The following is a 54,337-nucleotide window of genomic DNA, read 5'->3' as shown; positions in this document are numbered from 1 at the left end:
GTACCCGACGTCAGCGACGGCACCCCCGCCCCGATCGCCGGCATTATCACCACCGTCCCAAAGATCGGCGCCCTCGTCGCGGCCTATCGGATGCTGTCCGCCGCCATCCCCGACCACCTCATCGACTGGCCGCTGCTCGTCGCGATCCTCGCCGCAGCGTCGATGACGCTGGGCAACCTAGCCGCGTTCCTCCAGAACTCGGCACAACGCCTGCTCGGCTACTCCGCGATCTCCCAAGTCGGCTACGTCCTCATGGCCCTCGCCGTCGCCACCCGCACCGGCCTCGCCGCCTCGGCCCTGCTGCTCTACCTCGCCGCGTACGCGGTGACCAACCTCGGTGCCTTCGCCGTCGCGGCCGCCGTCACCACCAGCGACCGGTCTGCCCGCACGCTCGAGGACTACCGCGGCCTGGCCCGCCGGCGACCCGCACTCGCAGCCGCGCTCGTCATCTGTCTGCTGGGGCTGGTCGGCACCCCGCCGACCGGGGTATTCCTGGGTAAGCTTGCGGTGTTCATCGCCGCAGTCGACGGCGGCATGGCATGGCTGACCGTGCTTGCGGTGATCAACACCGTCGCCAGCCTCTTCTACTACCTCCGATGGATCGCCCCGTTGTTCGCCGACGTCCGCGATCAGAACGCCACCGAGCATCCCCGCGCGACCCGACCCTGGGCGAGCACTACGGCACTCGCGGCTGCCGTTGGTTCCTTGGTGATCGGCGTCGGTGGCGGCCTTCTGACCTCATTGTTCAGCGGTGTGCTCTGATCACATGATCCGGCCGCCCCGCTCAGCACGCCCATCCCGGTCACGCGCCGACAATGGGGCACGTTAGTGCTGGCTGAGCGCCGGTAGACCGGCTGTGCTCGCTGCCGAGGACACAGACGGCGCGCGATCAACCCGCCCCGCGGACCGCGAACCCGCGGCCGACTTAGGTGGGCCCCCGCCATCCTCGCCAGCCCTTTCTGGCCGCGCTGGCTATCGCTGACGTGGCCGTGAGTGTCGGTCCTCGTCGTTACCATTATCGGTTGTGCCGTAACCGCCGACATGAGGAGGCAGCGCCATGCCGGTGGAGATCAGTGCGCGGTACTTCGACCCGAACGACCCGGACGACGAGCTGGCGCGCCGCTTCGCCGCGGGGCAGCCGGCGGCCGCCGGTGATCTCGAGGCCGAGTTGCCGTGGGTTGAGCCCGACTACGCCTCCATCCCGTCTGACGCGGACCTGCCGTGGGATGCGGACGAGCGCGACCTGGTGTGGCCGGGACCAGCCATGATCATGCCCGCCGGGCTGTTGCCGGACGGCAGGCCCTACAGCCGCGACGAGCGGGACAACGCGTCGCGGATCTGCGGCGAGGTCGTAACGTCCGGGGTGGAAGCCGACGCGGTGGTCCGGGCCTACGACCGCCAGCAGAAGGCGCTTCGGGATCGTGCTGGCCTCCCGTGGGCAGTGCGGGGTGCGAACGGCCTGGAGGACTTGCCGGAGACGCTGCAGGCGATCGCGCAGCTGCACCGTGAGGAACGAGTCCGGCGTCGGCAGGCGCACCGCTCGCGCTGGGCTCGCTGATCAGTCCAGGTCCAGGCCCCAGTCCTCGGACTGTTCCTGCGTCAGTCCGATCTGCGCTCCGGCCGGGCTGTGCTCGTGCTCGGGGACCCTCTCCGCTGTCGGGCCGTGGATGGTCTGGTCGCGTTCGGCCTGGTCCCGCCGGGTCCGGTCGGCTTCGAGCGCCTCGGCGACCTGGCGGTGGCGCTCCGCGGCCCGGACCGGCTCGGCGGCCTCGCGCAGCTCCCGGATCGACTGTGCCAGCCGGGCCTGCTGGCGGGCCTCGGCCAGGCTGACCCGTACCTCGGTGTCGGCCTGTCCGTGCTCGACGTCCCGGCCCTGGTCCTGCCCGTGCTCGGGGGTCTCGGTCTCGACGCGCAGTGGCTGCGCGCCCACGCGGGCCTCGTCGGACAGCTCGAACAGCGCAAGCTGGTTCTTGTCCTCGCGGTCCGGCTCGGCCAGCGCCCGCTCGTCGCGCGCGCGGTCGGCGGCCGCGGCCTGGTCGACCGCCTGGTCGACCGCCCGCTCAGCCGCCGCCGCCCGTCCGGTCGCCGGCCCGGCCTGCTCACCGGCCGTCGGCCCGACCTCGACCTCGACCGGCTGGGACCGGCTGACTAGCTGTCCCACCTACGGAGGTTGGTGACGCGGCGGGAGTAGACACGCCAGGGCGGATGATCTTGATGTAGGGAGGACCTCCGGGCGAGGTGTGGAGCTGTCGAGGAACCACACCGTCGGACCCCGGAGGTCCTCAGTGCCGCACCGTAATGCCCCGCTGACCATGGAAGGCAGGCGCCGGTTGTGTCTGCGTGTCGACGCCGGCCGCCCGAAAGCCCATGTCGCTGCCGAGGCCGGGATCTCCCGGCAGTGCCTGCACAAGTGGCACACCCGCTGGCGCGCCGAGGGGGAGGCCGGGCTGGTCGAGCGCTCCTCGCGGCCCTGCCGCTCGCCGCGGCGTACCCCGCCGGAGCTGGAGGCCCGGATCGAGCGGCTGCGCCGCGATCGCCAGCTCGGCCCGGACCGGATCGCCTTCGAGTTGCGCCGCGAGGACGGCACTCGGGTCTCCGCGGCCGGGGTGCATAACGTGCTGGTCCGGCTCGGGATCTCGCGGCTGCGCGACCTCGACCCGCCTACCGGGCAACAGCTCCGGGAGACCGATCCGGCCACTCGGGTGCACGGCCCGAACCGGTGGCGCCGCTACGAGCGGGCCCGCCCCGGCGAGCTCGTGCACGTCGATGTGAAAAAGCTCGGCCACATCCGCGACGGCGGCGGCTGGCGAGCCCACGGCCGCGACTCCGCCCAGTCCCGGGCTGCCCGCTCCGGGCCGCGGGTGGGCTACGACTACGTTCACGTCGCGGTCGACGACCACTCCCGGCTGGCCTACGTCGAGGTCATCAGTCTTGCTGAGGGCGGGGAGAACCAGCACGCCTGCGCCGGGTTCGTCCGCCGCGCCACCGCCTGGTTCGCCGGCAACTACGGGGTCACCGTCGAGCGGATCATGACCGACAACGCCTGGGTCTACCGCAAGAGTCGCCTGTTCGCCGCCACACTCGCCGAGCTCGGCATCGCCCACCGCCCCACCAAGCCCGCTGCCCGTGGACCAACGGCAAAGCCGAACGCTTCAACCGCACCCTCGCCGTCGAATGGGCCTACGCCGCGGTCTACAACTCCTCCGCCGAGCGTGTCGCCTCGCTACCGGCCTGGCTACACGGCTACAACCATCACCGGCCCCACACCGCGCTCGGCGGCCACCCACCCGCCCACCGCGTCAACAACCTCTGCCGCGGCGACAACTGATATGTAGAGTGCCGGGAGTGTCAGAGGAACGGTGTAACTGGCCGGGGTGGCGGCTAGTTTCCGTTGCTGGGGACGATACGGCCGGCGAAGGTGATCGCGAAGGCGTTCAGGGCCGGCTTCCAGCGCATCGCCCAGCGGGTTCGGCCCTTCCCGGTGGGGTCGAGTGAGCGGGTGACCAGGTAGAGGCACTTCAGCGCGGCCTGCTCGGTCGGGAAGTGCCCCCGGGCCTTGATCGCCCGCCGGTAGCGGGCGTTGAGCGACTCGATCGCATTCGTGGAGCAGATGACCTTGCGGATCTCCACGTCGTAGTCCAGGAACGGCACGAACTCCGACCACGCCGCCCGCCACAGCGCGATGATCGCCGGATACTGCCCGCCCCAGGTCTCGGCGAACTCGGCGAACCGGGCCTGGGCCGCGGCCTCGGTCGGGGCGGTGTAGACCGGGCGCAGGTCCTTGGCCAGCTGCTCCCAGTAGCGCCGGGAGGCGTAGCGGAAGGTGTTGCGGATCAGGTGCAACACACACGTCTGCACCACCGCCTGCGGCCAGGCGGTGGTGATCGCCTCGGGCAGGCCCTTCAGGCCGTCGCAGACGGCGATGCACACATCGCCGACCCCGCGGTTTTTGATCTCGGTCAGAACCTGCAGCCAGAACTTCGCGCCCTCCCCACCGGTGCCGCCCTCGCCGGCCCAGATCCCGAGGATGTCGCGCTGCCCGTCCACGGTCACCCCGATGACCACGTAGAAGGGCCGGTTGGTGACCTGCCCGTCGCGGACTTTGACGTAGAGAGCGTCGATGAACAGCACCGGATAGACGGCGTCGAGCGGGCGGTTCTGCCACTCGCCCAGCTCGTCGAGGACCTTGTCGGTGATCCTCGAGATGGTGTCCTTGGAGACCTTGGCCCCGTAGACCTCGGCGAAGTGCGCGGCCACCTCCCCGGTGGTCAGGCCGCGGGCGGTCAGCGACAGCACGATCTCGTCGATCCCGTCCAGGCGGCGTTGGCGCTTGCGCACGATCTGAGGCTCGAAGCTGGCGTCGCGGTCGCGCGGCACCTCGATCTCGACCGGGCCGATCTCGGTGAGCACGGTCTTGGTGCGGGTGCCGTTGCGGGAGTTCCCGCCGTCGCGCCCGGCCGGGTCGTGGCGGTCATAGCCCAGGTGCTCGCTGAGCTCGGCTTCCAGGGCGGTCTCGAGCACTGTTTTGGTCAGCCCGGTGAGCAGCCCGTCCGGGCCGACGAGCTCCACCCCGTCGGCCTTGGCGGCCTCCACCAACTGCTGAGCGAACTGCTGGTGATCAATCCGAGCCCGCGGCATGGGCTCGATCGTGTCGGTCATTGGTGGTCCTTCCCCCGGGACACGCCCGGAGCTACAGACCAGTTACACCGAAGATCGGACACTCCCAGGAACATATACGCCCGGGGGTATGTTGGCGTAGTGGAGGTGGCGACATGGAGATGACTCCCGCCCTGGTGGGCGACGCTCTAGTGCGGTTGCGCCGCGCGCAGGGGCAGTTGGCCGGTGTGGTCCGGGCGATCGAGGGGGGTGGGGACTGTGCCGAGGTGCTGACCCAGCTCGCCGCGGTCTCGCGTGCTCTGGACCGGGCAGGCTTCAAGATCGTCGCGAGTGGGATGCGTCACTGCCAGGCGGCCCGGGAGCGGGGCGAGCAGCCGCCGATGACCGAGGACGAGCTGGAGAAGTTGTTCCTCTCGCTGGCCTGATCAGCACCCCCGGGCCCCACCCCGGGTTGTTCGAAGCTGTGACCCATGGTGGAGCTTTGTTTGGCAGGTACCCCCCCGGGTATCCCTGATGTGGAGGTGATGCGTCGTGCAGATGCGCGAGGTTGATGTGGAGCAGTTCGCGGCGGGACGTCGCAGCACTGTGGCGGTGGTGGATGTGCGCTCGGCCGAGGAGTTCGCGGCCGGGCATGTGCCCGGCGCGGTGAACGTGCCGCTGGAGCGGGTGATCACCGACCCGGGCCGCTACGCCGGGCAGGAGCTGTATGTGATCTGTCAGTCCGGTGGCCGCAGCGCGAAGGCGGCCGAGGCGCTGGGTGCTGCCGGGGCGCGGCCGGTGTCGGTGGCCGGCGGGACCGCCGGCTGGATCAGCTCCGGGCGCCCGGTGGACACCGGCGCCCGATGAGCCGGCCGAACCGGCCGAACCGACGAGACGAAGGAGATCTGACGTGATCGACGTCGAAGTGATCGAGACATCCTCGCTGGGAGACCGCAGCTACCTGGCCTCCGACGGTGAGGTGGCGGTGGTGGTCGACCCGCAGCGCGACGTGGACCGGGTCCTGGCCCTGGCCGGGCGACTCGGGGTGCGGATCACCCATGTCGTGGAGACCCACGTGCACAACGACTACGTCTCCGGCGGTCTGGAGCTCGCACGCCTCACCGGCGCCGCCTACGTGCTCTCGGCCGAGGACGACGTGGCGTTCGCCCGCACCGGCGTCGTCGACGGCGACGTGCTGGAGGCCTCGCCGCGGCTGCGGTTGCGGGTGGTGGGCACCCCGGGGCACACCTTCCACCACCTGTCCTACGTGCTGGAGGGCCCTATGCGTGATGGAGGGCGGGACGGGCCGCAGGGGGTGTTCACGGGCGGGTCGCTGCTCTACGGCACCACCGGGCGCACCGACCTGCTCGGCGACGAGCACGCGGAGGCACTGGCCCGCGCGCAGCACGCCTCGGCCGCGTCGATGGCCGACGCGCTGCCCGACGGGGCGCAGGTGTGGCCGACCCACGGGTTCGGCAGCTTCTGCACCGCCAGCCCCGCCTCGGGGGACGACTCCACCCTCGGGCACGAGAAGCAGGTCAACCCGGTGCTGCGGCTGGCCCGCGAGGAGTTCGTCCGGGAGGCCCTGTCCGGGTTGGGTGCCTACCCCGCCTACTACGCGCACATGGGTGCGCTCAACACCGCCGGTCCGGCGCCGGTGGACCTGCGCCCGCCGATGACGGCCGACCCGGCCGAGCTGGCGCGCCGGCTGGCCGACGGGGAGTGGGTGGTCGACCTGCGCCACCGCAAGGCCTACCTCGACTCGCACCTCGCCGGGACGGTGAGTCTCGGGCTGGACGGACCGATGGCGACCTGGCTGGGCTGGATGGCCCCGCACGGTGCCCCGATCACGCTGCTCGGCGACACCCCGGACCAGGTGGCGCAGGCGCAGCGGGAGCTGGTCCGGATCGGTGTGGACCGAATCGTCGCCGCCGCTACGGGTGATCCCGACGAGCTGGCCGTCGACCCGGCCCTGCTGGGCGAGCTGCCCAGCGCCGGTTTCGTCGACCTCGCCGGTGAGCTCGGCGGTCGTCGCAGTGCTGATCTGCCGCCGGCCGAGGTGGTGCTCGACGTGCGGTTGGGCACCGAGTGGGACGCCTCGCACGTGCGCGGGGCGGTGCACGTCCCGCTGCCCGAGCTACCGGACCGGCTCGACGAGGTCCCGGCCGGGTCGGTGTGGGTGCACTGCGGCAGCGGCTACCGCGCCACCGCGGCCGCGTCGCTGCTCGCTCGCGCCGGGCGCACCGTGGTCGTGATCGACGACAACTACGGCGATGCCGAAGATGCCGGTGTCCCGCTGACCACCACCCTGTGAGCAGCCCGCGGCCCTGCAGCCCGAGGCTGGCGCAGTGATCCTCGCCGGCGTGTTCGGCCTGGTCATCGGCGCCGCGCTGGGGCTGCTCGGTGCGGGTGGTTCGATCCTGGCGGTCCCGGCCCTGGTCTACGGGGTCGGCCAGCCGGTGGGGGCTGCGGTGTTCGGGTCGCTGCTGGTGGTGGCCGTGTCGGCGGCGGGCGGGTTGGCGGTGCGGCTGCGGTCCGGGGTGATCCGGTGGCCGGTGGCGATGGTGTTCGGCGCCGCGGGAGTCCCCACCGCGTTCGCGGGGGCCGCGCTGGGCCGCCTGGTCGCCGACCGGTGGCTGCTGGTGGCGTTCTCGGTGCTGATGCTCGCCGTCGCGATCGCAATGCTGCGCGGGAGCCCTGAGGAGGCGACGGGCGGTGCGTGCCGGGTCCGCGACGGGCGGGTCGACTGGCGCAGCTGCCTGCCCAAGGCGCTCACCGCCGGCGCCGGGGTCGGGGTGCTGACCGGGCTGTTCGGAGTGGGCGGCGGGTTCGTCATCGTGCCCGCGCTGACCCTGCTGCTCGGGTTGAGCGCCGCCGAGGCCATCGCCACCTCCCTGGTGATCGTGACGATCACCTCGCTGGCCGGGCTGTCCGCGCACGCCGCCGCCGCCGGAGGTGTGGACTACGCCGTGATCGGCGTGTTCGCCGGGACCGCCCTGCTCGCGTCCCTGGCTGCCGGGCGCGTAGCGGACCGGCTCCCGGCCGCGGCGCTGCGGCGCGGGTTCGCCTATCTGATCCTGGCCGTCGCGGTCGGCGTCGCCGCCGCGGCGCTGCTCGCGCCGGCCGCGCTGAGCACCGGCTGACGACAACGATCCACAACCGCTTGCGCCCCACCGACGAATGGAGACCAGCAATGGACTACGGCATGACGATCGCTCTGGACCTGCCCTACGAGCAAGCCGTCCCCGCGGTCAAGGCGGCCCTGGCCGAGCAGGGTTTCGGGGTGCTCACCGAGATCGACGCCCGCGCCACGCTGAAGGAGAAGCTCGACCACGACATGGAGCCATACCTCATCCTGGGCGCCTGCAACCCCCAGCTCGCCCACCGCGCCCTCGACGTCGACCGACAGATCGGGCTGCTGCTGCCCTGCAACGTCGTGGTCCGCGCCGACGGTGACGACCGCAGCATCGTCTCGGCCCTGGACCCGCAGGTCATGGTCAGCATCCCGGAGCGCGAGGACTTGCGCCCCGTCGCGGACGAGGCCGGGGTGCGCATCCGGGCCGCGCTCGACGCGCTCACCACAAGCTGATTCGCAGGCGCCCGCGGGCACGCCGGGCCTCAAGCGGGCGCCACCGGCACGACGAAACGAGACGAGAGGGCAACGACCATGATGAACGGCTCGATGATGGGTTGGTTCTGGATCTGGCCGGTACTGGTACTGATCGGCCTGGTGCTGCTCGGCTACCTCGCCTACCGGCTCACCCAGAACCGTAGAACCGGTGCGGGCACCGCCCCGGTGGCGGGGCCGGCCTCGGCCCGGCAGATCCTCGACGAGCGCTACGCCCGCGGCGAGATCGACGACGAGGACTACCGCAAGCGCCGCGACGAACTGACATGACCTCGGCACCGATCAGCCGACGCCGCGCGATCGTCCTGGGCGGGCTCGGCGCCGCCGCCGTCGCCACCGGGGCGACGGGCTGGATCGCCACCGGCGCCGGTGCAGGTAGTCGGTTGCGGCCCGCCGACACCGGCGCCGAGCTGCGCCAACCGCAGGTCCTCGACAGCCGGGCCGGTCGGCTGCAGGTAGAGCTCACCGCCGCCGCAGGTGTGCGACTGGCCGGCCGGGATACACGCGGGCTCGGCTACAACGCCACCGCGCCCGGGCCGACGCTGCGGGTGCGCCCCGGCGACGAGCTCGCGGTGCGCCTGACCAACCGGCTCGACGAGCCCACCAACCTGCACACCCACGGGCTGCGGGTCTCTCCGGAGACCAACAGCGACAACCCGTTCCTGCGGGTCGACCCCGGCACCTCGTTCGACTACCTCTACCGGATCCCATCCGATCACCCGGCCGGCACCTACTGGTATCACCCGCACCACCACGGCATGGTGGCCAACCAGATCTTCGGCGGGCTCGTCGGTGCGCTGCTGGTCGCCCCACCAGGGCCCGACCCCGACCTACCGGTGGTCGAGGACCGGGTACTGGTGGTCACCGACACCACCCTCGACGGTGACGGCGGGCTCGTCGAGGTGAACGCCATGGACCGGGCCATGGGCCGCCAGGGCGAGCTGGTCCTGGTCAACGGCCAGCACCAGCCCACCATCCCCGCGGCCCCCGGCGCGACACAGCGCTGGCGGATCGTCAACGGCTGCGTATCGAGGGTGTTGTCGATCCGGCTCGACGCCCACCAGCTCGTCCGGGTCGCCCAGGACGGCACGTTCCTGCCTGCCCCGGTCGCCGCGGACCGGGTGATGCTTGCCCCGGGCAACCGGGTCGACGTGATCGTGCGCCCCACCGGCACCGGCCACTTTCCGCTGATCGCCGACGCCGTCGACCGTGGCGGCATGGGCGGGATGGGCGGCGGCACCGCGACCAGCGGGCCGATCACCCTCGCCACAATGGTCTCCTCCGGGGCACCGGTCACTGCCCCGTCGCTTCCCTCAGCCCTGCCCGCCGAAGAGCCCGCCGCTGGGCCGGTGACCGGTCGGCGGCGGGTCGCCTTCCAGATGGGCATGGGCGGGATGGCCTTCACCATCGACGGTCGCACCTTCGACCCCGAGCGCGACGACCAGACCGTCACCCTGGGCGCCATCGAGGAATGGACGATCGACAATCCCGGCCCGCTCGCACATCCGTTCCACCTGCACGTCTGGCCGTTCACCGTCCTCGACTACAGCGACGCCACCCTCCCGACCGGGGTGCCCCAGGACGTCGTCCTGGTCCCGGCCCGCGGCTGGGTCCGGCTCCGCATCCCGTTCACCACCTACTCCGGACGCAGCGTCTACCACTGCCACATCCTCGACCACGAGGACGCCGGAATGATGGCCACCGTCAACGTCCGCCCGTAGCCGAGACCCGACCCGGCCGTCGCGGGGCAGGGCCCGACCGCGGCGGCCGGCTCCGCGAACCATCCAGCGCACGACCCTCTACCGACAAGGACGCCCCTGTGGCCCACGCCAGCCCCCGCCACGTCGACGCACGCACCGTTCGCGACTGGCTCGACAAGCCCGACACCGTGACCGTCATCGACGTCCGCAGTCCCGCGGAGTTCGAGACCCTGCACGTCCGCGGCTCCTACAACGTGCCCCTGACCATGGTCGGCGAGCACACCGAGCAGCTCGCCGCCCGGCTCGACCGACGGGTGGTACTCGTCTGCCAGTCCGACATCCGGGCCACGCAGGCCCACCAGCGGCTCGCCGGGGTCGGCGCCGAACGCGTCCATGTCCTCGACGGCGGCATCGCCGCCTACTCCGCCGCCGGTGGCGACGTCGTCCGTGGTCGTGCTCGCTGGGCGCTCGAGCGCCAGGTCCGCCTCGTCGCCGGGACGCTCGTGCTCGCCGGCCTCGCCGCAGGCCTGCGCGCGCCGAAAGCGCGTCTCCTCGCCGGCGGGATCGGCGCCGGCCTCACCGTCTCCGCGCTGACCGACACCTGCACGATGGGCCGGGCCCTCGCCGCCCTGCCCTACAACCGCGGTCCCCGCGACCATTCGCCGGTCGAGGTACTCGCGCAGCTCCCCGCCGCCCGGACGGCGGCATGAGCAAGTCGAGTTGTCTCGATCCACGAACTGATCCACGTAGATGCTAGTGAGCGAGAGGAATACCGCCAACGCCGCGACACACGGACATGACACCCCGGGCCGGCGCTAACCACTGTCGTTTTCCTGTCGCTCCACAGGGCACCATCTGGTGACCCGGCTGGGCGGCAGCAGGCTCCGGAGTGAGTGCCAAGCAGTCGATCCGGAAGCAACGAACAACGTCAGGGGTGGCGCGCGGTGGCGGGGAAGAGCAGGACCAAGAACGACCAGCAGATCCGGGACCGGGTAGCCGAGCTGGCAGCGGCTCGGGATCGGCTCGACGTCGAGGAGGCCGAACGCCGCAGGCGCGAGGACGAGGCGTTCGAGCGCTACGCCCGCGCGGACGCCGACGCCGTCCAGATCGTCGCAGAGCGGGACAAGACGCTCGCCGACCTCGAGGCGCAGGCGCGGCGCGTGAGCGACGACGCCGACACTCGGCTCGGCGAGATCGAGCAGCGGCAGCGCGAGATCCTCGCCGAGCTCCACCACGCCGGCCGTAAGGTCGACGACTTGGCCACGATGTTCGGACTCGCGGTCAAGCGGGTCCGAACCTTGCTCCGGCAGGCACGGCCCGCGGCCGGGCCTGCCGCACCGGCGGCCACGCCGCAGGCGGCCGCCGGCAATGATCCCGCTGCGCCGGCGGCTGAAGCCGATACCGAGGCGGCCCTGCCTCCGTCCGCCGCGGATCCGGCAGCGCAGGCGAGTACCTAACTCGGGTCGCGGCACTCGTGCCGGCCGCCATCTTGGCCGCGGGGGAGGACTGTGCCGCCGGAGGCGGGTCCGCCGAACGCTTGGCCCGGCGCGGTCCCTGAGCGCCTCGCGCGCCGGCGGACATTCCGCACCGGTGCGCGCCGGCCGCGCGGGCGGATGCCGGTGTCTGGCTCGGCCGTCGTATCGGGCTCGGGGTGGGTGCGGGTGGGCACACAGATAGGGGCCCCGCCGGTGGCGGGGCCCCTTCAAGTGCTGGTCGGTCAGGCGGGCTGACGGGCGATCCAGTCGGCGAGCATGATCCGGTCACCAGTGGGCATGTGGCGCTGGTCGCGCCGCAACCGCGCGTCCCGCGCCTTGGTGGTCTCAGACGTGGCGTCGATGTAGTCACACCGGGCGGTCAGGACATCGGCGCGGGTCGCGGTGGCGGGCAGGATCGGCACCCCGGCGGTCCCGCTGTCCCGGCAGTCCTCGCACAACCCATCGTCGTGGGCCCGCTGCTGGTCGCGCGGCGACCGTTCGAGCCCACACGCCACGCACGGCAGGCCCCGCATGGGCGGCTGCGAGTCCACCCACTCGTAACGGCAGTCGCTGCACAACCCGTTGTCGTTGGCCCGCTGCTGGTCGCCGGTGGTCCGCTCCGCCCCGCACCCCCTGCACGCCGGTCCGCGGACGGTCAGAACGTGCTCCGGCGTCTCCTTGCCGCCTTCGGCCGGGTCCGAGCGCTCGTCGAAGTAGCGCCGCGCGGCGGTGTCCTGATCGGTGGCGCGCTGGCTACGCCGCGGCTGCGGGACACCCTGGCGAGGGACCACCGTGCCCGGCCTGCGGCGGGCGTACTCCCGCCGCTCCGCACGGGTCGCCCGCACCGCGCGCTCGGTCTCCTTCGCCGCCTCGGCGTGGCGCTCCGACCGCGGGGCGCACGCCTCCACCAACTCCCGCCCGGCGGCTGCGCTGACCTTCCACAGGTGTCGAAGCCGCGGGACAGCGACGGCCGGGGGCTTCTCCAGAGCGGCCAGGATCTGGCCCAACAGCGCGCGGGTCTCGGGGTCCGCCGCGTCGGCGATCCGACCGGTCCGGCGTCGCGCCTCGCGGTTCGCACCCTGCGCGATCAGGTCGGCAACCTGGCGCAGCTGCTCGGCCGTGTCCACCGTCGTCGTGTCGGTCATCGTCTCCATAGCGACTGCACTCCCTGGTTGGCCGGTGATCAGAAGGTGGGTGGGCCTCTCGGCCCGTGATGGGCAGCGGCGTCGTCCCCGCTGCCGCTTCACGGCGGCCGCACGGCCTCCGAGGCTCGACGTCAAGGGCAGCCCGGAGGGCTGTCGCCGCAGGCGACGCGGAGCGCCCTTGATGTTGAGTGAGGCCGTGCTTAGCTCTAGGGCCGAGAGGCCCATCCGCCCCGCCGCCAGGCGGGTCCAACGGGGTTCTCGGCCCGCCGCGGCCTTGAGCGGCCCTACACCACCGGCCGGCCGCCGGCAGCGGTGACTAGGAGCGCGTGCCGTGCGCGCGGCCCGGCAGGGCCGATGCCCGTGCCCTCTGCGGCCCTGGCCCGTCCAGTCCCGTCGCCATCCGCACGACTGCCCACGCGGCATCCGTGAGGTCGTCGCCGTGTATGTCGTCCAACTCGCCCGCGTCGGCCCGATAGGCCGCGTATCGGGCCGACGCGTCGGTCAGCGCCGCGTCATCGACCGACCGGGCCAGGGCTGCCGCGCACTCGTCGGGCGCGTGCTCGCACGGCGCCGTCGGCGGGGTGATCCCGTCGCCGTAGCAGCCGGCGACCGCCATCCGGTCGCGGATGAACGCGGGCGACAGCACCGCGCTGGTGATCACGGCTCACCGCCCGTGACTCTCCGGACGGAATACGCTTCCCGTTCGATGTCCTGCTCTGTCATCTCGCGCCCTGCTTTGACGACCACCAGCCACCACGCACCGGAGGACCGATCCGGGTCGTGGCGCTCTACTACCTGCCCGCCGACCCGCGCAGCCACGGCCGCAGCAGCGTCGTCGTCGGATGCGAACCACTCGCAGATGTCGCACCGCTGAACCTCGTTGCGCCCGTTGAATCCCAACCCCGCACCGGGGACCACCTCGCCGCCGCATTCGCACGGCTCCCACGTGCTCGGGGCCCCGCCCCGATCGAGCTCGGCCTGCGGGATCGTCACCGTCCGGTCGCTTTTCATGACCGCTCCGGGTTGCGGGCGTTCTTCTGCACTAAGTCGATCCACCGGCCCGGGTCTTTGACGTCGATGCCCTTCTGCGCGACCGCGCGGTGGTAGCGGTCCCAGTCTTTGTCGTCGACGGTGTAGTCCTTGTGCTGCTTGCTCATGACTGCGCCTCCTGTGGCGTCGCGGTGCGGGCGGACCTCCAGTTCCGCGGGGACCCCGCCGGTGGCGGGGCCCCCGCGGGGGCCGCCGTCAGAAGGGCGGCTCCTCGTCGAGGTCGTCGGCGCTCTCCGGCGCCGGGTACGGCCCACCCCGGTGCCAGAACGCGTCCTCGTCCAGGTCGACGACGATCTGGGCGTCGCGCTCGGTGTAGCCGTCGGCGATCTCGAGAGTGGCAGTGGGCATCTGGGGCCTCCGGTGGTCGGTGCGGCTGGAACGCGGCGCAGCCTCAGCACACCCGTGCCGGGGTCCCGAAGGGACGACGGGGAGCCGGTGCTGGCCCGTGCGGGTGAGACCGCCTACCGACCCCGGACCACCCGGCCGCTACACCGGCCGGACCCCCGCGCGGGCCGGGACCAGCACCGGTGACCACCCAGCCGGCCGAGCCGCCGCACTCGGCCGGCTACAGCGAAGCTGCGCCGCACCCCGAGCGACTCCCACGGGGCGGTATCACCCGCACGGGTCGGCGGCGGCTCATCGGCGCTCGCCCCGGCGCGGGTGTGCTGACCTTCGGGCGATCCAGTCGTGCCGACCACCGGAGGCCCTACCCGCACCGCTACCGGCACCGAGCCGGCCACCCCACGGTGCCCACCGGCACCGAGCCGGCGACCACCCCCACCCGGCCGGCGCCGAGCTGGTGACCGACCGGTGCCCACCGGCACCGAGCTGGCGACCACCCCACCCGACTGGCGCCGAGCTGGTGACCGATCGGTGCCCGCCGGCACCGGCGGCCTACGGCTCCAGGCCGAGTTCCTCGTCCAGCTCGACGCCGTCGTAGGCGGCGATCTCGTGGTCCAGCTGTTCTGACAGATGCTCGACCTCGCCGTCGTAGATGTAGGGCGCCCCGTCGCGTTCGTACTCGGAGTGGCCCACTGCAGCGTGATAGGCGGCCAGGGTTGCCGGGTGGACCTTGGCGGTCCAGTCGTGTTCCGGATCGTGCTCGGCGGAAGTGAGTTCGCCGCGCTCGGCGGCGGCGAGGCGCTGCTGCGCGTCCGCCAGCGAGTCGCGGGCTCTGTCGACCGCCTCGTCGCTGATGACGTAGTGCTCGTCGGTCTGCATCTGCTCAGCGATGCTGAGCTCTTTGCGGGCGTCCCGCACCGACCACGCTTCGGCGGCGATCTCGGGACGACTGAAACTACCGTCGGGCATCTCCCCGAGGTGGCGCGCCGCGTTCTCGGTGTAGACCGAGCGGACCCCCTGCCCGTAGAACAGGCCCAACCCGGGGTGTCGCTGGCCCGGTTCGGCCATCCCGCGCTCCACCATGCGGGCGTCGTAGCGGTCAGCCTCCGCCGGGGAGATTCCCAGCTGCGGGTCGTAGTCGTTGTAGGTGTCAGACATGTCGCTACCCCCAGTAGCTCGTCCCCGGGGGCGGGGTAGGTCGATGGCTGCTGTGCACGCGACCGATCATGGCGTGTCCGGGGTCTGTGAGGACCCGGACACGGCCGAGGTCCCGGCGGCCCGCTCGAGCGCGTCGAGCACGTCGGCGCCGCTGGTGACCAGCGTCGCGCCCTGCCGGATCAACTGGTGGGCGCCCATCGAGATCGCCGAGGTGACCGGGCCGGGCACGGCCATGACCGGGCGGCCGCACTCGTGCGCGGCCGCGGCGACGTGCAGCGCCCCGGAGCGGGCCGCGGCTTCGACGACCACGGTGGCGTCCCCGAGCGTGGCCAGCACCCGGTTCCGGGCCAGTGCCCGGAGTCGGCTGGGCGTGGAACCGGGCGGCTGCGCGGACACGAGCAGCCCGGTGTGGGCGATCCGGTCGAGCAGGTTCTCGTGCGCGGCCGGGTAGGCCCGGTCGATTCCGCAGCCCAGCACCGCCACCGTCGGGGCGTGCGCGGCCAGCGCCCCGCGAGACGCCGCGGCCTCGATCCCGAACCCGCCACCGGCCACGACCGTGTGCCCGCCCCGGGCCAGGTCCCCCGCGAGGTCCGCGGCCACGTGGGTGCCGTAACCGGAGGCGGCCCGGGACCCGGCCAGCGTGATCGAGGCCCCAGAGAGGATCTCCAGACCGGCGTGGCCGCGAACCCACAACCCGACGGTCCCGGTCAGGGCCGCGGTGCCCGGCCACTGGGCATCCTCGGGGATCAGCAGCCGCGCCCCGCACCGGGCCGCGGTCTCGCCGTCGACGGCAGCACCGGCGGCCGCGGCCTGCACCCGCGCGGTGCTCACGTGCGCGGTCAGGGACTCGGGAACATCGCCGCGGTGTAGCTGCTCGGCCGCGGCGAGCGCCCCGGCCGAGAGGATGAACTGCTCCAGGGCCGGGCGGCCCGAGGGCTGGTCGGCCAGCCGCAGCAGGAACGCGCGCGCTACGCGGTGCTCGGCCAGTGGGTCCGGCCCCGGCGTCGGGGCGGGGATCGACGGGCGAGTGTGGGGGAACATCAGAGGCACCTCGGGAAGTCGGCAGGGGATGGAAAGGGCCGTGCCCCGTGGTGGTGTCTCACCGCCGGGGGCACGTGGGGTGTCGGTGACCGATCCGGTCAGCGATCGGGCTCGTGGTCGCGTTCGTTCTCGGCCTCGCGCTCGGCCAGCTCACGCCAGCCCAGGCTGCGGTGCAGGATCTGCTCGTCGTCCGCGATCTGGCGTCGGGGATCGCCGCCGTAGTAGCCGGTGTCACCGGCCGCTTCGCGCTGTTCGGCCTCGGCGAGGGCCTGCTCGGCGTGGTATACGGCCACGTTGGCGTGGCAGACCGCGTTCAACGCGGGCAGCGACCGGTCGCCCCAGTAGTCGCGGTCGTCGCGGGCGACCATCAGGTCGTGGTGGGCATCCTCGAGTGCGGCCGCTGCGCGGCCAACGGCCGGCCCGCGGAACGACCCGTCGGGCATCAGGCCCAGGTCGCGCACGGCGTTGGCCTCGTACCACCCGCCGGGCATGATGTCGCCGTAGTAGTAGCCCGAACCGGGCCTGGTCTCCTCGCTGCAGACCATCCCGAGGTCGAGCATGCGGGCGTCGATCGTTTTCTGGTGGTGGTCGTTCCACTCGGTGCTGTCGATCATCGGTGGGACTCCTGTTCGTCATGGGCTGCGCTGGAACGCGCGCCGGAGGGAACGGCCCGGCCCCGGTGGGGCCGGGCCGTAGAGCGGCGGGTCAGGCGCTGGGCTCGTCTTCCGGCTCGACCTCGGTGAACGTGATGTTGTGCGCGATGGGCAGTGAGATCGCCTCGGCGACCTCGTGCTCGCCGGAGCAGTCCGGGCAGGGGGCCTGCTCGCCTGCTTCGAGGTCGGCCTCGATGAAGTGCTTCGTCTCGGTGCAACCGTCGCGGAACTCGACGAGGCTGCCCGGGCTGAGCAGCAGCCCGTTCTCGTAGCGGAAGTTCTCGGCCATCTCGGGTGCCTCCGTGTGCTCGGTCGGTGCGGCTGGAACGCGGCGCAGCCTCAGCACGCCCGTGCCGGGGTCCCGTAGGGACGGCGGGGATCCGGTGCTGGCCCGACCGGTGTGAGACCGCCTCGGTGACCACGACGCACCCGGCCCCCTCGCCTGGCGCGCGCGAGTGCGCACCCGGCACCGGGCGGGGGTGACGGCCCCGGTCACCGGGCTAGTGCTGGCCTGGGTCGGGGACGGGCGTACTGGCACCGGCTGCCACCGCGCGCTGTCGGGCGGTCTCACCCGGGCGGGTCGGCACCGGATCATCGGCGCTCGCCCCGGCACGGGTGTGCTGACCTTCGGGCGATCCAGTCGTGCCGACCGAGTACACGGAGACTCCCCACACCCGAACCCCTGCCCGCTGGATCGAGCACCGGGGTGTGGTCAGGGTGGCGGTAGCAGTGTGGCGCCTTCGCGGGTCGCGACCTGGTGGGCGAGCCGACGGAACGCGTGCCGGGCCTGGGCGACCCGGCCCGGGTCGCCGACCAGGCGGGCCTCGAGCTCGGCGACCGGCCAGACCACGGTGACGCCGTGGCGGGCCAGGTAGAGCGCCACGCGGCGGATCTGCCACCGGTCGGCGTCATCGAGCCAGGTGTAGCCGAGCAGCTGCCAGCACCAGCGCGCGATGCGCGCGGGCTGCTCGGCGCGCGCCACGGTCTTGACCTCGACGAGGGTGTCCCCGACCAGCAGGTCGGCCTCGGCCCAGTGCGGCACCAGCAGCGGGCTGGCATAGCCCAGCGCCTCGCCGGGGGCCGGATCCCCGGCCCACCGGCGCCAGCGGGCCAGGATGCCGGACGCGTCCAGGTGTCCGACGACGGCGGCGGCGTCGTCGACGACCGCCGGCGGGCACAGCCCGCGCAGCTGCTCCACCGTCGGGGCCGCGGTGGCCTCAGCCAGCGCGGCCAGCACCGGTGGGGTGCGGCCGCTGCGGTAGCGGTCCTCGCCCAGGGCCCACGCCCCGTAGGCGCGGGCCAGCCCAGTCTCGACGCCGCGGGCGCCGATCGTGCCGGTGGGGGCGTGCGCGGTGTGGAACCGGCGGCCGCGCTCGGCCAGCTCGGCCACCGCAGCGTCACCCCACCCGGGCCTCGGCGAGGCCAGGGTGGGGCCGGTGAGGGCGAGGGTGTCGCTCGGGGTCGGTCGCAGCCCGGCCGCGACCGCGGCCAGGTCGGGCTCGTGCTCGAGCACGGCCTGGTGGGAGCGGTATCCGGCGGCGATCTGGTGTGTCCCGGTTGGGGAGATCAGCTCGGCGACGAGGAGCCCGCTCAGCCCCGCGTACGGCGGGGCATCCTGCACCAGCGCCGCAAGCCGGGCGGCGACCACCGACCCGACCGCGGCCCCGTGCCCGGCCCCCGTCGGACCGGAGGCCCGGACCGGAGGCCCGGACCGGGGCGCTGCCCGCGGCAGCATCGGCGATCTGGTGGGCGATCTCGCGGGTGCCGGGCAGGTGCGTGGCGCACCAGCGGGCCAGCGCGCCAGCGCGTAGCTGCGAGGTCAGAGACACCACGCACCACCTCCCGGGTCAGGCCGCGGCTTCGGACCGCGGTCAGGGCTCCAGTTCTCGCATGCGGGTGCCGACTCGATCGGCGCCCGCCCCCGGCGCGGAGGTACCGCGCCGGGGAGCCGGTCGCTGGTCAGAACGGGGCGCGGCCCTCGGCCCGCCAGACCGCGGCCGCGTCGAGCAGCTCCGCGGCCGTCGAGTCGCCCCAGCCCTGAACCACCCGCAGCGCGAACACCGCCTGCTGCTGGTCCAGCATGCCGCCGCGGCCGCCGAGGAACTCGAGCAGCTCGGTGATGTCGGCGTCGTCGACCTCGGCCGCGGTAGCGATGACTGCCGGGCTGCGCCGCAGGCCGCGGCGCAGCCACCGGGACTCCCGGGTGGCCTCTATCGCCGCCCGCGCCGCCTCGCGCCCCCCGCGCCCCCCGCGCCCACTCAACGGGTCGATCAGCTGGCTGACCCAGTGCCGCCAGATCCGGGCCGTCGAGGGAACGTCGCCGAGCAGCGCTGCTGCTCGGTACTCCGCCGGTTCGTCGGCGGCCTCGCCGCCGGCGTCCGGGCCGAGCCCCGGGTGCGGGTCGAGGACATCCTGGCCGGGGCAGAACGACTCTCGGCAGGGCTCGCCGTGCTCGGCGCCGCAGTCGCTACAGCCTGCGGGCAGCGGCGCTATCCCGAGCACCACCACGGCCCCGTTTGTCCGGGTCGTCGGGGTCGAGCCGCCCATAGCGGCCACAGTGACCGCAGGTCACGGTCTGGTGCTCACTCCAGTCGGGATCGGCCACGATCCGGCCCCCGCGATCGGCCGGGTTCAGGGCCACGGACCGGGTCGAGCAAGGGCACCGGTGGACGGTGACCCGGTCCGGGATGAACTCACCCAGCGCTGCGGGGTCCTGAGCGGGCTCGATGGTGCGGTCGTGAACAGTCATGTGCTGCCTCCAGGTCGTGCCGGTGAGTGACAGCACCTGTCTGGGCACGACCGGATGGGCCCGGGCGGGGGTTCGCCGCTGGCCCATCCGGTGTGGGATCACCACTGCCCGGCAGCGACCCGTGAGGCTCACCGGCGGGGTGATCCCGCCCGGATGGCGTCAGCGAGCGGTTCATCGCACCGGGCCCACCCGGGCGTGCAGCGTGCGGCGGTCACTCCCGGCCGACGACCTCCAGGCCAGCCCGTCGGCTAGGTGCGGGCACCGGGTTCCTGTTCGAACTCGGCGCGGGGGTCGGCGGGGTTGGGGAGGTGCTCGACCCGAGCGGCCCGCCCGTGGGGGTTCTCGGTGATCCAGTTCGCGGTCGCGTTGGCCAGCGCCTCGCCGGCAGTGCGGCCGCGGATCGCGTCGTCGTGGGCGCGTCCGTCGTGCCAGTGCACCCGCACCCGGTGCCAGCGCCCGGTCACGAAGCCTCCCCACCTTCGCCATCAGCGTTCCCGTTGCCGGTATCGGCAGTAGTGGCGCGGCGGTCAATGCGCCGGGGCGCGCGGGCGCCGTAGGCCATCCCGCGGGTGATGGTCCGTTCGGCCTCGACGTGGGTGAACTCGTCGACGCCGATGTGGACCGAGGCGGCGTCGAGAAGCAGCGCGTGGGCGTTGTCGGCGTCGAGCTCCCCACCCCCCACCAGACGGCCCAGGGTGCGGGCGGCGGTGAGCAGGGTGATCTGCCGCTGGCCCTTCGGCGCCTGTTCGACGGCAGCGGTCTCGCCGGCGAGGATCGCGGCGACGTAGGCGTTGGCCCGCCGGGTCGGCAACGCCATCGGCTCGCCCTGGCGGGGCTCCGGCGGCGGGGGCGGGGTGAGCAGGGTGGCCAGCCAGTCGGGCAGCTCGGCGATCTGGCCGTGCTCGGCCACCATGTAGGCCCCTTCCGGGCGGATGCTGCCGGCACCGACGATAAATCCGCCACCGCCGCGAGTGTCGATCAGCGGGCCCAGGCTGTGCCCGTGCCCGCCGTGGGTGTTGCGCAGCTCCACGCCCTCGGGCATCCGGTAGTAGAGATGTTCACCATCGGTCGGGGTCATCGTCGAGTAGGTGTCGGGCAGCGTCTCCCCGTGCCGGGCGGTGAGCTGGTCGAGCACCTCGCGCCCGGTGGTCGCCCCGCCACAGCCGTCGAGCGGTTCGGTGCTGGTGTCGAGGTCGATGACCACAATCCCGGAGGGGCCGCAGGCGATCCCGACGTTGAACCGGGCCGATTCGTCGCCGGACCACCAGCGGCAGATCTGGGCGCGGTCGCGGGTGGCACGCTGCTCCCAGCCCCGGTGCCCGTCGGCGCAGATCCCGCGCTGGCGGCAGCGCTCGGCGCTGTGCCGCGGGACGGCCGGGAGCTTGCCCCCGGGCTGGACCGGGAACACGAACAGCCCAGCGGCGGCCGCGTCGAGCGCGACCCGGCGCAGCCGCACCACCTCCGGATCCTGCCGCCGAGGTGTGCGGCGGCGCGTGCGTGGCATGCGGTGCTCCCCCTCCCGGGTCCGGGGCTCAGCATCGCACCCGTCGGTGCGGGTCCGGGACATATCAGTGCTGGTCGTGGTGATCATGTGATCAGGTCTCCCTGAGGTCGATGCTGCTGCCGAGGCGGGCGCGGTCGTGGTGGTGTCGGGCCGCCCGGTGGGGCAGGCCGTGTGCGCCTGCCCCTTGGGGCGTGCCGCAGGGTGTGCCGAGGCTCGCGGGTCCAGGGCAGCCCGCTAGGGCTGTCGCGTAGCGACGCGGAAGGCGCCCTGGACGCGGGAGAAGCACGCCCGCACCCTCGGTCCGACACCGAGTGATCGGGTCAGCGCGGCGTAGCCGCTCCCTCAGCGGGGTGGTAGTTCCTGCAGCTCAGTTGCGGTGACAGGTGTACAGACGGTCGACGACGCATCCGGTGCGGCGCCAGCTCACAGGCGGGGCTCGGCATCGAGCAGGTCGAGCAGCTCACCGACGGCGGCGGCGATGTTCCGGGCGCGGTCATCGATCTCGGCGTGCTGGTCGTCGTCGGGTTCCCGCCGCTGGTTGGCGCCGTAGGCGGCGGTCACCGCCTGCTGGTAGCGGGTGTGGTGCTGGCGTAGGGCGCGCCGCGCGTGGGTCAGCCGTTCGCGGCTGTACAGCGTGGGAACGCACCCGGCGTGCAGGTAGGTGAACGGGGCGTCGAGGTCGCCGAAGACCTCACCGGGGTTGACCACGTGCCAGGCGTACTCGCCGACGTGCCAGATCATCGGCTCGTCGCACCAGAAACACCACATCTGGGTGATGTCGACGGTCCCAGCCGGTTCCCAGCGCAGCTGCGGCCAGGCCGCCACTCCGGGGTCGAGCGGCAGCGCTTGGCGTGCTGCCTCACGTTCGGACAGCGCTGCCGACGCCGCGGCGGCAGCGACCTGCACCGGATCGGGCCCGAGTTGCCCACCCGCGGTGTCGCCGCCGGAGTGCTCCTTGTGGGGGGAAGTCATCAGGTAGGTCCCTTCGATCGAGAGGCGTCCGCACACTCGGCCGCCCCCGAGCGGGCGTGCCGCGAGGTGGGGAGGCCACCGGTGCGGTCGCCAGTGAGAACAGGTGGGGTGCTGGCAGATAGGCCCCGGTCGGTTAGGCGAAGTCGAGCGCGCACCGCCAGCTGGCGGGGCGGGCAGTCGCCGCGTAGTCGCGCAGCGCCTGCTCGTCGACCGGCTCCGGATCGAGCACGGCGACGCTGTGGGCGGGCAGGAAGCGCAGCGTGTCCTCGCCCGGGATCGCGATGCCGACGCGTTCGCCGCAGCCGCGGGCGTAGCGGTCCGGGCCGATCCACCGGACCTCCCCGGTAATCCCGACGTTCTTGCCGCGCCGGGTGAGCGAACGGACGTGGCGGCCAACCCGGGGAGCGGCGGCCCTGGTCTGCTCGATCTCGAACACGTGCGGCAGCAGACGGCGCCGGTACCAGGCCAGGGCTGCGGCTTGAACCTGCGGCGTCGCGTCGACCGACGCGCCGTTGTGGTAGGTCCAGCCACGGGTGCTGGCGTACTCGCGGGCGGTGACCCGCTCGCCGTCCCAGACGGCGGCGATGAGGTCGCTGTCGTCGTAGCCGTTGACCTCGTAGGTCTCGAGCACTGCTCCGGCGTAGGACTGCTGCGGATCCCCGCAGGCCCGGCCACTGTTCTTGGTCTCCAGAGTGCAGGCGGGCCCGCACACAGTGATAGCCATACTGATCTCCAGGTCGTCGTGATCTGCCTCATCAGCGCCCGAGGGCCCCGGGCGGGCGCCGCGGCAGCGGCGGCTCGGCCCCGCACCCGCGGGCGCAGGGAGTGGTGCTCGTGGCGGAGCGGCACGTCCGGCGCTGTTCCACCACGGTCAGGCGCTGGCCACCAGCCAGCGGTCGAGGGTGCGCGAGCTGATGCCGTACTGCGCGGCGACGGCGACGCGCCGGGCGCCCTGGCGGACGCAGGCCACCGCAGCGGCTCGCCGTTCCTGCTGCGGGCTGGGCCCCGCAGCAGAACGGCCCGGGCCGTGCCGCTTTGCACGGCGGCGTTCGGCTTGGGTCGTGGCGCCCCACACCCCGCCGGCGCCGAGCTCGAACGCCCGGGACAGGCAGGCCGCGGTGACCGGGCAGCGCCGACACACCGCCTTGGCCTCCTCGATCTGGCGGGCGGCGGGTCCGCCGGTGCCGACCGGGAAGAACAGTTCCGGGTCCTCGGCCCGGCAGGGCAGGTCGTGGTCGCGGAAATCCATCTCTGCTCACCTCACATCGGGCTCGGACAGGACCGGCCCCGGTGGGCCGGGGCCGGGGTGGAGACCGGGCGGGGCGCCGCCGCTGTGGGCTGGGCGCCCCGCCCGGTAGCCGCCGGGGGTCAGGCGGCCGGCTCGGGGGCGGTGGTCGAACCGGTGTGCTCACGCCGCGGCTGGCGGGCGACGGTGATCGCCGCCTTCCGGGTGTCGGCCGTCACGATCTTGGCCCGCACCTCGGTGCGCGGGATCTCGCGCGACTGGCCGTCGTCGTCGGTCACGGTGAACGAGTTGTCCACCAGCTCGCCGATCACGACCACCGGGTCACCGGAGCTGAGGTTGCTGGCGTTCTCGGCGACGGGGCCGAACGCGACCACGTTGAGCCAGAGGGTCCGGCCGTCGCGCCACTCACCGGACTCGCGGTCCTGGTAGCGCTTGTTGACCGCGAGGGAGAACTGGAGCCGCGCCTTTCCGGTGTGCTCGTTGAACTCGAAGGTGGGCTTCTTGCCGATGTTGCCGATGTAGGTCTGGTCGTTCATGGGGTGCCTCCTGGAGCGTGTCGGGCTGGTTGGTGACGCGGCCCTGCCTCAGTGCGCCGTGGTGGGGCCCGTCAGGGGCGGCGGGGGTTCGGCCTGGCCCGAGCGGGTGGGATCGGCCGCCAGGCCGACGAGCAGCGCGAGCTCGTCTCACCCGCTCGGTGTCGGTGCCGGTTCATCGACGCGACCCCCACCGCGGTGTGCTGACCTTCGGGCGTCTCCACACCGAGCTCCGACACGCGTTCGGGAGGCACCCCCGGTGACGAGCCCCAGACGCCGATGGCCCCCGGCGTCCGAGCCCGTATCGACTGCGCACCGCCGCTACCGGGGGTGCCGCCCACCGGCCATCGTGGTCGCGCCCTGCGTGATCGCGTCGTCGATGCCGTAGATGCCCCAACAGGCGTCGATCTCGACCCAGTGCCCGCCACCGCACCCGATGTGCTCGCACGCCGTACCGGCGGGGCACGGTGTCCACTGTTCGGCGATGTAGCCCACGACCTGCCCGCGTGCCCACTGGTCATAGGTCTCGACGTCGCCGCGCAGATAAGCGCGGGCCTGCTCGTCACCGGGGTAGCTGCCCCCGCACGCGGTGGCCAGTTCGTCGCGGGCCAGGTAGGCCAGCCCGGCCTGCCCGGAATCCCACCGGTCGGCGAAGCACCCGATCCGCTCCCCGGCGTGCAGAACGAGGTCACCGTGGGCGTAGCCCCAGACCGGCACCACCACCGCATCGTGAAACACCGTCAGGTAGCGGGCGGCCAGGTCCCAGCCGCCGCGTTCGCACAGCTCCGGTAGCTGGCCGGTGTGGTCCTCCCACGGCAACGCGTGGCGGGCGACGTCGAGTACCAGGTGACCGACGGTGCCCCAGTCGCGCGGCGACTGGGGCGCGTCGTCGGGGAGGACCCGTACCCGGCCACCGGGCACCTCGGCGATCTCGATCTCTTCCATGGCTGGTGTCCCTTCACGACGGCGATGGGGGCGGCACCGCGTGCGGCGCCGCCCCCATCTCCAGTGGTGGTGTGGTCAGTGCCAGATGACGTCGCGACCCTGGTCGCGGGCGAACAGCGCGACCTCGCGCAGGACGGCGAGCCGGTCCTGGAGGTAGCCCGGGCGGCGGCCGAAGTCCACGACGGTGCCGGCGGCGTTGAGGTCTCGGGTCGGGACGCCGGCATCGGCGGGTGCCAGTGCCAGGGCCAGCTCGACGCGGCCGAGCATCTGTTCGGCCGCGAGCTCCCCGACCAGGGGTGTGTCCTGCTCCGGTGGTGGCGGCGCGCCGGGTGGGGGTTCTTGGACGTCGTCGGCGCCGAGCTCGGCGACCATCCCGAGCGCGCGCAGCAGCAGCATCGCGTTGCCGATGCCGACGTTCAGGCTCGGTTCGGTGTCGGTGTTGTAGTGCATGACCACGAACGGGCGGTAGGCGTGCTCGCCGCAGTCGGGGTGGGTGCAGTACCGGTGATGGTCGGCCAGCCCGGCGCGAGCGGCGTCGTAGTCGGCGAAGTAGCGCCGGTCGCCCGGCGGATACGCCGGGCACTCGAGGCTCGCGCCGAGGGCAACCGGGCCCCCGGCGGGCGGGGCGGGGCTAAAGGTGACAGACATGGCAGACCTCCCAAGAAGGCATGACGGCCGGTGGCGCGGCACCCGGCCCGGGTGGGCGGGTCAGTAGTCGCTGGACAGGGCGGCGTACTGCTCGGCGGTTTCGAACCGGTCGTGCAGCGGGATCGCCGATCCGCCGCAGCCCAGGTGCGCCGACAGCGCGCGGAACCGGGAGTCGCTGCTGTAGAGGAATGCCCCGGAGGCCATCGGCCCGGCCCGGTCGGGGCGGGCCCGGTCGGGGACGGCGATGCCGTACATGCCGGCCCGTTCGATCAGCCGCACCGCCGGCGCGTGCTCGTCGGGCGCGAGCACGGCAGCGTCGTAGTAGTCGACGAGGTCCCCGACCAGGGTCACACGGGTGACCTGCCCGGAGATCCCGCCGTTCGAGCAGTCGGGCAGGTCCGCCGCGCGCAGGATGCTGACGTGCAGGCCGCGCCGGGCGTCGAGGGGGCTCGTGGTCGACGTCAGGGGGTTCGTGGTCATCTGGGCTCTCCCGGTGGTGTTGGGCTGGTGGGTGACGCGGCCCCGCCTCAGCACGCCGGGGGCGGCCCGCACGGGGCGGCGGGGGTTCGGTCTGGCCCGAGCGGGTGGGATCGGCCGCCAGGCCGACGAGCAGCGCGAGCTCGTCTCACCCGCTCGGTGTCGGCGCCGGTTCATCGCCGCGGACCGCCCCCGGTGTGCTGACCTTCGGGCGTCACCCACCGAGCCCCGACACCCCGGACGGGGTGCTCACCCAGCGCGGGCGATGGCCAGCAACGCGGCCGGGTGGGTGAACCAGGCGCGCACGACATCACCCGCGTCGTGCTTGTCGAAATGGGCCGCGAGCCGTTCGAGACCGCCGGGTATCCGCAGGTCGATCTCGGCGACCAGGACGGCGATGGGGTAGTCGAACCCGGCACCGCCGTAGAGCTCGGTGTACTCGGTCAACGCCAGCTGCTGGAACAACGACCGGTCATCGAGCGCGCACACCGCGGCACCGCCGCCGTCGGCGGTGGGTGCGGGTAGCTGGTAGACGATGCCGTCGTTGAGTGCGACCTGCATCGGCGGGTTGTCCGGGAACTCGGCGGCCAGGTCGCTGGTGTCGATGCTGACCTGCAGCAGCGGTCCGGGCTTCCAGTACGCGCAGACCAGAACGTCGCCGACGCGCAGCGCGGGACGCTGGTCGTCGGTGGTCTGCGGCAGGAACTGGGCGTCACGGTTGAGCTGGTCGGGCCCATGCCGGGTGTCGGTCATCGTCGATCTCCTTCATCAGTGGTGTGCCGGACACCCCGGGGCGGGGCTGGCGCCGCGCCCCGGGGGTGTGGCCGGTCAGGTGGTCTCGTCGTCAGAGTTGCTCGGCTCGGAGAGCGGGTGACTCCACTCGCGCAGCCGGTACAGCCAGAACTCCGGCCGGGGGTGCCGCTGCGCTGCCGGTGGGTGCCTCGGCCCGGGATCAGCCGGGTTCGGTCTCGGGTGCCTGCTGCCCTGCGAGCGTGTCGTAGGTGGCTTCGTCCTCGGTCAGTTCGCGCTGCACGCGGGCGAGGTCCTCGCGGTGTCGACAGACCTCGTCGTGGACGGGTTCATCCTGCTCGAGCAGGGCTTCGTATCTGGTGAGCTCGCGCCCGATGTAGTCGACCAGGTCGGCCGACCTGGCGATCTGCGGGTGCCGGAACGTCGTGCGGTCGGGCATCAGGCCCAGATCGTGGACGGCGTTGCTGTGGTACAGATCGGGGTCGCCGTGTCCGTAGTAGTAGCCGTATCCCGGGCGGAAGGCTGCGGGTATGGCGTGGCCGAGTTGAACCATGCGGACGTCAACCGCGTCGGCGTGCCGGCGGGACGTGAACAGGATGTAGTCGTAGTCGTCCGGTTCCGGGGCCGCGGTGTGGCCGGTCATCGTCGATCTCCTTCGTCCGTGGTGTGCGGGAGAGCCCCTGGGGGCGGGGTGGCGCCCCGCCCCCAGGGGGTGGGTCAGTCGGTTTCGTCGTCGGGCTCTGCCTCGCCCGATCCGTCGTGGTCCGGGTCGTCGCCGGTATCGCCGCCGTCGTCCGGGTCGGCGGTGGTGTGGTCGGCGTCGGGGTTGAGGGCGAGCTGCTCGACCTCGGAGAGCGGGTAGCCCCACTCGCGCAGCTGGGTCAGGTAGCGCTGCGTGGCCGGGTCGGCGTTGCGCCAGTTGCCGCGGTGGGTGCTGGCCTCGTAGGCGGCCAGCACGAACGCCAGCGACAGCATCCCGGCCCTGGCCGTGCTGGTGGTGCGGGCGGCCTCGGCGAGCGGGTTGACCCGCCCGCTGTAGTAGCCGCCCCCGTCCGGGGCGTCGAGCCCGAGCAGCTCGCAGGCCAGGGTGTTGCCCGACTCCATCGCCTTGCGCAGGGCGTGGGCGCCCTGACCGAGCTCGGCGGCGACGTAGATCGCCGCGCCCTTCGGGGCCGCCTTTTTGGCCAGCAGCTCGGCCAGCCACTCCCGGCGCACGGTCTCGGCGGAGACCCACGCCTTGTTGTTGGCGATCACCCGCTGCCGCTCGGCGCGCTGGGCCTCCTTCTCCCGGGCCTCCCGGGCCTCACGCTGCTCGTCGCTCTCACCCGCACCGCCACCGGCGCCCGTGCGGGGACGCATGCTCTCGCGCAGCGGGGCGTGCCCGTGGGTGGCCGGGTCCAGGCACAGCCAGCGGACCCGGGCCTGGGGGCCCTCGCGCCAGTGGTGGACGGTGGTCACTGCCGCGGCGTGGCCGGGGCAGCTGCGGTGGGTCTCCTCCTCGAGGGCGGTCTCTTCGGGGTCCTCGGGGCTGGGCCGCAGCCGGAACAGCTCGGTCGCGTCGGCGTAGCGGTGGTCGTCGCGGTCGATGACGCTGACCCCGGCCTCGGTCAGCTCGGCGGCCGCGGCCGCGTGTACCTGCTGCTCGGCGCGCGCGTCGCGCAGCCGCTGTGCGACGTGGCGGAACCGGTCCGGCTCCCGCACCGCGACGGCGGCGAGGGTCTTGACCGCCTCGTCGTCGTCCTCGAATTCGGCGATCACCGACATCTGCACCAGGTCCAGCTCGTAGCGGGACCCGATCGCGACCGCCCGCTTGCTCTGGGCGGCCTGGGTGGTCTGGCGGACCCGGTCGGCCTTGGTGCGGACGACCTTGGCGATCTCGGACGGCTTGAAGTTGAGCCCGAGCAGCTGCTGGTGTGCGGCGACTTCCTCGGCGTCGGTGATCCCGCGGCGATGTTGGTTCTCGACGAGCTGGTCGACGATCCGCTCGGCCTGCCCGGCCCGGTAGTCGTCGCTGCCGGTGTCGAGCGCGTCGCCGTCCTCGGTGGCCGGTTCGGGGGAGATGATCACCGGCACCTGGGTCAGGCCGACCCGGACTGCGGCCAGGGTGCGGCGCTGGCCCGTGCGCACCACCAGCGTCCCGTCGCTGGCGCGGCGGCGCACGGTGATCGGTTCCTGGACCCCGCGGTCACGGATCGAGGCGCAGAAGTGCGGGTCGAGGTTCGCGTCGAGGCGGGTGTTGACCTCCAGCTCGAGGGTGTTCGGGTCGACCAGGGCCAGCCGGCCGAACGCCGCCGCGTCCAGCACAGCCGTCTCGGTGGTCGGGGTCGGTTCTGCGGTCATCAAGACCTCCCACAGGGGTAGCGGCCCGCCCCGGGTCCGCGTGCACGCGTTGCCCGGGGCGGTGCGCCCCGCGTAGCCCGGGGGCGCACCACGTGGCTCGGGCAGCTCTGGGGGTGGGCAGGCGGGGGTTCTGCCGTGGTCGCCGCGGTGTGGACCCGCCCCCTGTTCGCCGGTCGGTGGCCGGGTTCGTCTGCCGGGCGGGTTCACCCGGGGGGATCCCGCGGCAGGTTCATCGCCTGCCCACCCCCAGAGCTGCCAGCGTGTGTCCGCCCCTGGCCGGGGCGGACACACCCTCCTGGCCTCCTACTCCTCGCTGTGTTCGGCGAGGTGGTCGTGACCGTGCGGACAGCCCGGTTCGTGGGTGTGCGGGCACTGATGTGGCGGCACCACGCCCACATCGGTGGTGGCCGCGATCTCAGCAAGAGCCCTGGTCAGGGCGGGCAGCAGCCGCGGATGAACGTTCAGCCCCACGCGCGCATACGTCGGCCCACGCCCGCCGCCGAGCGGCACCTCCTGCTCGACAGGGCCGGTGACCTCGTGCCCGAGGCTCACCTGGCTGATCCGAACCTGCTCGACCGCCCCGCGGTAGGGGTGCTCGGCTGTCAGCGTCAGCTCGGTCAGGTGCGGCGAGCCGGACCTCACGACGGTGCCGGCCAGCCGCCCCAGGTGCCGCTCGGCCTCGTCGAGGACAGCGCCCTCGGCGCAGGCGAGGGCGTCGTCGGCGGCCCGCCACGCCCGCGCAGCCGGCCGCACGGTCCGGTAGGCCCGCAGCAGCCGCCGGCACACGTCCGCAGCGATCTGCTCGGCCGGGCGGGTCGGGGACACCGTGATCGTGGCGCCCAGCGCGCGCATCGGCACGTCGCGGGCGTCGGCGGGGTCGCTGCAACGCACGATCACCCGACCCGCCTGCGGCCCGTAGCCGCGGATGTGCAGCTCCAGTCGGTCCCCGCCCGCGCTGACCAGCAGCACCCGCTGGTGGTGCTCGGTGACCCGCCAGGTCTGTTCGTCGAGAGTGCCCAGCGCGGCCGCGAGGCGCGCGCCGATTTCCCGGGCGCTGTGCTCGGGGCGGTTCACGCGTTCACCGCCCCGAGTGCTGGGGCGAGCAACCCGCTCCGGCGCAGGCCCGCGGCCATCTCGGCGGCCAGGTCGTCGACGGTGAGCACGCCGAGCTGATGGTCGAGTCCCCGATTCCGGGCCGGTTCGAGGGCGTGGTCCAGAGCTTGGGCAAGGTAGGCCGCGATCATCGGCACGGCTGGATCCTCACCATCTGGTGCCGGGCCGGAGTCGACGAGGGTGGCGAGTTCGTCGAGCGATGCGTCCCCGTCGTCGTCGAGCTCGACGTCGGTCAGCCCGATCGCGGTGAACGCCCGCTCGACCTGCTCGACCAGATCACCGCCGCAGACGCTGCCGGCGTCGGCTTCGCGCAGCTGGGTCCAGGCCACGAACAGCCCCAGGATCCATCGGTCCGGCGCCGCAGTGGTGCTCATCGCCCACGGGCTGTGCTCAGTGGGGCTGGCCAGTGCGCGCAGGGTGTCGAGCTGGCGCCGACTGGCCGGCGCGGTGGCCGGTTCCTGGTGGCGCCCCAGCACCGGCAGCAGCCCCTCCGGGGCGGTGGTGTCGGTGCGCCCGGCCTCGGTCAGCTCGCCGTGCCGGTTCCACGCGCTGTAGGCCCAACCGATGCGCTGGCGGTCCTGCTCGTGCGGGGCGAACCACACCTGCCCACCCAGGGGGGTGGTGAACAAGAACTGGGCCTCGCCCGGCGCTGTGGGCTGCGTGATCCGGTCGGAGTCGACGCCACGGACGGAGAAGATGCGGCGAATGTCAGCCAGGGTCGTCATCGAAACGGGTCCAATCTCTATAAGTGACGCGGGTAGACAACAGCGCCCCGCGCCCCGGTTGTCGGGACGCGAGGCGCCGCAGTGCGTGGCGGTGTCAGGTCGCGGCCGGAGCCGCCTGTGGCGCGGGCCGGTAGACCTGCGCGAGGTGCGTGACATGCCCGGCCGGGGACCAGGGCGCGCCCGAGAGCGCGGTGGGCATCAGCTGCCACCCCGCCTGCCCCAACGCCGCCGCCGCGGAACGAGCGATCGGCTCGCCGATCGCACCGAGCGCCGGCCCGGGTGGGGCGTGCACGACCTGTGTCCCCTCGACCGGATCGTCGATGTAGATCAGCCCGGTCGGGCGGTTCCACTCCGCCCACACCGGGCGGCCGGTGGGGACGAACCCCAACGATGGGTCGGCGGCGATCCGCGAGCGGCACTCGCTGACCCGGTCCCGCCAAGCCAGCCCGGTGCCGGTAACCACCGCGGCCGGGTCGGCCAGCACGACCTCGGGTCGGGGTAGTGCGTCGGCCAGGACGTAGACCGCGCCGGAGCTGTCGCACTCGCCGGTCCACAGCCCCAGGTCCGGGGCATACAGCGCGGCGCTGCCGAGGTAGCCCTCGTGCGGGTCGTCCCAGGCCAGCCAGGTCGCGCCCGGCGCGACCGCGCGCAGCAACCCCGGCAGGTGCTCGTCGGCTACGGCCCCGTACCCGCCCCAGGTGCTGGTGTAGGTGGCGCCCAGGTAGATCCCGACCCGCCCCCTGCCCGGGTCGTCGCCGCACACCAGCTCGTGCTCGTCGAACGCCACGGCCAGCGGGGTCGCCTCGGCGGCCGGGAGGTCGACCACGCTCACCGAGAACTCCACCGCGCTCACGCCGCCACCGCCGCAGTGGTGGCGGTGGTGTGGTCCTCGGGCTGCGGGTCGCGTGTGCCGTCGAACGGCGCGATCGGGGCGAGCTCGTCGACGATGTCGCGCGCCACCCGCAGGACGGTGGTCGCGGCGGCCCGCACCACGTCCAGGTCGCCGTCGGCCCAGCCCATCACGTAGGCGTCGGTGTAGGGCTCGGAGTCCAGACCGAACGCCTTGCACACGATGTGAGCCACCGACTCGGCCTCGGTCTCGGCCCGGCCGCGGTGCGCCACCGGCGCCACATAGGAGAACTGGTCGAGGTGCCCGCACCGGATATGGGCCAGCTCGTGGATGGCGGTCTTGAGCCGCTGGGCGTGGCTGACGTCGCCTCGCACCCGCACCAGCCGCGTCCCCGGCCCGGCCACGGTCACCCCGTTCGCCGCGCCCAGATACCCGCTGCCGGGCTCAGCCAGGGCGTAGTCGTAACCCTCGCCCGCGATCATCGCGACCACGTCGTCGTAGACCCCGGTCGGGTCATTCCCGTCGAGCAGGACAGCCTGCTTACCGCCGTGCAGCTTCACCCGGCGCCGCACCTGCACGGTGGGCACCACGTAGTTGTCCGCCCACGGCGGAAGCGGCGCGGTCTGGGACAGCTCGAAGGTCCGCTCGAACTTCCACCCCACGACCACCACCGGCAGCCGGTTCTGCGCGTCACGCACGAGCCGGCGCCCGGTGCGCCGCTCGTAGTCCTCGCGCTCGTCCTCGCGCACCCGGCGCTTGACCGGCGCCCAGATCTTGAACCCCGTCTGCCCGGCCATCACGGTGCGCTTGTGCTTGCGCCAGCCCGAACTCCCGTCGCGGCCGCCGTAGGCCATGAACATGCGCGGCTCGACCCCGCGCGCGGCGGCCTGGAGCATGAGCAGGATCTGGTTGCCCAGCGAGTACCGCGCACCCCACTCGGCGACGGTCTCGATGAACTCCAACCATTCGACCGGGTCGGCCGCCATCCGCTCGAGGCGGGCCATCATGTCCTCGTGCGCGGCGTGGACCGCCTCACGGCGTGCCTGTTGCTGCTCCTCGGTCGGAGCCGGACGCTTGCTCTTGCGCCGGCTCTTGGCCGGGGTCCTGCGGGTGAGGGTGGTCTGTCCCATGGCGGGCTCCGATCAGACGAATCAACCGCTGCACTGCCCGGGGAAATGGGGCTGGTGCAGCCCCACCGCCGGTCGCGGTGGGACGTGACTCGCCCGCAGACCGGCGGGTGGCGCGGCGGGGCCGCGCGCTCGCCCGACCGGCGTGACACCACCCCGCCCGCTCGAGGCGAGCAGGCGTCGTGAAGCCGGTGGTGTCACCCGCGTCGGGTGCGGCTGGTGCGGCATCGTCGGGGAAGCCGCCCGACGGGCTGCAGAGTCACCACGGCCCACCTCGCCCGCGGTGCGGCCGAACCGCCACTGAACACGGGCACTACCGAACGGGGGTGTCCCTGTGCCGCCGCGCGTTGCGCACCGACCGGAGCGCGTGGGGGGTGGTCGTAGAGTGCGGTCGGGGTGGACGGGCCAGGTAGCGGCCGGCCCGTCCACCCCTGCACGCGCCCATGGATCACGGCTCGCACTTGCAGCACTTCCACCGTCCAGCCTGGCGGTCGTAGACCATGTAGCAGCCATCTGCACACATCGCTGGTCACCTCCTCTCCCGAGCTCGCGGATGGGTCCGGCCGGCGCCGCCGCTGTGGGCGGGGCGGCGCCGGTGGTCGTCGGGGTCCAGGCCCCGGGGCTTCTAGAACCGGGTCAGCAGCCTGCGGACCGTGTCCGGGCTGGGGCTGCGGCCGGCGACGGCGGAGACCAGTTGCGCCAGCAGCGACGTCGGGTCGGCGCGGGTTGCGCGCGTGGCCGCGGCCACGGCATGGGCGCCGTCGCCGTGCAGCAGGGCAGCCAGGGCCAGATACGCCGCCGGGTGGGCCGACCACGGCGCCGGCGTGGCGGGCACCAGGGCCTCGAGCACCGCGCGCAGGTCCGAGCTGCGCTCGCGGAGCTGCTCGACCACGCCGCGCTGATCAGCCATCGCGGCCACCAGGGCCAGGACGCGGTCGTCGTCGAGGACACGGTGCGCCAGGTAGTCGTCGACGACCTGGCCCACGCCCGGTACCTCCGGACACGCGTCAGCGGCGAGGAGGTGTGCCCGTCGAGCCAAGGTCTCGGGATCGCCCGGGGCCAGGGCCTGATCGAGTGCCTCCCGGCTGTCCAGCGTGGGCCGGCCGTGCCAGGCCAGGCGGGCCGCGAGCTCCGCGGGCGGGGCCGGGACCGTGCCGGACTCGGCGCAGCCGGGATCGAGGCAGGACCACCGGTCCCCGGGCCGAGTACCGGCGGTGTGGACACTGGCCGTAACCCGCACCCCGGCCGCAGTCAGCACCAGGGACGCGTCCCGAGCCGCATCCTCACGCGGCAGCGTGCTGACCGTCACCAGGATCGCGTGATCCTGGTACTCCGGCGGGACCATCGCGAGCATCCGTGCCGTGTGGACCTCAACCTCGCGCGCCGGGGGAAGGTCGGCACGGATCACCGGCCCGATCTGGGAGATGCCGGTCCCGAAGGCGAGCAGCACCAGTGAGTTAGCGGGGTGGTATCCGAGCAACGCGCCTACGGTGCTGACAAGGTCACCGTGTGCAGTGAGCCGGATAGCAGGAACAGTCATCGAAAGGCCTCCTCGAGGGGCTGGTCGGTGGGACGCGGCCCTCACGAGCGGGCCCGGGTGGGGTCCCCGCCAGGGGAGCGGCGGGAGCGGACGGCTCCTCCGCGGCGGCGTGGGAACCCGCTTGCGGGTCCGAGCCCCGGCGAGGCCTGTCCCACCCGCCCGGACCGGGGCCGGGCGCTATCGGCGCCGAAGCCCCACCCGGGTCTGCTCGCCTGCCCGCGCCCCCTACCGACCCAGCCACCGACCCGAGGCCCCACCGTCGCCACCTCCAAGAGGTGTCCGACCGATACGCGACACTCCCCAGGGGGCGGTCCACCCGGGACCGGCACCGGAACGGGGAGTCGTCATCGACGCAGTCACCGCATGGGCAAGCCCAGGTCTGGTCAGTACCCCCGACGCGCCGGCGGTGGCCTACCTGACCGTGACCTTCGCCGTCACCGTCCAGACCAGCGATCCCCGGCCCGGCGCCGAGCCGGTCGACGCTCTCACCGCGGCCCTGCTCGGGCAGGGGTTCACGCTGCTCACCGACACCGCCCAACACCCCGCCCTCCAGGCCGCACCGGCCCTGCCCGGCTGGTCGGCCACCCTCGACCCCGCGCCGCGGATCCGGATCACCGCCTCGGACGGCCTGTTCTACGACGGTGACCTCGGCCCCGCGATCCCCGACCACTGGCACGCCACCGCGCAGGCCCGCGGGCGGCTCACCGTCCTGGTCGCCACCCAGCTCGACCTCCACGAGCCCGACCGGACCCAGCAGACCCAGCGCGCTCTCCTCGACGGCCGGCTCCTGGCCGGGTACATCCCGCTACAAGCCCCACCCGGATAGCCGTCCACACCGCTCGAACACATGTTCGTGTTTCGGGTAGGGTGCCCGGTGGGCTCGTCGGGGGTGGGGGAAGCACCCCCGACGACCACCCGTGTGACGAGAGGCCGGGAGGGCGGGCGTATGGGGCAGAACCGTCGCTACGAGCGCTACGCGCGCCCCGTCGACCCCGAAACCGAGGACGAAGCCGCCGCGCTGCGCACCATCGCCGGGTTACTCGAAACCGGCACGCCGCTGATCACCGACGCGCGGCTGGCCTCCCGCATCGCAGCGATCTTCCGCGCGACCGCAGTGGAGCTGTCGGCGGGCCGGGCGGTGCCACTACAGCTCCGCCACGCGGTCCGGCGAGCCGCCGACAACATCCGCGCCCGCCTCGACCCCCGCGACCCGACCAGCAGGCAGGACTGATGCGGGCCGAACAGGAACGCGCCGCCGCCCGGCTCCGTGATGAGCGCGCACTCGTGGTCGAGTTCGCCCAGCGACTGCGCAAGCGCGCCATACACGACACCTACGCCGGCCTCCGAGGCCAAGACGTCGGGCTCGCGCTGGCCGCGATGCTCGACAGCGTCTCCCTGGTCCTGGATCAGGTCCCCGACCAGGTGCGCCGTGATGCGATCGCTGCGGCCCGCTGTGAGCGGGACGGACCGGACGGCCCGAACGACCCCCGACGGAACCGAAAGGGCCTGACCAGCGGGGACGGTCACTGACCGCTGCAGGCCTGGCTGCGCGTGCTGGCCTGCGATGGCCCGCCCGGTGACAGCGACCACTGGGGTCGGAGATCCGAGGCCGCCACCTTGTCAGGGGGAAGGAGGGAAAACCTCACTACGCAGGTCTTGCGCAAGGCGCCGGACGAGATCCCGGGAGGCTTCCTCGCTGAGTGCTGCGTCGCGGTAGATCTGATGGCGGTGTCGGTAGCGCTCGACCCGGCCGGGGTCATCCTCGCGGTACTCGCTGGCCTCGAGTTCGACGACGACGGTCGTCCGCTCGTCGTCCGCGCCCGGCTCGAACAGATCGAAGCTGGCTCCGTACCGGCTCGGCATGTCCGTGTCGACGGGGATGACCCGGAACGAGACTGTCGGCAGGTCGGCGACGTCGGCAAGGTGGAGCAGCTGCTCAGCCATCACGGCCGCGCCGCCGAGGCGGTGACGAAGAACCGCTTCGGTAACGACGGCCTCCAATCGGGTCGAGGGCCGGTACAGCAGGTCTTGTCGACTGACTCGGGCCATGACGGCCGCGTCGGCTGCCTCTGCTTCGAGCCCGACAACTTCCCTCATGAGGAAGCGCGCGTAGCGGGCGGTCTGGAACAACCCTGGGATCAGCGCGTTCTGGAACACCTTGATGAGCGCGGCGTTGCGTTCGAGCTCGTCGTAGCGTTGCTGGTGCTCACGCCAGCCAGTCCCATGCAACGTCGGCCAATCGACCATCCCGGCAGAGTCGACGGCGGCTGCAAGCACAGACTCCGCGTCCGCGCCCTTCGTGTCCGCGCTGTGATTGATCCATGCACGTACGAGTTCCTCGTCGACGCGCGCCTGTCCGTTCTCCAACTTCGAGACGGTGGCCTGAGAGATCCCGAGCAGCCGACCAAGCTCGGTGCCGGTCAGGCCCGCGGCCTTCCGCCGCGAGCGCAACCGCGCACCGAGCTGCTGCTTGGCCTTCTGCAATCCCGGGTTCCCTTCTCGGCTAGTGGCTCAGTGAGGGCACGTGCAGCGCCGGCGGCGCGGGCACGTGGCCCCGTCGCTGTTGGGGGACGGAGTCCAGGGCGTAGCGCTCGGCGCCGACGGTGCGACCAGGTTCGAGGAGCATCCTGCGGATCTCCAGGAACGGCGCGACGTTGTCCACGAGCTCGGCGCCGAGGAAGCGGCCGCCCTCATCAAAGTGTTGGACGAATGCCGTCGTGTCGTCGAAGAGCCAGAAGTCGGGGACAGAGTCCCAAGCACGATCGAGCTGCTGGCGCTCGATCACCTGCACGTCTTCCCCTGCGTCGATGTTGTCGGGGTAGGCGGCGAACTCGAACCGCGTGTAGTCGGTAACGGGGTGGCCGACGACGCGGACCCGGCCGACAGAGGCGCCGCGCGCACACACGTCTTCGACGACCCGGATCCACCCGTTGTTGTCCCGGGTCTTGCGAGGTACTACCCCACTGCGCAGAAACGCATCGATGCGCTCCTGCTCGCCGTCGACGGTGTAGACGTCGCGACCTTCGTAGCGCCACGCGTAGTCGGTGAAGCGGCCGTACATCCGGCCGAGCTCCTCAGCGCTCATGCCGCGACCACCTCACCGATCTCGATCAGGTTCTCGTTGGCAGGCGCACCGATCGCCTGCAGCACGTCTGAGTCGGTCACCTGACGGCCCCGCACGAGAACGCGATCGCCAGGAAGCTGTTCGGCTGGGCCGGCCCAGTTCCCGTGACCGATCGCCGCCGCGTGCCGCCGCAGCAGTTCGCTCGGGACGACAACCGCGTGGGAGTTGTCCTTCACGAGGTCTCCTTGTACGACCACGGTCCCGCGGTCGGTCGCGTAGGTGTTCGGGCAGTTACCGCCCTCGCAGTCCATGGCCGCGATCTTTTGCACCAGCATTCCGCCTCCACGTGCCTCATGCCGAATATTCCAGACGCACGGTGGAGGGTAGCTGGCACAGCAGCGCCGCGAAACGAGCCTTGATCAGCCAGCTCGCCTCCTTAAGCAGCCAACAGGACCCGAAGACTAGCGAATATTCGGAATATTCGCTAGTCTTGAGGGAGCCTCGGCCGGTGCAGCAACACCGGCCGAGGCGTGGATCGCACAACCCAGCCTTCGAGTCCGAGGAGTACGACCCATGTCCAGGATCCCAAGGGGCGCTTCGCGGCCCGAGCCCACCCCGTCGGCACGTACGCATCTGTCTCTGGCCGCGCCGCCGCATGGTGAGCACCTGGTGGACACCGACCCTGCCGTGCCGGCGGTAGCGCTGCGTTCGGGCGGGACGGAGCCGATGACGGCGACCGAGGACGGCCTTGAGCACGAGGTGGCCGCGGAGGACTTGAGCGCGGGCAGCGTGCACGGTTGGTATCGGGCGGTGTGTGGTGCGGTGATCGGGCCGGTGGCGTTGACGGTGCCGGCTGGTGTGCCGTGCCGGAGCTGTGCGGTGGAGGTTGTCCCCGGACCGGAGCTGGCGTCGCCCGATGCGCGGCGCTCGCGCCGGGCTGCGGCGTCGTGGCTGCGGGGGCTGCGTGCCCGTACGGCGCGCCGGGACAGGGTGGCCGGCACGGTGGGGCCGAGCGATGTCGCCGCGTAAGTCGGTGGAGACGGCGCGTGGGCAGGCCGAGCAGCTCGCGCTGGAGGCGCAGCGGGCAGCTCGGGTGCGGGCGCTGGCGACCAATCCTGATGTGATCGCGTTGCAGGTCGAGCGGGTCCGCACGCAGGTGGATTGGCTGATGTGGACCGGGATCATCCTGGGGTTGGCGTTCTGCATGACCAACGTGCAGGAGTTCGCCGCGGGGGACGCACTGGCGTGGTCGCCACAGTGGACTGCGGCGTGGCTGCTGGATCCGATGGTGTCGTTGGTGTTGATCGCGGTGATCCGCGCCGAGCAGATCACCGCGCGGTGGCAGGTGGCCAGCACCGCATGGGCGCGGCGAACCCGGTGGACCACGGTGGGTGCGACGTATGCCATGAACACCTGGGAGGCGTGGTCGCACCCCGACGTGGCGATGATCCTGGCGCATTCGGTGCCGCCGCTGGTGGTGTTCGTGGCCTCCGAGGCGGCCCCGGGCCTGCGGGACCGGCTCACGGCCGCGGTCTACGCCGCGGCCGCCGCGGATCCGTCACTGCGGGCGAAGCCGGTCACGGTGGGCGAGGCTGTGGCCGCGGAGCAGCCTGCCTCGCCCCAGCCTGTGGTGGTCGACCCCGAGACGACGCCACCGCCGGAGTGTCTGGCGGAGGACACTCCCGCGCCGCGGCAGCGGCGTTGGGAGCGTGAGGAGCTGCTCGCCGCTGACTCGGAGGCCCGGGTCGGGCAGGTGATGGATCTGCTGCGCGACGGCCTGGTTGCGGCTCAGGACCTGACCGGGGAGCAGGTCGGTGCGATCTTCGGTCAGTCGCCGCGCAATGGGCGTCGTGCTCTGCAGGAGGCCCGCCGCCGCCTCGAGCTCCCCGACCTGGACACCGATGTAGAGCACGAGGTCGAGGCCCCGGGTGGGGCGTTGGTGCTGGTCGGGTCCCGCCCGGCCGATCGTGTGGAGGTGGGAGCGTGAGCAGGACAGAGCTGCGCAGTGTGGACCCGGACGCGGCGCCTTCCGACCTCGGCCCGGAGCAGTGCGACGGAGAGCGGCCGCCGGCTGTCTCGCCGCCGCGCCGCGGTCGAGCGCCCGCAGCCCGGGCTGCGGTGACCCGCTCTGCCTCGTCGGCGTGGTGGTGGGCGGCGTTGCCGGTGCTGCGGTCGATGGTGTCCTCGGCCGGGTGGGCGCACGCCGCGCACCGAGCCGCGCCGGTGCTGTGCCGGGCCCCGGCCCAGCTCGGTGCGCTGCTCTGGCTGGTCCAGGGTGTCGGACTGCTGTACTGGCCGACGGCGACCGCCGCCGCGGTGGCCGTGGTGCTGATCGTCGTCGGTTCGGTGATGGGTCTACGCGGCCGCGGCGGCGTGATCGCGCTCGCCGGGCTGGTGTTCGGCGTGGGCGTGTGGTGCCTACCGGCGGTGGTAGTGATGGTCGTGGCCGCGGCGCAGCTCGTACTCGGTGCGCTGGTCCTGGCAGTGCCGGTCGCGCGGGCGGTGTATCCGCACAGTGTGCGGGGCCGGGTGCGTACCGGGTTCGGCACCGACGGCTGGGCCGGCTGGTGGGATCTGCACCGGCACCTGTCCGCGCATTCGGTACGGGCCGCGGCGGTCGCGACCCGCCCGAGCCTGGCCGCGCGGGTCACCCCACCGGGCACGGACGCGCGTCCCGCCCCGGGGCGGGTGGAGCGGCTGCCGGTGGGGGAGTGCGGCACCTGGCTGGGCACGTCGGTGGTCGGCCCGGTTCTGGGCACCGACTGCTACGGCGCGCACCGGGACGTGATCGGGCAGGTCGCGCCCCCGCAGACCGGCAAGACCGCCCTGATGGGCCATCACATTCTCGATCACTGCGGACCGGTGCTGGCGACCTCGACCAAGGTCGACCTCTTCGAGCACTGCGCCGGTGGCCGCGCGCAGCGCGGCCCGGTGTGGCTGTTCAATCCGGAGGGACTGGGAGAGCTGGGGTCGTCGGTGTGGTGGTCCCCGGTCGCCGGGTGCGCGCATCCGCAGACCGCGACCGAGCGGGCCGGGCACATGGTCGGCGCGGCCACATCGGGCGACGACGACGGCGACCGGTGGGACGACTGGTCGGCCAGTGTGCTGGCCGCACTGTTGATGGCCGCCGACCTGGCGGGGCGGGACATGAGCACGGTGGCGCAGTGGGTGTTCGACCCGAGCAGCGATCCGCGCCAGGGCGGTGCCGCCGAGGCCCTGGTGATCCTGCAGCGCGCCCCGCAGGGCACCGTCCCGACCGGGACGGTGAAGTCGCTGCGCCAGATACTGGCCACCGATGCCCGCAAGACCCGCGATTCGATCTTCATGACGCTGTCGCGGGCGGTGCAGTTCATGACCGACCCGCAGATCGCGGCGCTGGCCACCCCCGGCCCGGGGGCGGTGGAGTTCGACGCCGAGGCGTTCGTGTCCGGCCAGGGCGCGGTGTTCCTTGTCGGCTCGGATCGGGCGCATGCCACGGTGGCGCCGCTGCTGGCAGCGTTGACCGGGCACGTGTTCGAGACCGCGAAGCGGGTCGCCGCCACCCGGCCGAAGGGCCGCCTGGACCCGCCGCTGGGGCTGTTCCTCGATGAGGCCGCGCTGATCACGCCGGTCCCGCTGGACCGGTGGGTCGCCGACGCCGGCGGCCGTGGGATCCACATCGAGTGGGCGGTGCAGTCGCCCTCGCAGCTGGCGCAGCGGTGGGGCGCCCGCGGTATGGACACGATCTGGAACGCCACCAACGTCAAGCTCGTCTACGGCGGACTCACCTTGGACGACGACTTGGAGAAGGTCTCCACGCTGTGCGGGCACCGGCATGAACCCGCCCCGACCGGGGACGGCTCAGAGAAGTATGAGCGGGTGCGGGTGTGTCCGCCGGATCGGGTGCGGCGGCTGCCGCAGTGGCATGCGGTGCTGATCCATCGCGCGACCCCGGCCACGGTCGTACGGATCACTCCGGTGTGGTCGCGCACGGACCTGCTCCCGGCACCGAATGTTCCGGCACTGGTGGAGCCCGCGCCGTCCACCATGGAGAGTGGTTCTGGGGACGCGGCGGGGCAGGCGGCCGCATGATGCCAGGACGGTCGGTGTGGATGAGGGGAGTCGATCGTGACCAGTGACGGGCCGGGTCCGCCCCCGACCGGAGCCGACGGCGCCGGGCGGGGGCGCCCGTTCGCGGTGCAGGTCGGTGAGCAGCTGCGCGAGCTGACGCAGAAGGTGGGCGAGACCTCGGGGCACGTGGCCGAGCTCGCCGACTATGTGTCCCGGCTCTCCCCGCGGGTCGACGATCTCGAGGTCGGGGTGGCCGGCCTGGCCGGGGCGGTCGAGGCCGCCGGCGGGGTCGGGGGCCCCGATGATGACGATGAGGCGTTGTCGTTGACCCCGGCGCTGCGTTGGTCACAGCTCGATCCGGGCGCCCGGCACGCGGCGTGGGATGCGCTGGGCGCGTTCGTGGCCGATGTCCTCAACCGCGACTACCGGCTCTCCCGCGGCGAGCTGCCGGACTGCTGGCCGGTGCACCCGCGGGCGGTGCGCGAGCTGGCCTGGCTGCGGACCCTGCATGTCGATTCCAGCGCCCCGGATACCCGCCCGGACCTGGTCGCGGAATGGCACGTGCGGTGGCTACCCGCGGCGCTGACGAACCTGGCTGCGGCGATCGACGGCCGCGAGTGCGCGCCCGGCAAGCACCGGCTCACCGAGGAGGAACGCCGCCAACACCACGAGCAGCTCGACGCGGCCGAACGTCGCGGCGACCCGCCACCGCTGCTGACCAGCGATACCGCGCCCGATCGGCCGCGGTATCTGCCGGAACGGTTCCCACCGCGGCGCAGCTACGACGATGACGCCCATCTCGATGCCGCGCGCTCCGGTCCGCCGCTGCTCGACCAGGCCACACCGCCGCCGGTGAGTAGCCGGGACTGCTGGTGGGACTACTTCCTCGACGCCCGGCGGGCCGACACCGCCCCCGATCCCGACAGCGCCGACCCGGACCAGGAGAGGTGAGCGCGGTGAGGCACGGCCGAGGACGTCCGCCCGCGACACGCGGGCGCCGCGGCAGCAGTCGCGGGCACACCGCCGCCCGCCCGGCCCGCTCGGCCCCGCAAACTCGGGTGCGGCTGGCCGGCCGGGAGGTGGCGTTGGCGGCCCTGCGTCGCACGCCGGGCGCGTACCGGACGCTGGTCGAGCAGGCCAAGGTCACCGACGGCTGCGGGTGGTGTCTGTGCGTCGCGCCGGCGCCCCGGCTGGTGATCCGCCACCGGTCCGGGGTCTACTACCTGGCCTGCTGGCCCGGCGGCGGCGGTGAGCACGCCGAGCGCTGCGAGTTCCACAACGACGGGACCGCGTGGTCGGGCCGGGGCCACTACCACGACGGTGCCCTCGACGAGGCCGCCGACGGTAGCGCCACCGTGGCGCTGTCGGTGCCGCTGCGGGTGCGGACCGCGGCCGCCGACACCCCGACCGGCGCACCTGCCCCGACCGGGCCGGGGGCCGCACGATCACGGATGAGCCTCCTCGGTGTCCTGCACTACCTGTGGGATCGCGGCGGGCTGAGCACCTGGGACGGCACCGCACGGGAGGATCGCCGGCCGGGCTGGGCGGGCTGTAGTCCCCGCGTGCAGGCGGCCACGGCCGGAGTATCGGCGGCGGGCGTGGAGCTCGCTGAGAGCTGCTATGTGATCCCGCCGTTCGACCCGGCCGCTCCGGACCGGCATCAGGCAGCGTTCGACCGGTTCACCGCCCGCCTCGGCGAGCGGGACGGGATGGTGCGGCGGGGGCTGATGCTCGGCGCGGTCCGGTCCTGGACCCCGACCCGCTACGGGCAGCGCTGCGAGCTGCGCCATCACCGCACCCCGCTGTACTTCTCGACCGCGCTGCACGCGCGTATCCAGCGCGCGGCCCCGGCGGCGATGGCCCAGCCGCTGCCCGCCGGGGCCGAGCAGATCGTGCTGGCGCTGGTGACGCGCAGCGAGCGCGGCAACCTCTCCGCGGTGGCGGCGGCGGTGATGCTGACCAACACCGGGTTCATCCCGGCCGACTCCTCCCACGAGGTCGTCATGGCCGACGCCCTGACCGGCGCGGGCCGTAGTTTCACCAAGCCGTTGCGCTACGACGCCGATACCGCCGTGGTGCTGCCCGATTTCGTGCTCACCGACACCGACCCGCCCACGGTGGTCGAGGTCTGGGGCATGCTCGGCCGGGAGGAGTACGCGGCCCGCCAGCAGACCAAGATCGCCCACTACCGCTCGGAGGGCGTCCCGTTGCTCGACTGGGACACCCGCGGCCCGCTACCGGACGTGACACGCCCGGCGGCGGAGCCGGCGTCCGACTGAGGGAGAGGTGGGGGAAATGGTCGAACACTCCGCGCGACAGGCCAGCGGTATCGCGGCGGCCGCCGCCCTGGGATGGCGGGGTGTGGTACTTGCGCCGGTGGAGCTGTTCGGCTGCCGGTGCCGGCCCGTCGTCGAGCTGGATCTCGAGGTGCACCGCACGCGCCGGGCGCACGGGTTCCTGCCGCAGCTGGACGAGGACGTTCTCGCGATCTGGGAGTGGCCTGAGTCGGATGGCCCCGCTCCGGCGCTGACGCTGCGGGGCGCGCTGTTCCCGGTCGGGCGATCGTGGCGGCGCGCCCTCGGTGAGGCGCGCCGCTGGTACGGCTTCGGCCCGGCGGCGTTGCTGGACCCGACGGGGACGGCATGCGCCGATGAGGACTGCCGGTGGGAGTGCGCCTTCGCCGGTGTGGGGCTGGTCTCCGGCCTCGACCCGGGCCCGGCGGTTGTGGCGGCCGAGGCCCGGCCGGACAGCCTCGGGCGCGTGAGCGCGGACCGGTGGGTCGAGGAGTTCCTCTACGAGGCCGCGCTCACCGCGGGCGCCTTCCCCGCGGAGTAACCGGGAGCGGGGGTGTCCGGACCCGCCGCTGCTATTTCCCGGTGATGTCCAGAGTGCGGGTCACCCCGTCAGTGCCGTAGATCTTGAGCGTGGACGCCTTCCCGACGGGGACGTCGTAGGTCACGTACCCCACGTAGGTGTTCCCGGGCTTCCCGTCGTAGGCGAGAGGCAGGTCTTCGCCGCACGGTTCGGATGTCATGTACAGGTCGGGGTCATGGGTCACGCCGTCGGTGCCGATGTATTCGGCGTCGTGGAAGGCGCCGTCGGTCCCCGGGGTGTAGGTGGATCCCGTCTTCATGGTGACGCCGAGGCGGAGCTTCTCGTTGCATCGGTCGACGCTGGTCAGCGTCCACTCCACGACGTTCTCGGTGCCGCCATAGTTGATCGCGTTGGGCTCGTTGAGCACGACCGGAGTTTCGATGGGTGCCGCCGCCGGCTGCGCGCTGCCGCTCAGGTCGCCCGTGTGACCGGTGTCGCCTTCGTACATGCCGGCGTCGGTCTCGTTGATGGGGGTGGTCATCGGTGGGAGGACGTCGCAGTACCGCTTGGTGATCTCTGCGTGCGCAGCGCTGCGTTCCTGCTGGGCAGGGCTGGTGTACTCGTTCTGGTAGAAGGCAGGCTCGAGCGACTCGGGGTAGGAGCACATCCCCTGGCCCATCATGACGATCTGCGAGTCGGCCACGTTGCGGGACTCGTAGTCGTCCATCTCGGCGCGCATCTCGGAGATGTAGCCGTCGGTGGTGTGCGGGGTGGCGCAGGCGGAGACCAGGCCGAGGGTGAGGGTGGCGCCGATCGCGAGTGTGGTGAGGTGGCGCAGGTACGAAGTAGTCACATACCACCAATCGGCCGATCCTCCGGTGGTGGTTACCGCCTGACCTGGACATACCCAGAATTGTTGACTCGGGGGCTGTTGCTGCACCGCTCCGGGATGTGCGGCTAGGGTTCCGGCCGGTGCCCGTCCCGGGCCACACGGAGTAGTCACATACCCGCCGGGCCGGGCACCGTTTCGTGTCCAGCCTGTTCTGCGAACCGATCATCAGAGTTGATGATGCGCGACGGCCCCGGCACCGGGCGCCCGTCAGGGGGCAGGTGGGGCGGGGGGCCGAAGGCGGGGCAGACCAGCACATCCTAGGAAACCGGCCCGCGTGTTCGATCGTAGCTTGGGCGGCCGGGCGCCGGAGCACGCTCAACAGGTCCCGGCCGCGCCGCCTACGCTAGCGGGTGTGGCGACCGTGCGGGAACAGATCGAGGCAGCCGGCATCGATCCCGACACCGCGACCGAGCGGCTCCGCAAGGGCTGGGTGAGGGTCGACGGCGACGTCGTCACCGACGGCGAGCGGGAGGCCGGGACCCGGGTCACGTTCTGCCCTCCCGGCATCACCGAGCACACGGAAGCCGAACCTGGCTGATCCTCCACACCGCGGAACCCAGATCTCGGCCGGCCGGTTTAGTGTCTGTCGCCGTCGGTGATCGGGCTCGCCGGGTTTCTCCCCGGTCGTCGTCGAGGAGCTTCCGCGCCGCGGCCATCATCCCGCGCCGCGTCTGGGCGGGGAGCTGGTCGAGCCGCATCCCGGCTGTGTCCAGGACACCCGGGGCGAGCGCGTACAGCTCGCTGGTGCGCGCCTCGGTGTTCAGCTGCCCTCAGCGGGGTCCCGCCAGGGCTGCGCTGGTAGGCGGGTTTCCCTCGGATTCAGTGCGGGTCTGCCCCCCGCGGATGGGCCGAGCGCGGCGGCGTGCACACGTGTGGCCGGTCGGCCGGTCGTACTTGTTTGGTGCTGGCCGCGGGAGGTGCGCTCAGACCTGGGCCGTCGGGCCAGTGGTGGGGAGGAGGGCGTCGACGACGGTGCGGCGGTGTTGGTAGTCGGCCAGGGCGTCCTCGAGCTCGGCGGCGGAGGTGTCGTCGTCGGCGGTGAGCACGCATTGCAGGACGGCGCCGGTGGTGGCTTCGGCGTCGAGAGCGGCGGCGAGCGCGGGGTGTGCTGCCTGGCCGAGTGCGGTGGTGATGCCCTGGAGCCGGGCCTCGGCGTCGGCCAGTGGCCCGGGGTGTTCGGCGGCGAGCGCGGCCCGGTGGGTGGCCTGGGCGGCGCGGTGGGCGCGGGCGAGCTGGAGGGCTCGGGCCCGCTGGGGCGCGGTCGGGGTGGCCGCGCAGCTGGCCGACCGGGCCGGGGTAGTGGTGGTCATGGTGCTACTCCTGCGGCTGCTCGGGTGGCTCCTGGGGCGCGTCGGTGCCCACCGGCGAACGGCGGCTGGCGCGTCGCCGGCGTGTCGCGGTCGGTGCGGCCTCGCCTCGGGCCGGCTCAGGCGGCCCGGTGGCGAGTTGGGTGCGGAGTTCGGTGATCTGCTGGTCGTGGCGGGTGGCCTGGTCGTCGAGGCGCTGCTGGGCGTGGGCGCGTTCGGTGGCGATGTCGTGCTCGAGCTGGCGGGTCAGGGCCTGGTTCTGGGCCTCGGCGACGGCCTGGGCGGTGCGGGCGTCACCGGCCTCGCGGGCGGCCTGTTCGATGCGTTCGCGGGCCTGATCGCGTTCGGCACGTAGCTCCTCAGCCGCCGTGATGGCGGTATCGCGGTCGTGTTCGGCAGTCTCGGCCCGGCGCTGCTGGCTCTCGGCCTGTTCGCGCGCGTCGGCGAGCTCGGCGCTGGTCTGGTCGCGCTCGGCGGTGACCTCCTCGTGCGTGGCGCGCAGCCGCTCCAACTCGGTACGGGCCTGCTCGAGGTCGTCGGCCAGCCGGGCCCGGGCGGTCTCGGTGTCGTCGCGGGCGTGCTCAGCCTCGGCCAGCCGGGTGCGGGTCGCCTCGAGCTGCTGCTGGAGCTGGTCGCGGTCGGCGTGGATCTGGTCGCGCTGCTGTCGGGCCTCGTCGCGGTCGGCCTGGGCCTGGTCGCGCTCGGCGGCGGCGTCGTCGGCGTCGGCCAGTGCGGTCTCGGCGACGGCTTCGGCCTCCTGCCCGGCGGTGGCCGCGGCGGCGGCCGCGGTCTCGGCGGCCCGGGCGCGGGCGGCCGCGTCGTCGCGGGCGGCCTCGGCGGCGTCGATGCGGGTGCGGGCGTCGCGGTGCGCGGCGCTGATCTCGGCGGCGGCGGCGTCGGGGTCGGTGGCGGTAGCCAGCTGCTGGCCGACCCGGTCGGCGAAGTCGGTGGCCCAGGCCTGGTGCGCGGCGAGTTGGTCGCGCAGCTCGCCGCCGAGGGCTTCCATTGAGGCGCGGGCGTAGGACACCGGCCGCACCGGTGCCGGCTCGTGGTCGGGGCGTGAGCCGGGAGCGGGCAGGGTCAGCTTGCCCTCGCGCACCCGCAGGGCGGTGTAGCGGGTGTGCGGGACCCCGTCCACGGTCTGGCCGCAGTATTTGGGCTTGCGCCCACCGGTGCCGGCGTACTGCTCCATTACGTTCGGGCAGCCGCCCGGGATCCCGGGCATCTGACAGGCGATCCGCTCCAGCAGCCCGGCCCCGTCGACACCACCGCCGGCCCCGCCGCTGTGCTCGCGCGTCTGCTCGCCCTCGCTCATGCCGAACACGCTAACGCACGTGTTGCGTTGTGTCAATAACGTTTGATTGCGTTATTGCACAACGCTACGTAATGAACACAGGATAATGCCCCTTATCCTGCTATGTACTCAGTGGGCGCTAAGGTGCCCACGGGGGCGGTCAGCGACTCGGTCTTGGGCTACGATGACGTCCCATGACGACCGCGCTGCCCGCGTTCGCGACCACACCGCAGGCGCGGCGCGCGCTGGGCCGCAGCGCCTACCAGGTGCGCAAGCTGATCGACGCAAAGGTGCTGCCCGCCGCGGTGCACGGGCGCGGGCGCGGCGGCACGCTGCTGCTCGACCCCGCCGCGCTGGCCGCCCTGGCCGCCTACCCGCAGCTGCCGCAGCATCTGTACGGGCCGGGCACCGAGCCCTACGCCCTGGCGGTGGGCCTGCGCCCACTCGGCCCGGACCACGATCCGGATAACCAGCGCGCGGTGGCCGGCTGGGACGCGGTGAGCCCGCCGCCGGCCTCGGCGTGGCTGGGTTGGTGGCGCACCGGGGCGGCCACCGCGGACCTGTGCGCCGGGCTGGCCCTGCCGATCCTGGGGGCGGTCTCCGGGTTCGTGGTCGCCGCCCGCTTGGTGACCGGGTGGACGCTGCACCCGAGCGTGCCCGGGCTGATCCGCTTCGAGACCGCGCCGCTGTCCGGCGACCGCGAGAGTTCCTACCTCCACCACCAGTACCTCCCGACGGCCGGTTCGCCGTGGGAACTGCTGCGGCGGCCCCGTGCGCCCGCCCCGGCCCTGCCCGCTCCACCCGGCCCGGGCACCGGCGCCGGCACTGAAGAAGCACTCCACGATGGCTAGCCACCGGCACCTGCACGCGGTCTCCTCCGCCACTGCACCACCTCCGATCGCCGGGGACGACGAGCCGGGCGCGGAGGCCCGACGGGCGCGGATCCGGCGCGCAGACCCGCGGGCCACGGAGAAACTGCAGGCGCGCACCCGCGCCAGCCTGGACGGGTTCAGCGTCGCCGACATCGAGACCCTGGCCGCGCGGATCCGCGAGCAACTCGGCGGGCACACCCGCTGCGCCGCCCAGGGCACTGCCTCCGAGGCGGACGCGGCCACCGCGGCGGCGTTGCGGACCGCGCTGGCCGCCCACGAGGAGGTCCTGGCCTGGCTGACCGAGACCGACACCTACGTCTACCACGGCCAACTCCGGTGACTGGCCCGCACCAGCCCGAGCCGGCGGGCCCGGCTGCCCCGCCGAGCCCGACCACCGAGTTGGCCCGGCCCGGCTCCCTCCCGGTCGCTGCCGCGCCGGCTGCTCGCGGTTCGGATGATCTGTTGCCCCGACTGGTAACGGCGTTCCTGCTCGGCCAGCGATCGGAACACACCCGACGCGCCTACCGCAGCGACATCCGCCATTTCCTGGCCTGGTGCGCCCAGCACCATGTCGACGCGCTGCGGGCGCGGCGGGTCCACATCGACGCCTACGTCGCCTCGATGGCCGCACCCAGTCCCCGCACCGGCCGTCCGGCCGCCGAATCCACGGTGGCCCGCCGCCTGGCCACACTGGCTGGGCTCTACGCCTACGGCATCGCCGAAGACCTGCTGGACCGCTCCCCGCTGGGCGGGGTCCACCGCCCCCGCCTGGGCCAGGACTCCACCAGCACCGGACTCGCCCGCGACGAGGTCGCCCGGCTACTCGCGGCGGCCGCCGCCGACGGGGCCCGCGCGCACGCCCTGCTCAGCCTGCTCGCTCACAACGGGCTGCGCATCGACGAGGCCCTGTCCCGCGACGTCGACCACCTCCAGACCGAACGCGGGCACCAGGTCCTGCGGCTACGCCGCAAAGGCGGCCATACCGCTACCGCCCCGCTGGCCCCACCAGTGGTGCACGCGCTGCAGGTCTACCTCGACGGCCGCGAGACCGGGCCACTGTTCATGACCCGCACCGGTCGGCGGATGGACGAACCCGCGGCCTGGCGCCTAATCCGGCGCCTGGCCCGCCGCGCCGAGCTCCCGCAGGCCGACCGGATCAACCCCCACACCCTGCGGCACGGCTTCGTCACCGCCGCGTTGGACGCCGGAGTATCGCTGCGTGATGTGCAAGATTCGGCCGGGCACGCCGACCCTCGCACCACCAGGGCCTACGACCGCTCCCGTCACAACCTCGACCGGCACGCCACCTACGCCGTCTCTGCCTACTACGCCGAGGGGCAGCGCGAGTGAGTCATCCGGCGCCTGCCGGCCAGGCCCCCGCAGGGTCCGCAAAGATCCGCGGGCGAAGCGGTCCGGGTCGCCGAGCACCGAGACCAGCATCGGTGCGCCGATGGCGCCGAGCCCGGGCAGGCTGCGGGCGAGCTGGTCGGGATCGACGTGGCGATAGTCCTGCTCGCGGGCCGCGGCGTGGCGGTCCCGCTCGGTCTCGGTGGCGCGCAGCAGCCGCATCTCGGTAGCGATCTCGTCGGCGAGCACGTCGAAGGCGATCGCGGCGCTGTCGCCATAGAGCTCGCACGCCGAACCGGCCACTGCCCGGAACGCGTCGGCCTTGCCCCGGATCGCCTCGCCCGGCCGAGGCCTCGGCGATCCCGGTGTCGAGTTGCTCGCCGGCGGGGACCAGCGTGCGGGGGTCGCCGTAGTGCTCAAGCACCGCCAGATCCGCGCGAGCGAGCTTCTGCGACAGCACCGCCCCCCCCCCGACACCCGACACGCCTACCTGCAACTCGCCGCGCATGTCGCCGAGCAGTTCCACCCCATCCCCACCAGCTCAGACCGCCCCCGTATCACCGACGAACATCCGGGAGCTGGCATGAGCGCCGCCCACCGAACACTCGCCCACCCGCTCGACCGGGCACGACCCGGAAAGCCCGGAAAAAACATCCTGCTCACCGACTCCGGCACCGGCATGGTCCACTCGGCGATGGAGGGCACGCTGGAGCTGGCCGACACGCTCGTGGTGGTCGGCGCGACCACCGTGGACGGCGCCAGCCGGACCGGGAAGACCCTGGACTGGCTGTCCGCGCACGGCCCCACCAGCGACACGTCGACAACGCGGTTGGCGGTGCTCTGCCAGGACCGCAGCAGCCCCGAGGTGGACGCCCAGCGGGTGCACGACCATTTCGCCCGGCGCTGCCGGGCGGTGCACGCGATCCCGGCCGACCCGCGCCTGGCGGCAGGGGGACGGATCGACCTGGAGGCGCTGCGCGAACCGACCCGGCACACGTTCCTGGAGATCGCCGCGACGATCGCGGACGACTTCGCGGCCCGCTGAGCCGCGCCGGCTCACACGTCGTAGAATGCTCAGGCGCTGCCCTCCGACGGGGTGATGAGAACGCCGGGGTTGAGAACGCCGGCCGGGTCGAGGGTGCGCTTGGTCGCGGTGAGGGCGCTCGCGAACGGGTCGGGACGCTGCCGGTCGTACCAGGGTCGGTGATCCCGGCCGACCGCGTGGTGGTGGGTGATCGTGCCGCCGTGGGCCAGGAGCGCCTCGGACACCGCGGTCTTGATCTCGTCCCACTGCGCGACGGTGCTTCCCCACCGGCCTGGGGCGTAGACGCTGTAGTACGGGGCCGGGCCGTCGGGATAGACGTGGGTGAAGCGGCAGGTCAGGACGCCGCCCCCGGTCACGTCGCGGAGCGCGCGCCGGGCAGCTCCGGTGATGGCCTGATGGAGGGCCGGGAACCGGTCCCAGGTACAGGCGGTCTCGAAGGTCTCGACGATCATGGCGTGACGGGCCAGCGCGTCGCGGCGGTAGGGCATGCGCAGGAACGCCGACCGCCACGCCGCCTCGGGGCGCTCCGCGCCCTCGGTGGCCACCTCGTCCGGCACGGTGCCGCCGTGGTCGCGGCAGAGCTCCACCGCTCGCCGGTGGTACGTGTCGACGGGGTGGTCGGCCGATTCGAAGCCGAGCACGAGCATCCCGCCCGCGGTCGACCGTCCGGTGTTGAGGAAGGTCTCGGCGGGGTCGAGCAGACGGCAGTTCGCGGGGTCGAGCCCGCTCTGAACGACGGCGCGGGTGGCGTCGACGGCGTCGTCGAACGTCTCGAAGTGCATCGAGGTGCCGGCTCGCCACCGTGGGCGGTCTTGAAGACGCACCCAGGCCTCGGTGATGATGCCCAGGATGCCCTCCGACCCTAGGAACAGGCGGTCCGGGGAGGGGCCGGCGCCGGAGCCGGGGAGCCGCCGGGACTCCGAGACGCCGACGGGGGTGACCACGCGCAGCGCTTCGGTCATGTCGTCGATGTGTGTCAGCCGTGTGGCGTAATGCCCGCCGGCTCGAGTGGCGAGCCAGCCGCCCAGCGAGGAGAAGGCGAAGGACTGCGGGAAGTGTCGCAGGCTCAGCCCGTGCCTGCGCAGCTGGTCCTCCAGCGCCGGGCCGAGCACTCCGGCCTGGATGCGCGCGGTGCGGCTCGTGCGTTCGGTCTCCAGCACCTGGTCCATGCACCCCAGGTCGATGGTGACGGCGGGGCGGCCGTCGAAGCGGGGCTCCACTCCGCCCACCACCGAACTGCCCCCGCCGTAAGGGATCGCGGCGCAGCCCGTGGCGGCGCACCAGTCGAGCAGGTCGGTCACCTCGGGCTCGGTGTTCGGGCGGGCCACCAGGTCCGGCACGTGTCGAAGGTCGCCGTGCAGGTTGCGGACGACGTCGCGGAAGCTCTTGCCGTGCGCGTGTCCGGCACGGTCCTCCGGATCGGTCGAGCATAGCTTCGCCAGCGAAGCGGGCGGGGCGACCCGCGGCTCGGGCAGGTCGAGGTCCGCGACAGCCGGGGGCGGGTGATCCACCAAGGTCGCGTGCGGAGCCAGCTCGCGTGCCCGTTCGACCACCGCGTCCAGCTCGTCGCCTTCGACGGCGTCCTCGGTCGTGCCCCAGCCCCACCACGACCGCGTGCCTGTCCCGCTCAACTGCTACCTCCTGAAGGTTCCCCCGGTTTCCCGGATTCCGTGGGGCGCCCTGGGTTCAGCGGAGTTGCGCGGCTGGAATCTAGGCCACGACGATCTTATTCTCCTGAGCCTCGAACTCTAGCCCCGGCTCTTCATGATCTTGGGGGCTGATGGGGACCCCGAACGAGGAAAGTGCCTCGTGACCAGGTAGGACAGAGCTTGCTGAAGGTTCTGTTCGCCGGTCACAGGAGGCACTTTCCAGGTGCAGGCTACATCGACGCGTCCGAAGATCATCGTGTCTGCCGACGGTGACGGGGTGGTGTCGCATGTCGGGTCCCGTCTGCTGGCCGATGTCGCGGACCGGACCACGCTGACCGGGGAGCTGTCGGAGGTGCTGGCGGGTCTGCGTCGCCCGCGGACCCGGCATGATCCGGGCCGGATCCTGGTCGATCTGGCGGTCGCGGTCGCCGATGGCGCGACGACGATCTCCGAGATCGCGGTGCTGGCCGACCAGGGCGCGGTGTTCGGTGCGGTGGCGTCGGACTCGACGTGCTGGCGGCTGCTCGATCAGCTCGACGACCAGGCACTCGCGGCGATCGCGGCGGCCCGGGCGCGGGCTCGGGAGGTGGTGTGGGCCCAGCACGCCGAGACCCACGGGTCTGCGTTTCCGCCGTCGCGGGTCGTCGGGCGAGACCTCGGTGAGGTGCTGGTGATCGATCTCGACGCCTCGATCGTGGTCTGTCACTCCGAGAAGGAGCAGGCCGCGGCCACGTTCAAAGGGTCGTTCGGGTATCACCCGATGCTGGCGTTCTGTGACAACACCGGCGAGTTCCTCGCCGGGGCGCTGCGGCGCGGCAACGCCGGCGCGAACACCGCCGCCGACCACATCGAGGTGCTCGACCAGGCGTTAGCCCAGATCCCCGACCAGCACCGACACGGCCGGGAGATCCTGGTGCGCGCCGACACCGCAGGCTGCACCAGAGCGTTCCTCGCCCATATCCGCAACCTGCGCGAGAAGTCGGTGAGCTGCGGGTTCTCGGTCGGCTGGTCGATCACCGACCGGGAACGCGCCGCCATCGCCGCGGTGCCGAAGACGGTGTGGGCCGACGCGGTCGACGCCGACGGCGAACGGCGGGACGGCGCCGGACTGGCCGAGATCACCGGACTGCTTCCGGCATCGGCGCTGGGCGGCTATCCGGATGGCACGAGGGTGATCGTCCGCCGGGAGCGGCCGCACCCGGGCGCCCAGCTCGACCTGATGGAGACCCGTGACGGCTGGCGCTACACCTGCTTCGCCACCGACACCCGCGCCGGACAACTCGCCTTCCTCGACGCCCGCCACCGGGCGCACGCCCGGGTCGAGGACCGCATCCGCACCGGCAAGGACACCGGGCTCGGGCACTTCCCGTCGCGGGACTTCGCGATCAACTCCGCCTGGCTGACCGTGGTCGGGCTCGCCGTCGACCTGCTCGCCTGGACCCAGCGGCTGCTGCTCGACGGCGACCTCGCCCGCGCCGAGCCGAAGACGCTGCGCTACCGGCTCCTGCACGTCGCCGCCCGCGTCGTCCGCGGCGGGCGCAGACTGCGCGTCCGGATCCAACGGACCTGGCCCTGGGCCGGCGAGCTCGCCACCGCGTTCGAACGGCTCCACGCCCTGCCCGTCCCGGCCGGCTGACCGGCCCCACCGCCCGACGATCAGCACGGAGCACCCGGCAGAACAGCAGGCCGGACGGTC

General features: G+C 72.9%; 62 protein-coding genes and 3 pseudogenes (1 of these 65 running past the window's edge). 27 read left to right on the top strand and 38 right to left on the bottom strand.

The features are described 5' to 3' along the window. Together PSED_RS34440 and PSED_RS34435 are read left to right on the top strand one after the other, a co-directional pair. Nucleotides 1-762, top strand: the 3' portion of a protein-coding gene (locus PSED_RS34440; protein WP_041763367.1) for a proton-conducting transporter transmembrane domain-containing protein. It extends 687 nt beyond the left edge of the window; the window shows 762 of its 1,449 coding nt (coding positions 688-1,449); the start codon falls outside the window, past its left edge; its stop codon occupies nucleotides 760-762. A gap of 295 nt (nucleotides 763-1,057) precedes the next feature. Beyond that, a complete protein-coding gene (locus PSED_RS34435) occupies nucleotides 1,058-1,558 on the top strand; it encodes a hypothetical protein (protein WP_013678823.1) in 501 nt (166 codons plus the stop codon). Here PSED_RS34435 and PSED_RS34430 read toward each other — a convergent pair whose 3' ends face one another. Then, the gene (locus tag PSED_RS34430; RefSeq protein WP_013678822.1) at nucleotides 1,559-2,161 is read right to left on the bottom strand and encodes a hypothetical protein; all 603 of its coding nucleotides are present in this window, start codon (nucleotides 2,159-2,161) and stop codon (nucleotides 1,559-1,561) included. Nucleotides 2,162-2,285: 124 nt separating this feature from the next. On the opposite strand from PSED_RS34430, the pseudogene PSED_RS34425 reads away from it, so the two are divergent. Then, a pseudogene (locus PSED_RS34425) lies at nucleotides 2,286-3,328 on the top strand (IS481 family transposase). A 53-nt stretch (nucleotides 3,329-3,381) separates the two neighbouring features. Here PSED_RS34425 and PSED_RS34420 read toward each other — a convergent pair. Next, nucleotides 3,382-4,659 carry an IS256 family transposase gene (locus PSED_RS34420; protein ID WP_013672244.1) on the bottom strand — a complete coding sequence of 426 codons (1,278 nt, stop codon included), beginning with the start codon at nucleotides 4,657-4,659 and terminating at the stop codon, nucleotides 3,382-3,384. 113 nt (nucleotides 4,660-4,772) lie between these two features. Between PSED_RS34420 and PSED_RS34415 the strand changes: the two genes are divergently transcribed. The 9 genes from PSED_RS34415 (at nucleotide 4,773) to PSED_RS34375 (ending at nucleotide 11,381) form a co-directional block, all read left to right on the top strand. Beyond that, the gene (locus PSED_RS34415) at nucleotides 4,773-5,042 is read left to right on the top strand and encodes a metal-sensitive transcriptional regulator (RefSeq protein WP_013678820.1); all 270 of its coding nucleotides are present in this window, start codon (nucleotides 4,773-4,775) and stop codon (nucleotides 5,040-5,042) included. Between the two features lie 112 nt (nucleotides 5,043-5,154). Next, nucleotides 5,155-5,463 (top strand): rhodanese-like domain-containing protein, encoded by a 309-nt coding sequence (locus tag PSED_RS34410; RefSeq protein WP_041763445.1) that lies wholly within the window; start codon nucleotides 5,155-5,157, stop codon nucleotides 5,461-5,463. 43 nt (nucleotides 5,464-5,506) lie between these two features. Next, a complete protein-coding gene (locus PSED_RS34405; protein WP_013678818.1) occupies nucleotides 5,507-6,910 on the top strand; it encodes an MBL fold metallo-hydrolase in 1,404 nt (467 codons plus the stop codon). 34 nt (nucleotides 6,911-6,944) lie between these two features. After that, on the top strand, nucleotides 6,945-7,739 hold the full coding sequence (locus PSED_RS34400; RefSeq protein ID WP_013678817.1) for a sulfite exporter TauE/SafE family protein: 795 nt from the start codon (nucleotides 6,945-6,947) through the stop codon (nucleotides 7,737-7,739). A 50-nt stretch (nucleotides 7,740-7,789) separates the two neighbouring features. Further along, a complete protein-coding gene (locus PSED_RS34395; protein WP_013678816.1) occupies nucleotides 7,790-8,185 on the top strand; it encodes a DUF302 domain-containing protein in 396 nt (131 codons plus the stop codon). Between the two features lie 78 nt (nucleotides 8,186-8,263). Further along, nucleotides 8,264-8,494 carry an SHOCT domain-containing protein gene (locus tag PSED_RS34390; RefSeq protein WP_013678815.1) on the top strand — a complete coding sequence of 77 codons (231 nt, stop codon included), beginning with the start codon at nucleotides 8,264-8,266 and terminating at the stop codon, nucleotides 8,492-8,494. Continuing rightward, on the top strand, nucleotides 8,491-9,945 hold the full coding sequence (locus tag PSED_RS34385; RefSeq protein WP_013678814.1) for a multicopper oxidase family protein: 1,455 nt from the start codon (nucleotides 8,491-8,493) through the stop codon (nucleotides 9,943-9,945). Before PSED_RS34390 ends, PSED_RS34385 begins: the two co-directional genes overlap by 4 nt. Before the next feature lie 98 nt (nucleotides 9,946-10,043). Continuing rightward, nucleotides 10,044-10,634, top strand: coding sequence for a rhodanese-like domain-containing protein (locus PSED_RS34380; RefSeq protein ID WP_013678813.1), 591 nt, complete (start codon nucleotides 10,044-10,046; stop codon nucleotides 10,632-10,634). Between the two features lie 234 nt (nucleotides 10,635-10,868). Beyond that, complete coding sequence (locus PSED_RS34375) at nucleotides 10,869-11,381, top strand: hypothetical protein (RefSeq protein WP_013678812.1); 513 nt, start codon at nucleotides 10,869-10,871, stop codon at nucleotides 11,379-11,381. A gap of 260 nt (nucleotides 11,382-11,641) precedes the next feature. Here the strand turns inward: PSED_RS34375 and PSED_RS34370 are convergent, their stop codons facing one another. From PSED_RS34370 to PSED_RS34230, 29 genes and pseudogenes are all read right to left on the bottom strand, one after another. Then, nucleotides 11,642-12,553 carry a hypothetical protein gene (locus PSED_RS34370; protein ID WP_013678811.1) on the bottom strand — a complete coding sequence of 304 codons (912 nt, stop codon included), beginning with the start codon at nucleotides 12,551-12,553 and terminating at the stop codon, nucleotides 11,642-11,644. Nucleotides 12,554-12,860: 307 nt separating this feature from the next. Then, a complete protein-coding gene (locus PSED_RS34365) occupies nucleotides 12,861-13,205 on the bottom strand; it encodes a hypothetical protein (protein ID WP_013678810.1) in 345 nt (114 codons plus the stop codon). Beyond that, on the bottom strand, nucleotides 13,202-13,555 hold the full coding sequence (locus tag PSED_RS34360) for a hypothetical protein (RefSeq protein ID WP_013678809.1): 354 nt from the start codon (nucleotides 13,553-13,555) through the stop codon (nucleotides 13,202-13,204). The genes PSED_RS34365 and PSED_RS34360 overlap by 4 nt, the downstream gene beginning before the upstream one ends. Continuing rightward, on the bottom strand, nucleotides 13,552-13,701 hold the full coding sequence (locus PSED_RS34355) for a hypothetical protein (protein WP_013678808.1): 150 nt from the start codon (nucleotides 13,699-13,701) through the stop codon (nucleotides 13,552-13,554). The genes PSED_RS34360 and PSED_RS34355 overlap by 4 nt, the downstream gene beginning before the upstream one ends. A gap of 88 nt (nucleotides 13,702-13,789) precedes the next feature. Next, nucleotides 13,790-13,942, bottom strand: coding sequence for a hypothetical protein (locus PSED_RS34350; protein ID WP_013678807.1), 153 nt, complete (start codon nucleotides 13,940-13,942; stop codon nucleotides 13,790-13,792). Between the two features lie 546 nt (nucleotides 13,943-14,488). After that, nucleotides 14,489-15,094 carry a hypothetical protein gene (locus PSED_RS34345; RefSeq protein WP_013678806.1) on the bottom strand — a complete coding sequence of 202 codons (606 nt, stop codon included), beginning with the start codon at nucleotides 15,092-15,094 and terminating at the stop codon, nucleotides 14,489-14,491. A 66-nt stretch (nucleotides 15,095-15,160) separates the two neighbouring features. Continuing rightward, on the bottom strand, nucleotides 15,161-16,135 hold the full coding sequence (locus PSED_RS34340; RefSeq protein ID WP_013678805.1) for a DNA-processing protein DprA: 975 nt from the start codon (nucleotides 16,133-16,135) through the stop codon (nucleotides 15,161-15,163). A 98-nt stretch (nucleotides 16,136-16,233) separates the two neighbouring features. Next, entirely contained in the window at nucleotides 16,234-16,749 is a 516-nt protein-coding gene (locus tag PSED_RS34335; RefSeq protein ID WP_013678804.1) for a hypothetical protein, read from the bottom strand. 91 nt (nucleotides 16,750-16,840) lie between these two features. Beyond that, nucleotides 16,841-17,077 carry a hypothetical protein gene (locus PSED_RS34330; protein ID WP_013678803.1) on the bottom strand — a complete coding sequence of 79 codons (237 nt, stop codon included), beginning with the start codon at nucleotides 17,075-17,077 and terminating at the stop codon, nucleotides 16,841-16,843. A 423-nt stretch (nucleotides 17,078-17,500) separates the two neighbouring features. Continuing rightward, the gene (locus tag PSED_RS34325) at nucleotides 17,501-18,436 is read right to left on the bottom strand and encodes a hypothetical protein (RefSeq protein WP_041763361.1); all 936 of its coding nucleotides are present in this window, start codon (nucleotides 18,434-18,436) and stop codon (nucleotides 17,501-17,503) included. Between the two features lie 311 nt (nucleotides 18,437-18,747). Continuing rightward, the gene (locus PSED_RS34320) at nucleotides 18,748-19,335 is read right to left on the bottom strand and encodes a hypothetical protein (protein WP_143771214.1); all 588 of its coding nucleotides are present in this window, start codon (nucleotides 19,333-19,335) and stop codon (nucleotides 18,748-18,750) included. A gap of 450 nt (nucleotides 19,336-19,785) precedes the next feature. Then, nucleotides 19,786-20,001 (bottom strand): hypothetical protein, encoded by a 216-nt coding sequence (locus PSED_RS34315; protein ID WP_013678799.1) that lies wholly within the window; start codon nucleotides 19,999-20,001, stop codon nucleotides 19,786-19,788. Continuing rightward, entirely contained in the window at nucleotides 19,998-21,041 is a 1,044-nt protein-coding gene (locus tag PSED_RS34310; protein ID WP_233899515.1) for a bifunctional DNA primase/polymerase, read from the bottom strand. Before PSED_RS34310 ends, PSED_RS34315 begins: the two co-directional genes overlap by 4 nt. Nucleotides 21,042-21,464: 423 nt before the next feature. Further along, the gene (locus PSED_RS34305; protein WP_041763359.1) at nucleotides 21,465-22,013 is read right to left on the bottom strand and encodes a hypothetical protein; all 549 of its coding nucleotides are present in this window, start codon (nucleotides 22,011-22,013) and stop codon (nucleotides 21,465-21,467) included. Nucleotides 22,014-22,146: 133 nt separating this feature from the next. After that, nucleotides 22,147-22,737, bottom strand: coding sequence for a hypothetical protein (locus PSED_RS34300; protein ID WP_013678796.1), 591 nt, complete (start codon nucleotides 22,735-22,737; stop codon nucleotides 22,147-22,149). 147 nt (nucleotides 22,738-22,884) lie between these two features. After that, a pseudogene (locus tag PSED_RS34295) lies at nucleotides 22,885-22,998 on the bottom strand (helix-turn-helix domain-containing protein); the annotation flags it as partial. Nucleotides 22,999-23,037: 39 nt separating this feature from the next. Continuing rightward, a pseudogene (locus PSED_RS34290) lies at nucleotides 23,038-23,262 on the bottom strand (WhiB family transcriptional regulator); the annotation flags it as partial. Nucleotides 23,263-23,381: 119 nt separating this feature from the next. Further along, entirely contained in the window at nucleotides 23,382-23,795 is a 414-nt protein-coding gene (locus PSED_RS34285; protein ID WP_013678794.1) for a single-stranded DNA-binding protein, read from the bottom strand. A gap of 318 nt (nucleotides 23,796-24,113) precedes the next feature. Further along, on the bottom strand, nucleotides 24,114-24,737 hold the full coding sequence (locus PSED_RS34280) for a hypothetical protein (protein ID WP_013678793.1): 624 nt from the start codon (nucleotides 24,735-24,737) through the stop codon (nucleotides 24,114-24,116). A gap of 75 nt (nucleotides 24,738-24,812) precedes the next feature. Next, entirely contained in the window at nucleotides 24,813-25,385 is a 573-nt protein-coding gene (locus tag PSED_RS34275) for a hypothetical protein (protein WP_013678792.1), read from the bottom strand. 60 nt (nucleotides 25,386-25,445) lie between these two features. Next, nucleotides 25,446-25,865 (bottom strand): hypothetical protein, encoded by a 420-nt coding sequence (locus PSED_RS34270; RefSeq protein ID WP_013678791.1) that lies wholly within the window; start codon nucleotides 25,863-25,865, stop codon nucleotides 25,446-25,448. 246 nt (nucleotides 25,866-26,111) lie between these two features. After that, a complete protein-coding gene (locus PSED_RS34265) occupies nucleotides 26,112-26,615 on the bottom strand; it encodes a hypothetical protein (protein WP_013678790.1) in 504 nt (167 codons plus the stop codon). A gap of 199 nt (nucleotides 26,616-26,814) precedes the next feature. Further along, complete coding sequence (locus PSED_RS34260; protein WP_013678789.1) at nucleotides 26,815-27,255, bottom strand: hypothetical protein; 441 nt, start codon at nucleotides 27,253-27,255, stop codon at nucleotides 26,815-26,817. A gap of 74 nt (nucleotides 27,256-27,329) precedes the next feature. After that, nucleotides 27,330-28,952, bottom strand: a complete 1,623-nt coding sequence (locus PSED_RS34255; protein ID WP_013678788.1) for a ParB/RepB/Spo0J family partition protein — start codon at nucleotides 28,950-28,952, stop codon at nucleotides 27,330-27,332. Between the two features lie 303 nt (nucleotides 28,953-29,255). After that, the gene (locus PSED_RS34250) at nucleotides 29,256-30,026 is read right to left on the bottom strand and encodes a hypothetical protein (protein ID WP_013678787.1); all 771 of its coding nucleotides are present in this window, start codon (nucleotides 30,024-30,026) and stop codon (nucleotides 29,256-29,258) included. Next, nucleotides 30,023-30,790: a hypothetical protein gene (locus PSED_RS34245; RefSeq protein ID WP_013678786.1), complete on the bottom strand. Its 768-nt coding sequence runs from the start codon at nucleotides 30,788-30,790 to the stop codon at nucleotides 30,023-30,025. Before PSED_RS34245 ends, PSED_RS34250 begins: the two co-directional genes overlap by 4 nt. Nucleotides 30,791-30,884: 94 nt before the next feature. Next, nucleotides 30,885-31,643 (bottom strand): hypothetical protein, encoded by a 759-nt coding sequence (locus PSED_RS34240; protein WP_013678785.1) that lies wholly within the window; start codon nucleotides 31,641-31,643, stop codon nucleotides 30,885-30,887. Next, entirely contained in the window at nucleotides 31,640-32,770 is a 1,131-nt protein-coding gene (locus PSED_RS34235; protein WP_013678784.1) for an ArdC-like ssDNA-binding domain-containing protein, read from the bottom strand. Before PSED_RS34235 ends, PSED_RS34240 begins: the two co-directional genes overlap by 4 nt. Before the next feature lie 622 nt (nucleotides 32,771-33,392). Then, nucleotides 33,393-34,307 (bottom strand): DUF4192 family protein, encoded by a 915-nt coding sequence (locus PSED_RS34230; protein WP_013678783.1) that lies wholly within the window; start codon nucleotides 34,305-34,307, stop codon nucleotides 33,393-33,395. Between the two features lie 406 nt (nucleotides 34,308-34,713). Between PSED_RS34230 and PSED_RS34225 the strand changes: the two genes are divergently transcribed. The 3 genes from PSED_RS34225 to PSED_RS34215 all read left to right on the top strand — a co-directional run bounded on the left by PSED_RS34225 (nucleotide 34,714) and on the right by PSED_RS34215 (nucleotide 35,837). Further along, a complete protein-coding gene (locus tag PSED_RS34225) occupies nucleotides 34,714-35,133 on the top strand; it encodes a hypothetical protein (RefSeq protein ID WP_041763352.1) in 420 nt (139 codons plus the stop codon). Between the two features lie 120 nt (nucleotides 35,134-35,253). Further along, nucleotides 35,254-35,538 (top strand): hypothetical protein, encoded by a 285-nt coding sequence (locus PSED_RS34220; protein WP_013678781.1) that lies wholly within the window; start codon nucleotides 35,254-35,256, stop codon nucleotides 35,536-35,538. Next, a complete protein-coding gene (locus tag PSED_RS34215; protein ID WP_013678780.1) occupies nucleotides 35,538-35,837 on the top strand; it encodes a hypothetical protein in 300 nt (99 codons plus the stop codon). Before PSED_RS34220 ends, PSED_RS34215 begins: the two co-directional genes overlap by 1 nt. Nucleotides 35,838-35,927: 90 nt before the next feature. Here the strand turns inward: PSED_RS34215 and PSED_RS34210 are convergent, their stop codons facing one another. From PSED_RS34210 to PSED_RS34200, 3 genes are read right to left on the bottom strand one after another with little or no spacing between them, the layout of a single operon-like run. Then, nucleotides 35,928-36,791: a helix-turn-helix domain-containing protein gene (locus tag PSED_RS34210; protein WP_013678779.1), complete on the bottom strand. Its 864-nt coding sequence runs from the start codon at nucleotides 36,789-36,791 to the stop codon at nucleotides 35,928-35,930. 19 nt (nucleotides 36,792-36,810) lie between these two features. Further along, nucleotides 36,811-37,392, bottom strand: a complete 582-nt coding sequence (locus PSED_RS34205; protein WP_013678778.1) for a DUF6879 family protein — start codon at nucleotides 37,390-37,392, stop codon at nucleotides 36,811-36,813. Next, nucleotides 37,389-37,706 carry a hypothetical protein gene (locus PSED_RS34200; RefSeq protein WP_013678777.1) on the bottom strand — a complete coding sequence of 106 codons (318 nt, stop codon included), beginning with the start codon at nucleotides 37,704-37,706 and terminating at the stop codon, nucleotides 37,389-37,391. Before PSED_RS34200 ends, PSED_RS34205 begins: the two co-directional genes overlap by 4 nt. A 334-nt stretch (nucleotides 37,707-38,040) precedes the next feature. Here PSED_RS34200 and PSED_RS34195 point away from each other — a divergent pair, with 334 nt between their 5' ends. From PSED_RS34195 to PSED_RS34170, 6 genes are all read left to right on the top strand, one after another. Beyond that, nucleotides 38,041-38,400 (top strand): hypothetical protein, encoded by a 360-nt coding sequence (locus PSED_RS34195; RefSeq protein ID WP_041763350.1) that lies wholly within the window; start codon nucleotides 38,041-38,043, stop codon nucleotides 38,398-38,400. Further along, nucleotides 38,387-39,358, top strand: a complete 972-nt coding sequence (locus PSED_RS34190; RefSeq protein ID WP_013678775.1) for a hypothetical protein — start codon at nucleotides 38,387-38,389, stop codon at nucleotides 39,356-39,358. The genes PSED_RS34195 and PSED_RS34190 overlap by 14 nt, the downstream gene beginning before the upstream one ends. Before the next feature lie 131 nt (nucleotides 39,359-39,489). After that, nucleotides 39,490-41,442 (top strand): type IV secretory system conjugative DNA transfer family protein, encoded by a 1,953-nt coding sequence (locus PSED_RS34185; protein WP_049803820.1) that lies wholly within the window; start codon nucleotides 39,490-39,492, stop codon nucleotides 41,440-41,442. A gap of 36 nt (nucleotides 41,443-41,478) precedes the next feature. Next, nucleotides 41,479-42,372, top strand: coding sequence for a hypothetical protein (locus PSED_RS34180; RefSeq protein ID WP_013678773.1), 894 nt, complete (start codon nucleotides 41,479-41,481; stop codon nucleotides 42,370-42,372). A 128-nt stretch (nucleotides 42,373-42,500) separates the two neighbouring features. Next, nucleotides 42,501-43,700 (top strand): DUF1173 family protein, encoded by a 1,200-nt coding sequence (locus PSED_RS34175; RefSeq protein WP_407692855.1) that lies wholly within the window; start codon nucleotides 42,501-42,503, stop codon nucleotides 43,698-43,700. Nucleotides 43,701-43,716: 16 nt separating this feature from the next. Continuing rightward, nucleotides 43,717-44,256 carry a hypothetical protein gene (locus PSED_RS34170; RefSeq protein WP_013678771.1) on the top strand — a complete coding sequence of 180 codons (540 nt, stop codon included), beginning with the start codon at nucleotides 43,717-43,719 and terminating at the stop codon, nucleotides 44,254-44,256. A gap of 31 nt (nucleotides 44,257-44,287) precedes the next feature. On the opposite strand, the gene PSED_RS34165 is transcribed toward PSED_RS34170, so the two are convergent. Then, nucleotides 44,288-45,088 carry a hypothetical protein gene (locus tag PSED_RS34165; protein ID WP_013678770.1) on the bottom strand — a complete coding sequence of 267 codons (801 nt, stop codon included), beginning with the start codon at nucleotides 45,086-45,088 and terminating at the stop codon, nucleotides 44,288-44,290. 391 nt (nucleotides 45,089-45,479) lie between these two features. Between PSED_RS34165 and PSED_RS34160 the strand changes: the two genes are divergently transcribed. Beyond that, nucleotides 45,480-45,665, top strand: a complete 186-nt coding sequence (locus tag PSED_RS34160) for a hypothetical protein (protein WP_041763345.1) — start codon at nucleotides 45,480-45,482, stop codon at nucleotides 45,663-45,665. Nucleotides 45,666-46,050: 385 nt separating this feature from the next. On the opposite strand, the gene PSED_RS34155 is transcribed toward PSED_RS34160, so the two are convergent. Further along, a complete protein-coding gene (locus PSED_RS34155) occupies nucleotides 46,051-46,437 on the bottom strand; it encodes a hypothetical protein (protein ID WP_013678768.1) in 387 nt (128 codons plus the stop codon). Between the two features lie 4 nt (nucleotides 46,438-46,441). After that, nucleotides 46,442-47,749, bottom strand: coding sequence for a hypothetical protein (locus PSED_RS34150; RefSeq protein ID WP_143771210.1), 1,308 nt, complete (start codon nucleotides 47,747-47,749; stop codon nucleotides 46,442-46,444). A 173-nt stretch (nucleotides 47,750-47,922) separates the two neighbouring features. Here PSED_RS34150 and PSED_RS34145 point away from each other — a divergent pair, with 173 nt between their 5' ends. From PSED_RS34145 to PSED_RS34130, 4 genes are all read left to right on the top strand, one after another. Then, nucleotides 47,923-48,579: a hypothetical protein gene (locus tag PSED_RS34145; RefSeq protein ID WP_013678767.1), complete on the top strand. Its 657-nt coding sequence runs from the start codon at nucleotides 47,923-47,925 to the stop codon at nucleotides 48,577-48,579. Then, a complete protein-coding gene (locus PSED_RS34140; protein WP_013678766.1) occupies nucleotides 48,572-48,940 on the top strand; it encodes a hypothetical protein in 369 nt (122 codons plus the stop codon). The genes PSED_RS34145 and PSED_RS34140 overlap by 8 nt, the downstream gene beginning before the upstream one ends. A 122-nt stretch (nucleotides 48,941-49,062) precedes the next feature. Then, nucleotides 49,063-49,950: a tyrosine-type recombinase/integrase gene (locus tag PSED_RS34135; protein WP_041763341.1), complete on the top strand. Its 888-nt coding sequence runs from the start codon at nucleotides 49,063-49,065 to the stop codon at nucleotides 49,948-49,950. A 580-nt stretch (nucleotides 49,951-50,530) separates the two neighbouring features. After that, nucleotides 50,531-50,992: a MinD/ParA family ATP-binding protein gene (locus PSED_RS34130; protein ID WP_049803818.1), complete on the top strand. Its 462-nt coding sequence runs from the start codon at nucleotides 50,531-50,533 to the stop codon at nucleotides 50,990-50,992. A 29-nt stretch (nucleotides 50,993-51,021) separates the two neighbouring features. On the opposite strand, the gene PSED_RS34125 is transcribed toward PSED_RS34130, so the two are convergent. Beyond that, the gene (locus PSED_RS34125; RefSeq protein ID WP_013678764.1) at nucleotides 51,022-52,623 is read right to left on the bottom strand and encodes an FAD-binding oxidoreductase; all 1,602 of its coding nucleotides are present in this window, start codon (nucleotides 52,621-52,623) and stop codon (nucleotides 51,022-51,024) included. 241 nt (nucleotides 52,624-52,864) lie between these two features. Between PSED_RS34125 and PSED_RS34120 the strand changes: the two genes are divergently transcribed. Continuing rightward, nucleotides 52,865-54,277, top strand: a complete 1,413-nt coding sequence (locus PSED_RS34120; RefSeq protein WP_013678763.1) for an IS1380 family transposase — start codon at nucleotides 52,865-52,867, stop codon at nucleotides 54,275-54,277. Nucleotides 54,278-54,337 lie beyond the last annotated feature (60 nt).

This window comes from Pseudonocardia benzenivorans CB1190 (assembly GCF_000196675.2).
GTDB classification, from domain to species: Bacteria; Actinomycetota; Actinomycetes; order Mycobacteriales; family Pseudonocardiaceae; genus Pseudonocardia; species Pseudonocardia benzenivorans.
This window is presented reverse-complemented; position numbering and strand designations above follow the sequence as displayed.

Bases quoted from the DNA above. Each gene is read 5' to 3' on its own strand.
- PSED_RS34435 (WP_013678823.1), top strand. From the start codon at position 1,058: ATGCCGGTGGAGATCAGTGCGCGGTACTTCGACCCGAACGACCCGGAC.
- PSED_RS34420 (WP_013672244.1), bottom strand. From the start codon at position 4,659: ATGACCGACACGATCGAGCCCATGCCGCGGGCTCGGATTGATCACCAG.
- PSED_RS34415 (WP_013678820.1), top strand. From the start codon at position 4,773: ATGGAGATGACTCCCGCCCTGGTGGGCGACGCTCTAGTGCGGTTGCGC.
- PSED_RS34410 (WP_041763445.1), top strand. From the start codon at position 5,155: ATGCGCGAGGTTGATGTGGAGCAGTTCGCGGCGGGACGTCGCAGCACT.
- PSED_RS34395 (WP_013678816.1), top strand. From the start codon at position 7,790: ATGGACTACGGCATGACGATCGCTCTGGACCTGCCCTACGAGCAAGCC.
- PSED_RS34390 (WP_013678815.1), top strand. From the start codon at position 8,264: ATGATGAACGGCTCGATGATGGGTTGGTTCTGGATCTGGCCGGTACTG.
- PSED_RS34385 (WP_013678814.1), top strand. From the start codon at position 8,491: ATGACCTCGGCACCGATCAGCCGACGCCGCGCGATCGTCCTGGGCGGG.
- PSED_RS34370 (WP_013678811.1), bottom strand. From the start codon at position 12,553: ATGGAGACGATGACCGACACGACGACGGTGGACACGGCCGAGCAGCTG.
- PSED_RS34360 (WP_013678809.1), bottom strand. From the start codon at position 13,555: ATGAAAAGCGACCGGACGGTGACGATCCCGCAGGCCGAGCTCGATCGG.
- PSED_RS34355 (WP_013678808.1), bottom strand. From the start codon at position 13,701: ATGAGCAAGCAGCACAAGGACTACACCGTCGACGACAAAGACTGGGAC.
- PSED_RS34350 (WP_013678807.1), bottom strand. From the start codon at position 13,942: ATGCCCACTGCCACTCTCGAGATCGCCGACGGCTACACCGAGCGCGAC.
- PSED_RS34345 (WP_013678806.1), bottom strand. From the start codon at position 15,094: ATGTCTGACACCTACAACGACTACGACCCGCAGCTGGGAATCTCCCCG.
- PSED_RS34340 (WP_013678805.1), bottom strand. From the start codon at position 16,135: ATGTTCCCCCACACTCGCCCGTCGATCCCCGCCCCGACGCCGGGGCCG.
- PSED_RS34335 (WP_013678804.1), bottom strand. From the start codon at position 16,749: ATGATCGACAGCACCGAGTGGAACGACCACCACCAGAAAACGATCGAC.
- PSED_RS34330 (WP_013678803.1), bottom strand. From the start codon at position 17,077: ATGGCCGAGAACTTCCGCTACGAGAACGGGCTGCTGCTCAGCCCGGGC.
- PSED_RS34320 (WP_143771214.1), bottom strand. From the start codon at position 19,335: ATGGGCGGCTCGACCCCGACGACCCGGACAAACGGGGCCGTGGTGGTG.
- PSED_RS34310 (WP_233899515.1), bottom strand. From the start codon at position 21,041: ATGCCACGCACGCGCCGCCGCACACCTCGGCGGCAGGATCCGGAGGTG.
- PSED_RS34305 (WP_041763359.1), bottom strand. From the start codon at position 22,013: ATGACTTCCCCCCACAAGGAGCACTCCGGCGGCGACACCGCGGGTGGG.
- PSED_RS34300 (WP_013678796.1), bottom strand. From the start codon at position 22,737: ATGGCTATCACTGTGTGCGGGCCCGCCTGCACTCTGGAGACCAAGAAC.
- PSED_RS34285 (WP_013678794.1), bottom strand. From the start codon at position 23,795: ATGAACGACCAGACCTACATCGGCAACATCGGCAAGAAGCCCACCTTC.
- PSED_RS34280 (WP_013678793.1), bottom strand. From the start codon at position 24,737: ATGGAAGAGATCGAGATCGCCGAGGTGCCCGGTGGCCGGGTACGGGTC.
- PSED_RS34275 (WP_013678792.1), bottom strand. From the start codon at position 25,385: ATGTCTGTCACCTTTAGCCCCGCCCCGCCCGCCGGGGGCCCGGTTGCC.
- PSED_RS34270 (WP_013678791.1), bottom strand. From the start codon at position 25,865: ATGACCACGAACCCCCTGACGTCGACCACGAGCCCCCTCGACGCCCGG.
- PSED_RS34265 (WP_013678790.1), bottom strand. From the start codon at position 26,615: ATGACCGACACCCGGCATGGGCCCGACCAGCTCAACCGTGACGCCCAG.
- PSED_RS34260 (WP_013678789.1), bottom strand. From the start codon at position 27,255: ATGACCGGCCACACCGCGGCCCCGGAACCGGACGACTACGACTACATC.
- PSED_RS34255 (WP_013678788.1), bottom strand. From the start codon at position 28,952: ATGACCGCAGAACCGACCCCGACCACCGAGACGGCTGTGCTGGACGCG.
- PSED_RS34245 (WP_013678786.1), bottom strand. From the start codon at position 30,790: ATGACGACCCTGGCTGACATTCGCCGCATCTTCTCCGTCCGTGGCGTC.
- PSED_RS34235 (WP_013678784.1), bottom strand. From the start codon at position 32,770: ATGGGACAGACCACCCTCACCCGCAGGACCCCGGCCAAGAGCCGGCGC.
- PSED_RS34230 (WP_013678783.1), bottom strand. From the start codon at position 34,307: ATGACTGTTCCTGCTATCCGGCTCACTGCACACGGTGACCTTGTCAGC.
- PSED_RS34220 (WP_013678781.1), top strand. From the start codon at position 35,254: ATGGGGCAGAACCGTCGCTACGAGCGCTACGCGCGCCCCGTCGACCCC.
- PSED_RS34215 (WP_013678780.1), top strand. From the start codon at position 35,538: ATGCGGGCCGAACAGGAACGCGCCGCCGCCCGGCTCCGTGATGAGCGC.
- PSED_RS34205 (WP_013678778.1), bottom strand. From the start codon at position 37,392: ATGAGCGCTGAGGAGCTCGGCCGGATGTACGGCCGCTTCACCGACTAC.
- PSED_RS34200 (WP_013678777.1), bottom strand. From the start codon at position 37,706: ATGCTGGTGCAAAAGATCGCGGCCATGGACTGCGAGGGCGGTAACTGC.
- PSED_RS34190 (WP_013678775.1), top strand. From the start codon at position 38,387: ATGTCGCCGCGTAAGTCGGTGGAGACGGCGCGTGGGCAGGCCGAGCAG.
- PSED_RS34170 (WP_013678771.1), top strand. From the start codon at position 43,717: ATGGTCGAACACTCCGCGCGACAGGCCAGCGGTATCGCGGCGGCCGCC.
- PSED_RS34155 (WP_013678768.1), bottom strand. From the start codon at position 46,437: ATGACCACCACTACCCCGGCCCGGTCGGCCAGCTGCGCGGCCACCCCG.
- PSED_RS34150 (WP_143771210.1), bottom strand. From the start codon at position 47,749: ATGAGCGAGGGCGAGCAGACGCGCGAGCACAGCGGCGGGGCCGGCGGT.
- PSED_RS34145 (WP_013678767.1), top strand. From the start codon at position 47,923: ATGACGACCGCGCTGCCCGCGTTCGCGACCACACCGCAGGCGCGGCGC.
- PSED_RS34140 (WP_013678766.1), top strand. From the start codon at position 48,572: ATGGCTAGCCACCGGCACCTGCACGCGGTCTCCTCCGCCACTGCACCA.
- PSED_RS34130 (WP_049803818.1), top strand. From the start codon at position 50,531: ATGAGCGCCGCCCACCGAACACTCGCCCACCCGCTCGACCGGGCACGA.